Genomic DNA, 54022 nt, shown 5'->3' on the forward strand with positions numbered 1-54022 from the left:
ATAGATTGTAGAGGTGCCCGAGCAAGCAGAAGAAGGTGAGACAGCAGCACTTGTTGGTGCCGTGGGATTACCTGATGTTGTAAAAGCACTGGATGTTTTATAATCCGAGCTTCCACAGCCATTGTTCGCATAAACTCTCATATAATAAGTCGTTCCGCAGGCAAGACCTGTTACTGACGCAGTTAACCCTGTTGTAGTGTCCCTGGCTGTATAACCACTTAAATAAGTATGTGTGGAGCTTGTGCCAACAGACCAGTAATAGGTAATCGATAAATCTGAACCTGTACAACCTGAACATGAACTTGCAACCCATGATCCTTTTGCGCTATTATATGATACATCAGAAATTGTAATTGTCCCTGGTATTCCAGGATTGGTACATGCCATTATATAAGTCTCAATAGGTTGAGAACTCTCAGGAGAACTCACAGCCCATCCGTCAGTAATACCTTCGGGATCGCCTGATGTTGGATTTTCTCCTGCATAAGCATAGGATGAAAACATAAACATTCCGGCAAGAACAAAAGAGATTGCTGCCGTTTTTAAAATCTTGCAAAAATCAAATAGCATTGAATTGCGGCACATAAATTTTTTCATTAAATTGAATAGTATTAATAATTAATTATGTAAGTAATATTATTTATAATAAATAAAAAATGCAAAAGTAAATAAAAAATATTTTTTTTAAGTGCTTTTTATTAAATTTTATAAACAATAAAGCTAAAATTTTAAGGATTAATCATATTTTATTTAAAATATGTCCTTGAAACCTATTATTATAAACACATGTAAAATAATTGCAACTATGTATAAACCATGTATGATAATCATCAGTGTCCGATAAAAAATTGATTTGTAAATAAAGGATGTAAATATTGGTTTATGTTTTTTGCCTCAGTCCTAAAGGAAGAATTGATTTTCAGCAATTTACATCCTACAGGAAAGAGGCAAATAAATTGATGAAAATCAATATTGATATGTTTTTCGAAAATTAGCCCACTAGCATCAATTTTAATACAAAACATAGTATTTTTGCCTCTTTTCATTCTGTTTTAACTTTTTTATCGGACAATAATATTATGATGATAAAAAAAATTATAATAATTTTTTAACAAGTGTAAAAATTCTATTATTAATCCTGAGACTGAACTCACAAATACTAAAATTTAATCCTTAAGACGGCATAAAAAAATATCTTTGTAGCTGCATTACCGGTTCATGTTAAAAATAATTAAGAGATACTCAATATATTTCTATTAATGAAGAACAAAAAGCCCAATAAAGAAACATCCAAAAAAGCTAATCCCTCAAAGCATAGAAGAGCCGAAAAGCAGAGTGTTTTTGAAAAATATTCAAACCTTATAGGGTTAAGCATAATAATGCTGCTGGGCATAGTTATTTATTCCAACTCATTTAAATGTTCCTTTAATTTTGATGATTTGAACGGTATTATTAACAATACGAGTATTCAGGATTTGTCGAATGTGAAGGCATGGTGGAGTTTTAGCCCCAACCGTCCTGTAAGTATGTTCACTTTTGCACTGAACTATCATTTCAGTCAGCTTGATGTGTGGAGTTACCACCTTATAAACCTTATGGTTCATCTTATAAATGCCTGCCTGGTGTGGTGGCTTACGATTTTGATTCTTTCATCGCCGGTTATGAAAACACACCCGCTTGCAAATCATAAAAAAACACTTGCATTTTTTGCCTCTTTATTTTTTGTTTCTCATCCTTTGGCTACGCAATCGGTTACTTATATCATACAGCGTCAGGCCTCTATGGCAGCCATGTTTTATATGCTGTCGGTGGCTTTGTATGCAAAAGCACGTTTGTCAGAGAAAGGAAGCAGAAAAAAAATTATTTTGTTTGCCGGAGCACTTATTTCCGGAGTGATGGCGGTGCTAACCAAAGAGAATGCCTACACCCTGCCTTTTGCCATCTTACTTTTTGATTTTTGTTTCTTAAGAACAAAAAGAAAATCAGTGAATCTTAAAGATTATCGTATCATTTTAGTCATCGCTGCGTTTATAGGATTGATTGTTTTTCTCTTTTTTAAATTTTCCCTGCATATTTTCGACCCTTTGCCACCTTCTCAGGGAAATGATTTTACGGTAACACCGCTTAATTACCTCTTAACACAATTCAGTGTAATTGTAAAATACATTCAGCTATTGGTTTTACCTATAAACCAGAACCTGGATTATGATTTTCCATTATCAACCGGTTTTTTTGAAATCAGGACACTGCTGAGTTTTATGTTTTTATCAGGCCTGGTGATTCTTGCAGTTTTTTTATTTAAACGCAACCGGATAATCTCTTTCGGTATCTTCTGGTTTTTTCTAACGTTGATAATTGAATCAAGCATCATCCCGATAAACGACCTGATATATGAGCACCGGACTTATCTTCCTTCGTTTGGGTATTTTATTATTTTGAGCACCATCATCATTACTTTTATTTGGGACAAAAACAAATACGTTGCCATTGCTTTATTTGCCATTATTGTACTATCAAATTCAATATTAACCTTTGAAAGGAATAAAGTCTGGAAAAACGACCTTACACTCTGGAGTGATGTAGTGTCAAAATCTCCGAACAAGGCCCGGCCTGTGAACAACAGGGGCATTTATTACCTTAAAACCAAGCAATGGGAAAAAGCAATTGCCGATTTTTCAAAGGGCATAGAGCTATATCCGAAATGGGCAGTTACTTATTATAACAGAGGTGTCGCACGGGAAATACTCAGGCAAACGGATAAGGCGCTTGCCGATTACAACAAAGCCATAGAGCTCGACACCCTGTATGCTGATGCTTACTATAATCGGGGAAATGTACTCGGGAATACCGGAAATATTGAGCAGGCAATAGAAAATTTTTCAAAAGTAATACAGATAAACCCCGACAATATTAATGCTTTATATAACAGAGGGGTTTCATACGCAGCTCTCACGCAGTGGGAGAAAGCTATAGATGATTTATCAAGGGTAATAGAAATTGATCCTTATCATGCAAAAGCTTTTTCAAACCTAGGGGCTGCCTGGGCCAACACCGGACAATGGGAAAAAGCCATTTATGATTATACAAGGGCATTGGAGATTGACCCCTCGCTGACGGCAACCTATAACAACCGCGGTATTGCCTATATGAACATCGGTAAATATGCAGAAGCGCTTGCTGATTATAATAAAGCCATAGAAATGGACCCGAATTATACAGATGCATATAACAACAGGGAAATCCTTCGCCAGAAAATAAATGCTGCCAATAAAGATGAAATAATTAAAAATAACACAAACTAATAAAGTCTGAAAAAAAATCTACCGGTGATATAGTTTCTATCAGAAATGCGAAAGAAAAAAACTACTCAAAAATCACAAAACAAAAAAAACAGTTTCGTTTCATCCAGCAGAAAAAACCTTGCTTTTGGATTATTCATAATTGTTACTCTTGGAATTTTGATTTACTCAAATACATTCCGATGTTCATTTCATCTGGATGACAATATGCATATTGTTGACAATGGGGCAATAAAAAACATTTCGGATGTAAAAACCTGGTGGAAGTATAGTCCCAACCGGCCTGTCAGCATGTTTACATTTGTTGTCAATTATCATTTTGGCCAGCTCGATGTGTGGGGTTATCACCTTGTAAACCTTATTATACATCTTATCAATGCCTGCCTGGTTTGGTGGTTAACGTTGCTGATATTTGCCTCACCGGCAATGAAAGCCAATCCGGTTGCGCAATATAAAAAGGCTGTGTCGTTATTCACTGCTTTGCTTTTTCTTTCACATCCGCTGGCGACACAATCGGTAACCTATATCATTCAGAGGCAGAATGCCCTGGCGGCTTTGTTTTATTTGCTATCCATAATATTATATGTAAAAGCCCGATTAACTTCAGAAAGAAAGAGTTTGATATATGTTTTCTTCATTTTGGCGTTCATTTCAGCAACACTGGCGGTATTAAGCAAAGAAAATGCCTACACGCTACCTTTTGCAGTTTTGCTATTTGAGTTTTTCTTTCTGCGAACAAAGAGGCCTTCCATACAATTAAAGGATTACCGTGTTATTTTAATGATTGTGGCATTTGTGGGATTTGTAATTTTTATTCTGCTGAGGTTTTCTGTAAATATTTTTGAGCCTTTGACACCCTATAAAACTGAAGGTCATGGAACTACTATTACTTCTGGAAATTATCTTTTGACTCAGTTCAGCGTTTTAGTTAAATACATACAATTACTATTTCTTCCTATACATCAGAATTTAGATTACGATTTCCCTATATCAAATAATTTTTTTGAAATCAAGACACTGGGGAGTTTTTTGTTTTTATTAGCTTTAATTATTCTTGCAACAATTTTGTTCAAACGCAACCGGATAATCTCTTTCGGAATCTTCTGGTTTTTTCTGACCCTATCCATCGAATCAAGCATAATCCCAATAAAAGACGTGATTTTTGAACATCGAACCTATTTGCCTTCATTAGGTTTTTTTGTCATTTTAAGTTTTATTATTTATAAATTTTTTGGAAGTAAAAAATTTACTGCGCCAATACTATTAATATTAATAATAGGATTTTATTCGATGCAGACATACCAAAGAAATAAAACCTGGAAAGATGATATAACATTGTGGAGTGATGTGATAGAAAAATCTCCTGCAAAAGCAAGGCCCTATATAAATCGCGGGCTTGCATATGGCAATACCGGATTCCCCGACAAAGCAATAAGCGATTTTTCAAAAGCATTACAAATTGCGCCGAATAGTGTATATGCATTATGGAATCGCGGAGCTACTTACAGCAAACTTCGGCAATGGGGAATAGCTATTGCAGATTATTCAAAATTAATAGAAACCGACAGCGAATATATTGATGCTTATTTTAACCGCGCTGCTGCCTATGAAAATCTTAAACAATGGGATAAGGCAATTGCTGATTACAGTTATGTCATTATATTAAGTCCTCAGCATGCTAAAGCGTACAGCAACCGCGGTGTTGTATACTTTCATCTCGGGGAGACAGAAAAAGCCATTTCCGATTATACTTCTGCAATAGTAATTGATCCGCAATTTGCTATGGCATACGACAACCGGGGAACTGCTTTGATGCATCTTGGGCAGTATGATGATGCTATTAATGATTTCACAAAAGCTGTTTCGATTGACACCAATTTTACAAAAGCATATAATAACCGCGGAGTTGCTTATGGCAGTAAAGGGCAATACGATAAAGCAATAGCCGATTTTAACAAAGCCCTTGAAATTGACCCAAATTTTTCTGATGCATTAAAGAACAAAGATTTTGCTGAGCAGAAAGTGAGGAGTAATGGTAAATGATTTGTTTTTTGAAAGGACTTTCATATAACTTTCTTTTAAAACAACGTGGTAAACGATTTTAGAACTTTTTACCAACTATTTTTGGCCTATATATCCAAAATAGAAAAATATGCAAAAAAATTAAAAATGAATTATTGTAAATGGCTTATTTACAACGATTTTGTTTTCCGAATATTTCCGATTATTTCTTTGGTCATTTTCCGATACAAAAAATGAAGTGATATTGATTATGAGTTAGTTAGAGATGGTGGGCAACGGTCGGGCAACAAGAAAAAATCAAATAAAAACAGGCTCAAAACAATTACCGGCCAGAATGTAATTGGTGTACAAAGGTACAAGCAATGCCCTGAAAAAACAACTATTTCAAAATAATTTTATTAACCCGAATATGTTGAAAACATGAAAAATCACTTCACATTCCAGCGGAAAATCGAAAAATAATGAGAATCAACAAGTTGCAACGAAGCTCGATCGAAGCGGGCAACAAAAAAAACTAAGCTGCGAAAAAGCCGCGTCAAAACCCTGTCAAACCCGAATTTTATTACAAGAAGGGAACAAGAAGTGAATACCAGGGGAATCAATGGGGCGTGCTGATATGGTGCAAAAATGGTGTCAAAATACCCAGAAATAATAAAGCCCTTGCTCACGAATGATGCAAGGGCTTATGTGTGATTGAGCTTTGCTGTTTACTTCACTTTTGATGCCAGTTCATTACCGGCTTTAAATTTTACAACTTTCCTAGGACGTTTCTTATCAATTGAAAAAGTATAATCATCATCAATGCCGATCACATCAAACTCAGCGGAAATCGTTTTTTCATCTTTTATGGTTATGGTGTAAATCTGATTACGGAGAAGCTTTGAGCAAAGGAATATGTTGTCTGAACTTATTATATGCTGTCTTTCTTCGCCAGTAGTTTCGTTTTTTGAATGGATCGTGTATGGAATGGTGCCAATCAGGTCGGGAGGTATAAAGTCCTTTAAATCGCCCCAAATTGCCGTAAAAGGTGCATGAATTTTTATGCTGTCCGGATGAATCAATCCGTTTTTGAAAAGCAATTCACAATATGAAAGAGAGTCCGGATGGTTGAGGCCAAACCTTGTGACCGTTGTTTTGTTTTTCCCCATTGCATCGGTGATAAAGTAAAGAATATTGAAGGGCTTGTCCTGATCTTCATCATTGATGGGAATAGTGACTGATTGCTCTGAAGCCGGAAATGTATAATTGCCACCATAGCTCTTACCATTGGACACGAGTATCCAAGGAATAACATGGATCACATCATCGGGATTAAGCTCAGGGAACTTGGTGTAATCATCAATAGAGATTTTGAGGCACCATCCTGTAGCAACCTGGTAAGTGGTTGCATGAATGTTTTCCGGCATGATGATCCGGTCTGTAACATTGAAATCAAAGTTATCAAATTTAAAATCCGTATTAAAATAAGCGCCTGCAGAAGGGCTGTTGATAATATTGGCCGGATTGTATGCCCGGACATCACGCGAAGAGTCATTAATAATATTGTAGAAAAGCATCCCCTCAGACCAGGCATTGTCGAAATCGAAATTCAATGGCCAGTCAGGAAAAGACATTTCATTAATGTAAGTGGAAAAGCGATTTTTAAAAGGCAGCTTGCAGATATTGGATGTATTGAATGAATTATCAAATATCAACCGGCCCACTGCTGTTAACCTGATTCTGTTGAAATCAATATCGCCCATATTGACCGTACTAAACTCGATATAAAACATATCAATAAAGGGATTGTACTCGAACTTGACAATCAAAGGGGGCAGCATGGAACCACCTGAAAGAATCATGTTTTGGAAAATGATCTTACCGCTTTCATCAACCATAGGGTAATTTGCTTTGATGGCTTCGGCCCATGCAGTTGACCTGCCGTTCCGGTTCTTGAAGTTCAGGGGAATTACATTGTCTTTGAATGGCTGCAATGCCAATGAAAGGTTTTTGATTTTCTGTCGCTGTAGCTGCTGCGCTAATGTGTTTGGGTTTTTTACCATAGGCTGGTATTTTGAAACAGTGATCAGGGAGTTCCATTTCCGGAATACCACGTTGCCGAGTTTCCCTATCGCATCACCGAGAAAGCCATTTTTTACTGTTGCCATTTTGTAATATTTTAAAGTTTACAATTAATATGAATTATTTGATTATAAAAAAGGGCTTTCCATTTAGGATAAGCCCTTTTACATAACAACCAGAGCAATATTTTTATTGAACTACAATGGTGCCACTGTAAACACTATCGCTACACGTATTACCACCAGGATTAACAAAAAATGAATAAACATGAACGGTGTCACCAGACCAGGTATCAGGAACAGTTTGCTCATCTAATCCGGTTGCCCTTGTGGTAGTTGTTGCACTGTATAACCATTCATTTTTGTCTTCGTTATATGAAGCAACATATAAAAGATCATTGTTGGCTTCATCAAGCGGATCAACGGGCGGAGTCCATGTTCTCTTTACTTTGAGAGCAAGGTCGTTTCCTGCATGGAATGTTACGGTCTTTGTCAGCGAACCTTTTGCCACCTTGAGCAATGAATAGTCAATGACATAATTGCCAGGGGTTCCGGTGATGGCCGTTTTGATGTTGTTTTTGATGAAAACATTGAAGGCAGACATATCAGTTGTCATGTTCTGAAATGAAACCTTGAGCATGGTCAGCAATCTGCGGCCTTCGGCTACCATCATTGAAAATTTGTTGCGCTGGTTCACCTGATCGGGTGTTCTGGGGTTTTTCACCTCAATGGGTTTGGTGCGCATGGTGTTTTTCGAAAACTGTTTCGAGAAAACTGCAGTACCGAACTTCTGTTTGGTTCTGCCTGTGATCGGGTTTTGTACAATTGCCATAATAAAAAATTTAATTGGTTATTAATTGATATTGATTAGGATTTTAACATAAATAAGCGGCCTTGATACGGAGTTGAAGCGGACTTAAACTGTGTTTTATTTTTTTCATATAACAAAGATAATAAAGATAAACGTAAAAATCACATAAGTAACTGTATAAAAACATGTTATGTCGCCTTATGCGCTGTTTTACTTTAAATGTTTTAAAAATGAAAAAAGGAGTTTTTTTGCTCCCTTTAATTTGATAATGACATATTCTCTGATCTGTTTTGGATTACTTCTGTGCCGTATTTGCAGCGGATATATTCGATGGTTTTAGGCTTCTTGTTAGCACTTTTGTAGTCGGGTGGTCTGTAATACCACATGGTCTTTTTTGGTGCGAAATAGAAGCCCGTTTGCTTTAATTGTGCCCGGTGGGGATAGGTGTTGCCACTCAACCAAATCCAGTTCCCGATTAACTCAATGATGATGCCATCCAGTCCGATGATCTGACTGATGATCTCCGGGTACCGGATGAATTCTTCCTGATCCTGCTCTGACTTTTCCGCAAAGGAAAAGAACGGATTTTTCATGATGTTTTCATACTGGAGGTTGATCTCCTGCATGGTTGCCGTATCGCCTCCCCGGTCGGGATGGTGCTGCAGGGCTAATTCTTTGTATCTGCGCTTCACTTCTTCGAGTGTGCAACAGCTTGAAAAGTAGTTTGTTTTCATGGGTTTTGTTTATAAATTTTGATAACTTTTTCTGATATTTTCGGCTCGCTGTGCGCTCGCCGCCACATAAAAAAAATATATCATTAATGAAACCTTAGGCAGCAAGAAAGCGCGTGTGCGGGCTGAATTGCAAGGTTTTTGCAAAAAAAATACTACCTCCTGCCACTATAAAAAAGTCCTATAGATGCAGGAGTGTGGAGATTTTTTTTGCAAAACTTGCTTGACCTTGCAAGAGCGGTGGCAGCTTAACTTTGCATAAGGTTTTATTAATGACCTTTAAAGAAAAACTCTGTGGCATCAGGGTGGAATTTTTCTTTCTCTTAACGGGTGGTTGGGTGGGGGTTGGTGGCAGCGATGGCGGTTTTGGCGTGGTTTTTTGTTATGTGTCGGGAAAAATAATATAGCTGTCGGAGGTACGGAGCAGCTTTATTATGTGCGGCTACGAAAGTATAGCGAATGAACTGAGAGGAGCGTAACCGAGATCAGGTAGCGAAGCGGACTGTCGAGGTGTAGCGGAACGAAGTGAGAGAGCTTTGCTTGCAGCAGCGTGGCTTTACAAAAACCATTACAAAACCATAGGGTCAGGGCGCTTGGGATAAAAAAATCACGAAGTACATTATTGGTGCGTTGGCATAAACCTGATGAGGGCTGGCGTAGTTTTGTGCACGTGTTGTTGGAGCATCGGTGTGTGCATAGCATAAAATCAGGGTGCAGCTTTGGTTGCCACAAAGGAATAAGCTGCAATACCGCCGAAAGGTTTTGATGGCTTGTGGGCAAATGCAATTATGAGTGAAATGAACGAAATCGAAATGAAATGGAGTGTTGCTGTAACGAAGTGGAAGCGTTAACGGAATGGAATGGAGATGTAGTGAATGAACTGATAATGCCTTTTCGGCGGTGAGTGATGATTTATTATTTTGAGGTTGGATCTATTGCTGCTTATGTATTTGTGTCCGGGAAGGGCTGCACTGCTGATTTTATTTGGGCGGGTAAAGCGATGCTATTGGGTTTGGCAAAAACTATGACAGCCCGAAAGTTTCCATATCAAAGGGAAGTGTGCGTTGGCTTTTGTGCGGTGGCGGATAGTGCGGCTATTTTACATAATAACCATTATAACTGACAGGCAGCAACTCTGTCCAGCCTACCCAGCGGCGAAGCTATCGTTTACCTTACGACCTGCTGCTCTCGCCTGCCTGTTTTATAATGCTTATTATGTTAGAATAGCATACGATACTAAATCTTCCAAAATAGCGATCCGGCAGCCGGGCAAAATATGTGGGAGCTAAGAGCATTTTGTCCCGGCTGCCTGGAAAAAAATATAAATAATAATGAATAGAGAATATTTACAAACAAATGAAATAGAATACCGCGCAAGAAAGGTAGAAAACATTTAACGGAATATACTATAAAAACTAATAATGCAAGGATTATTCAACAAATAATATTGACTCCTTAATTATTTCGATTAACCTACATCTTTTCTTCCCACATACAAAAACTGGTTCGCAAGACCAATCATTTCAGGATCTTCACAAGTTGACCGTAATTCATCGAAGAGCATGTTTTTGTTAGTTTGTGAATCATATTTTGACAAATCATTTTTGGAATAATTTAACCCTATTCCCTCCAGATTGCGGATGTGCATAGTGTCAAATCCATGAGGTTCAATTGAATTTATAGCCACTTCTGGAAGGCATTTGTACTGTGGCACCATATATTTCTGAAACTTAACAGTTGTGATAGCATCTTTTAAGAGATGTTTTACGTAATCGGAACAACAGGGCGTATTACTATCATGATGATGAGGAGGATGATCGTATGTACTAAGAAAAACGGCAAATAAAAAACCACCTTTTTTGAGAACTCTGAACGCTTCTGATATTGCTTTGGTTCGTTCTTCGCAATCCGTGAGATGATATAATGGCCCCATAAGAAAGACCGCATCAGCACAATTTTTTTCAATAAAAGACAAATCCGTTGCACAAGCGACCTTTGAAAAAAGAACATTGCTTTTTAAACCCTTATCAACTCGTTTTTCAAACGCTTCAAGAGACCTTATTGAAAGATCAACCAAGCCGACCATACAGCCCATTTTTAACAGAAATTCTGCATATCTGCCCGGACCAGCTCCAATATCAATAACAGTCGAGCCTGCAGCAATGTACTTTTTCATTAATTCTGTAATTAGCTCAAATTCCGCCTCAAATAAAGGGTTTGATACAAGGCGGTTATATTCTTCATTTACACCTACATCGTAAGCAGCTGCTATAATATCCTTATTTGTCATTATCAAACGATTGTTTTAAATCCGGTACTATCAAAGCCCTGCCTTCGTATGGCAAGGCGTGCAATTCGTATTTATAAACCGTTTTCAGGTAATCTGCGCTCCAGGGTTTTGTATCTTCAGCAGGGCGGTCAAGTGTTCCGTTTTTTACAAAAATAAAATCATCGCCATACAAAAAGGCAATATTAGGATCGTGCAATACTGTTACAACAGTTAAGTTTTGAGTTGTCAATTCCCTGAGCAGGGACAGGAGTTTTGCCTGATTGCAAAAATCAAGGTGGGTTGTAGGTTCGTCCAAAAGTAATATATGGGGTTCTTGCGCCAGCACTCTTGCAATCATAACAAGCTGTTGCTCGCCACCTGAAAGCTCGGTATAAATACGATTACGAAGATGGCTTATATTTACTTTTTCAATAGCATTTACAGCGCTTTCTATGTCAGATTTTTGAGGGATAAAAGAAACCTGTCCAGCCCTGCCTGTTAAAACTACCTGTTCTACAGTAAAAGGAAAGACCGCCTTGTGTTTTTGTCCAAGAAACCCGAAAATTTTTGATCTTTGGCGGAGACTTAATGAACTTAGATTGTTATCCGATATTGAAATTTCACCCTGAGAATACGGGAGCAAACCCGCAATAATACGTAGCAATGTAGATTTGCCACTTCCGTTTTTTCCGAGGATGACTGTAAGTTTCCCACTTTCAATCTCCGCTGAAGCATTTTGTAAAACAACATTCTTCCCGTAGGAGAATGAAAGTCTGTTTATTGATATGGCTGTTCTTAATTCTCCCATCCGATGTTCGTTTTTTTCATTAAATAGAGGAAGAAAGGCGCACCAATGAGCATGGTGATCACCCCGATGGGGATCTCAAAACCCGCAATGGTGCGGGAAAAATCATCAATGATGAGCAGGAATGTACCACCGAAAAGAAAATTAATAACAGTACCCTGCTTGTTGTCGGGGCCAATCATCATGCGTACCATGTGCGGAATAATAAGCCCATAAAGTCCAATTATTCCGGCTACGGAAACCGCTGCTGACGAAGCCAGCGTTGCTGCAACAAGTACAATAATCTTTTCGCGTGTTGGATTAACCCCTGAAGTGCGTGCTTCTTCATCGCCAAGGGCAAGCACATTCAGGCGCCAGCGCATGAGGTAAAGAATGAGCACGCCTAACAGAATTGGAATACAAGATGCTTTGAGCAATTTCCAGCTTGCATTGTGCAGGTTTCCCATAGTCCAGTGAACAATAGATTGCAGTTTGAACGGATCGGAAAGATATTGAACCACTGTTAGAAGCGCAGTGAATATTCCGGTGACAATAACACCTGAAAGGATGAGTGAAACTATGGATAAGTTTTTATGCTTAATTGCAGCAACATAGCTCAAAGCAACGGCAATAAGTCCGAAAAAAAATGCTGAAAGCTGCACCGGGAGAAACGCCCATGCCAGCGCAAGAGCTGCGCCAAAAGCAGCACCAGAGGACAGTCCTAAAATATAAGGAGATACCAATGGGTTGCGAAATATTGCCTGCAAGCTGCTGCCCGAGATCGAAAGTGCACCTCCAACCAGAAAAGCAAGGATAATCCGGGGCAACCTGACATCCAAAAGAATTGATTGGACAGTCTGTAGCCCTGCCATGTTCTCAACATTAACATTAAATATCAAATGCCTAACCCATTCGAAAATGGATTCTGAAGATGCTATCCCGGAAGGCCCAATAAACAATGAAATAAACAGCACCGGCAACGGCAACGCATAAAGTAACACGATGATGGCTTTCCTGTATTTCATCGGATGGTTTCTCCTTTTGACCCATAAAGCATTTTAAGCATGGCTGTTTTCTCATTGTCAAGATTGACATTTGAATTACTTGAAGGATAACACCATGTATGAAGCAGTTTTACAGCATATTGAAATTTTAATGTCCACAGATCACACATAAAAACAGAGGGTAATTCATATACTCTTTTGTTTTTAACAGCATTAATATTTTCCCAACCTGAAAGGTTCAGAATGTCGACAGGGTTTTTATTCGCGTTGCACCACATTACAATTACATCGGGGTTCCATTCAATTAGTTTTTCAAGGTTGACGACCATGTGTTCATCGGGTGAAATACATGCGTTATTAGCACCTGCCAGTTCTATTAGCTCATTAACCGTGCTTTTTGCACCACTGGTTTCGAGCGGACCCTGCGACCACATAAAATAAACTTTCTGCTTTTCCACACTTGTGTTATTTACAGATGATGAAAAATCAGACACCTGTGATTTCGTATATTGAATAAGTGAATCTGCCCTTTTCTCCGTGCCGGTTATCTTACCAAAATCAGATATTTCCTTATAAACATCAGCAGTGCTTGTGAGCATAACAGCATAAACTGGTATTCCCTTAGCTTCGATAGTTTCAATAGATTCGGTCTGTGATGCCCACATAACAACGAGGTCGGGTTTTAAAGCGACAATATTCTCCATGCTGATAAAGTCCCAATTACCGGGCGTCGGAAGTAATTTATTCCTTATCCTGTTATCCAAAACGGCATATTGTGAGAACACTTCGCTATCATAAATATTAGACGATACCCCAACAATACTACTCTCTGTGTGTAGCATGTAAAAACCGGATAAAGCGCTTTCGATAAGGCAGACAATACGTTTGGGATGATCATTAAAACCTATTTGCTTTCCCCTGAAATCTGTTACCGAGATTTTACAATTGCTGCCAGAGCACTTATTGTTATTATCGTTTGAACATGATAAAGCACCTAATAAAATAGAAGCTACAGTAAATAACAATATGTGTGTTTTTGAAGCAATCATAAGGGGAACTATAGAAACAACAAAGCTACAATTTTATCAGAAGCCGACCGATACGCCACCCATGAATGAAAAACCGGGATCCTGAAACTGCCAGGGCATAAGGTATTTGTTGTTGGTAATATTGTAGAGATTAAGGAAGCAAGAGAGAAAAACTTTTTTACCGAACTTAAAATCCTTAGAAACATGCACATTAACCGTTTCATGAGCAGTGAAAGCAGCCCTTCCGTATTTATTACTGCTGTCGTACATCTTACCTGCTACATGAACATAAGCAACCGCTTTGATACGGTATGGCAAATTCAATGAAAAGCCAAGATTGGTAACTTTATCGGGAACAAACGGTATCTGAGCGCCATCCTGTGTGGTGTCAATTTTATTAGTGATTTTTGTATCAAGCAGTGTGAAGTTAGCAAAGGCTTCAATCATTTCGGAAAACTTATAATTCAATGAAAACTCAAGGCCTTTAGAAGTAGTTTTCCCGGCGTTGATGGATTGTGTCTGCGATGGGTCTTGTGAAACCACATTATCAATAATAGCATCGTCAACCTCGTTCAGAAAACCGCGAATGGTGAACATACCAGATTCTTTAATGCGAAAATCAATACCAGCATCAATACCTAAGCCGGATTCGGGTTTCAGGTCGGGATTCGGAAGCTGGCCGTTCATACCCGGAACACCCTGGTCGGCAAGCAAAATTGTACCTCCAATGGATTTAAGACCGGGAGCCATAAAGCTTGAACCCGCATTTACAAAGGGACAGATGCCGATTTTTGAATTGTACTTGATACCTGCATTCCACAGAAAACGGTTCCAGGACTGTTTTTTGTTTCCCGGTGCAATGCCACCCAATTTTGTTATATCATAACTTATGATGTTGAACCTTGCACCGCCGCGAATGGTAAAACCAATTATGCGAAACTCCTCCTGTGCATAAATACCAATCTGGTTTGCCGAAGCATCATTGCCGGTTGTCTTAACATCATTCACGGGTTTGCCCCATGTGTTATAAGCCGCATACTGATAATCAACACCGCCTGTCAGCATACTGTTTTTGAAATGCCTGAATGAAACGGAAATATCGGCAGGGATTATGGTTTGTTGCACACCATTGTCGGATGCAAGCTGCAGGCGATCATCCCATGATAAAGCTGTGTTGGAAAAATTATCTTCCTGCCATGACCTGTCGTAATTGCGGTAGCCGACTTTTGTTTCAAGGGAAAGGTTTGGATTGATTTTAAATGAATAGGCAAAATTTACCAGGTTATACATGTGATTGTATCCCCTGTTGGGCCTGCCCACATCACCAATATGGAGCGCTCCGTTGACAAATAATGAAAGCTTATGTTTTTCCTGTTTGTCAATAAAATAATTCATGCCTAAGAAAAGTTTTCCTTTGTTATATCCCGGATGATCAATCATGTTGAGCCACGAACCTGCAGAGCCATAATCGGTGTAGTCTGACCTCTCATACGAAACGCCGGTAAACATGTGAAACCTGCCAAAATGGCTTTGATGGTATATATTTCCGTTAATGGTATTATAAGAACCTCCACTTAAAGAAATGATGGTGCGTGCGGTGTCAATTTTTTCCTTCAGCACAAGATTTACTGTACCCGACAGCGGGCACTGATTACCAGCAAAATCCTGCGACAGGTAATTTGAATAGAGCACTGAAGCCGGGCCTCGCTGCACCTCAATACGGTCAATTGCATTGAGTTCAATTGCCATAGGATCAACAAAAGCATCAATCGGCAAGCCCATCATCATGTACGTGCTGTATTTGGGGCCAATGGCTCCGTAGGTTCCCCAGTTGACATCGTTGCGTGAAAGTACCGATACCGCATTACCGGGAATATATTGAATAGCTTCGGCCACATTTCGGTTGCCTGATATGATACCGTTAAGGTCTTTTGCCGTTATCACATCAACTTTTTGGGTAACGTTGCCTTTTGATTGAAGTGTTTTTGATGTGGTGATAATAACTTCATTAAGGTAGGCAGTGTCTTTGGTAATTTGCCCGAAGCTCAAAGCGGGCATTACCAGCGATGCGGCTATAGCTAAAAAAGCAAACCGCTTCTGTAAACTTAAAATTTTTCTGTTTTTTTTCATTTGATTCTGATTTAATGATGTTACGTTTTTATAAATTCGTAATACTGTATGGTTAAAAAAAATTATCTGATGCCTGTTAATATAGGTTTTTTGACGTATATAAGTTTTTTATTATTTAATAACATATCAAGAAATAGTTGCATTGACGTGCTACGTTTTTCATATTCGTGCCACAAAAGTATAGTTTTTTTTGAAAAACAAAATTTTAAGCAAGAAAAATAAAAAAGCTCTTACGAATAATCCTCTAAAATAGCGTGAGAAATTAGAATTAATGCCAATTTTTAGTCAGAGCGATTTGTTTTACATGAAAAATAGATAATTTATGAATTTTTATTGACATTATAAAGTAATTCACCTACTGTTTTTTCAGACAAATATTTCGAAGTAATTTCATATTTAATTGAGAAATCGTTATCTGATTTGATAAAAAGGTAACATGGGAACAATAAATTCTCCTTTGGATTCAGTTCTTTAAAACTAAATTCTAAAATTTGATTATTATCAATTACTTCAAGAAATGTAAAATTAAAAATACAAGACACTACATTAGTAAAAATTGATTGTTTATTATTAATTCTATTTTGCTCTGATTCCATGAAATCTAAATCCAATGTTTGAGAGTGAAAATAATTTGTAGTGTCTTCTTTAACATTGCTATCGCAGGAACACTTCAAGATATCTTCAATTAACTGATAATCATCATTGAATTTTTTAAGATTCTCCAAAGAAGATGGTGGAGAAATTTGATTGTGTTTTAAAACAGTTACTGATTTTGGTAATTTGATTAAAACACGTATTTTTTCATCATGAACACCACCTAAATTTTGGAGGGCTAAAGGAATAATTTGAAAATTTTCAAACTGAATTAAAAAGGTACAAAGGTCCTCTAATCCTATTAATTTTTTATAGAGTTCATCTAATTTGGTTTTCTTTAACTTCTCGCTATCTGAACCCGTATAGTCAGGTTTTCTATCACCAAAAGAAGAAATAACTCTAACTGATGGTTGTACTAAATTCCCAACATCAAAAAAAATTGCATCAATTTTTCGATTAAAATATTTTTCTATCAATGCTGAGATTTTTCCTTGATCTTTTATGCTAAAACCTGCGTCTGACCATTCACTTATTGAAGTATGGTTTTGATACAAACTTGAAAGTGATGATCTTCTTTGAGGCTTAGTACTAGAAATAATTTGAATATGACTGATTTCATTTATTAAATCCTCGATAATTCTTTTTTCATCGAAAACTAATGGTAAATCTGTAAGATTCTCATATCTTAACTCAGATATTTCCTTTTGAAATAATTTTTCTTCAGCATTATAAAAGGAAATATCCAAACGATTATTATAAACTTTACCAAAAATTGTTGCAAAATTAAATCTTAACCATTCTAAAATTTTATCTTCAAATGTTGATCTAGATATTTTAGTGCCTGAAATTGAAAGGAATAGAAATTGAAGAACTATAGAGTCAGCAATTTTATCAATAGTATAAAAATTTGCGTTAAAACCTTGGTCAGATATGAATTTGTTTAAAGAAGTACTAACGTTAGATTTTAATGAATCTGGATCATAGTTTTTAATGGTAATAATTAACTTATCAATAATCGGTTTTAAAAATGAATCTAGTGCTTCTTCTTTTTTATTAGATTTTTTAATTGCCTCCTGAACGGCATCTGAAACTGTTCCAATAAGAATTATCTCATAACTCAATGCATCATTTATATCGTTGTACAAAGCAGTAGCCCATGATATAATGTCACTTTTTGAAAAAGGATTTATTGATGATTTGACTTGAACAACTTTTCTTTGAGAATTTGGATATTCCCATGAAATATCAACTTTTTCATATTCTGTTAAAGGTTCAATTTGAACATAAGTCCATTTATCATCATTTAACGAATTAAAAGCTGAAATAACTGCTTGAAAAAGATAACCTCTTGAACCTTCTTGACCACCCATAGTTCTATTTTTATTTTAAGTTATTAATTTTAATATAATTATGAAATCATTTGCTAAAGTTCATATTTATGTTACATAAGTTCAGGGTAAAGAACGGATAATACAGATTCAAAGCGAGTATCCTTTTCTTGGCTTGAATCAGATAATGATTTTAACTTTGAACGAAATGTTCCCTTTTTGTCATCATTCATTAAAGCTGGATATAAACCGTAATGTTTAAAAGCAAAATCAAAATACATCCAATGTTCTGAATATTCCTTAGCCGCAAGGTTTGCCATCCAGAGTAAAGATTGTTTTTCATTTCCTAAAATAGAAAGACGGCCGTTTTTTGCAGATTCAATAACAAGAAATTCGTTTAGATGATCATAGAATTTTTCGATATATGAAAATTGTTCCAATTTTTCATAATTCTGAAAAGTAAATAGCATTTTTTTTTGCTCTAATTGGCAATAGTTTTGCTTAATGAACTCAAAATCTCTTTCACAAAGATGATAACCACGTGAGAATAATAGCTGTACAATTTTGTCTTGAAAGTATGATGATTTAAGGCAGGATATAAAAGTTGTTTCGACATCTGATAGTTTAGTGTTTAATGGTAAATAAATATTTTTTGATTTTAGAAGAAAAATTATCAGGTTGTAATGTGCCTTTTTTGATAATAAAACCTGAATAATATTTTTACCCTGATTACTATAGGTATTCAGCTTTAATATGTCATTCAAAATTTGTTTTTCAATTTCTGAAGACTGCTGAATAATTACAAGCTGATTTACGCTATTCAATAAATCGTTTTTTCGAAAATCACTAAGAAAATCCATTATTTGATTAGCTTTAACTGTTGCGTTCTGCTTTTTTCTTTCAAGTTCCCTCAAAGTCAGGATTTCGTTCAGCTCAACTTCAGCTAACAATTTATCAGCACTACAATCATAATAAAATGGGCGAAAAGTTTCAGGATTATATTTTATCTGGTCTATGGAGACAATTTCGTTTAACCACTCAAATTTTATCGCAAAATCATCCACATAAAATTTTTTGTACCAAACCTTAAAGCACAATGTTTTATTTTCGTGAGAAGCTTGTTCTGCTTCCAAATTAAAAACGAAAGCATTGTTTCCATTCGGAATAAAAATATCTTTTACAGTTATGCTTTGAAAATTGTAAGGATCAAATTCAGCAAAAACCCACATTAATGAAATTCGGGAGCGTTCATAAAATGATTCTCGTTCTTCAATCACAGTATGGAATGTATTATTTATCTGAAATTCAATTGTAATTTCTCTTTCATTGAATTTAAAATATATATCAGGTTTTCTTCTTTCTGAATCACCGTACCTGTCAAGTATAAATTTTTTATCAATAATAACATCAGAAAAAAAGTACTGTTGTATAATACTACCGACTTTATTTTTTAATGAAATATGAGCATTACTTTCGGATTTAAAAGCGTATTGTCTTCTTTGTATTTCCTCCTTTGTAATATTCTGACCTGTTTTGATTGAACATTTATCAAAACCAGGATCTTTTATATGCTTGAAATAAAATGTATGTTCTTCCTCGTAATTTTTTGTACAACTTAATTCAAGAGCTGTACCACATTCATCACATACAAGATAAGGATTGTTTTCTTTGTTGCGTTTACGAAGGGAACGCCTTAATAATACATATTGGTCCCTATCTTCAAATTTATCAAGGGAAAAACCAGCTGTAACAGTTAAATGAGTATCTCTGTTGAATAACTTCTCTATAGTTCGTATAGGAAAAGGCATAAAAAATTGTTTATAAAAACCATAAATTTTCTTTTCCGAAATCGGGGATGTTGTTGCTTTCGAAATGGGGGTATTTTTCGGCGACCATTTCGGGGTATTTTACAGTAACGGGCAAATTCTGCTGGGTTACCGATGTCCAGTACATACGGCTGAACTGGTAAACCTGATCAATCAGGTCGTTGATGAGTTTATTGTCTTCAAGCAGTTTTTCATCAGTTGACTGAATGTTGAGTTTTACCGGAAAGGGGAAACCATCTTTTGCGCCGGGCATGGTGTCACCATACCTTGTGTTGTTGCAAAGCAGGAATTGATTTCGCCCGATATTTACAAAGGTTCCGCTGTTGGGGATCATGTTGTTGGAAGGGCAGGCTTTATCAAATATCACAAGGTCGTGGGATTCGGTTTTATTTATCGTGATGACAATAACCGGAATATCGAGTTTTAAGCTGTATAGTACACGAAGTATCGGTTTCAGGTCTTTCCGGCTCATGCGTTTGTAAAAGTGAATTACGAGGCGTTCTATGGTGTTGTTTTGTTCAACAAAGGTTTCGACAGCATCACGAATGGAACCTGCCAGCATTGTTGTAGAGTGTGCGGAGTAACAATTGAAACTCTGAAAACGGCCATTATTAGAAAAGCAGAATGCGCTTCCTATGTATCGGCTTGCCATGTTAACGGACTTAAATGCACCAACACCTACAATTAAATCGTTGTAAATGGTTCTTTCCAAACGCCAGGGAATGCCTTCCAACTTTGCAAGGATTGCAATGGCTATATTCGGGAGACTGAAATTAAATGAAGGATCATTGATGGTCTCGGTTTCGATTACCTGGGATGTGATGTTGTATTTCAGAAGTTCGTATTTTATTTTGTAGTACAAACTATGTAAGGATTTATCCAAAACTTCTTTGGTATGTGGAGTAATGTATATTCCCAAATATCTTGTACCGGATATACGCGGCCATTTTTCAAGTTGTTCAGTGATCTCTGGCATAGGGTCTTTCAAATTCTGAAAGACAATGCTTTTATTAATATCAAGGAAATAGTTCATTTTAAGAAAATCCTTCAAGGACTTTGATCGTGCGCTTTCTTTACCATTGAACCAACTTATCAGTTTCTCGACGGTGGGACGGTCTGCCTGATGGAAAATAAGAATAAACTCAATTCTGTTGTGAGGAGTTGGAGCGTAGGGCCCATTTCTTACCAAGCCCATGAAGGGATTCAGGTCGGTTTTATTATTGCCAAAGATAAGCTGGTTGCTGTCTTTAGTCGTACTGAAAATCCTTTCTTTTGGAACACTTATAAAACTTTTCGATTTAACAGGGATTATGTTTTTGAACTCAGGTGTATTGAGATAGGTATCCACAAACCATGAAATCTCATCATAAAAGAATTTAAGTTTGTTTGGGGTTTTAACCGGATCCCATTCTAAAGATAATGCTGAACGCAAGGTATTACTTAATACAGGACGGACTTTGTTCAAATCTAATTTGGCTTCATCAGTCAGTTTGTTGTACGACATTATCTGACGGTCATATATTACCCTCGTGATGGCTTCTGCAGGAACATTGACTTTATTGAGACCTTCCTTAAATACTTTGCTGATTCCTTCGTAGGAAATAACAAGTTCGGGGAAATCGGTAATCCGGTTTATCTGAACTTTGAGGGCAAAGCGTTTGAAAATGAAGAATTGACCTGCGCTGGCACTTTTATCCCAAAACCAAAATTGGTTGTCATTAACAAAGTTAGGCGCTGTGAGGCATTTACCGGTATTCTGAAAATAATTATAAATAAGCCAACTATAATAATGCTTTGCAAAACGAGGACTTTTGTGAAGGTTAACGCTCAGTTTTTTATTTTCATTTTCAGAATTAAAGTTTACATAAAGATACCGTATTGCAGGATTTAAAGCCGGAAACAGTTCTTTGATATTTACAGGCCATTCGGGCTTGTGAATGGAATATAAGCCGTTGGTTTTTTCTATGGAAAAAGAGAAATCGGCTGTTACTGCAGGGTGGTCGAAGGTGAGGATATTTAATATGAGGTTTTGTGATGCCATTATTTTAATGAAGAATTAATAATGAAAAATGTTGAGTGTATTACCATCTGCAATAGTATTTATAATTGGATCATTATGTAATTGTTATAATGAAAGCACATTATGGACACTACGACCATGAAAATATCCCTGAGCTTCGACACTATGTCGAGGTTTATGTCGAAGTACACCTTCAGTAACCCTACAGGTAGTTTTAGCTTCGACACTATGACGAGGTTTATGTCGAAGTAACATTTATCCATTATACACATACTTATAATTAGGAGAGGTGGGTTTCTCACCATTATCTCCAATAAGACCTAAAGCAACAAACTTCTTTAAATGTCTATTTGCCTTCCTTTCATTAAAACCAAAATGACCTTCATATTCTTTTCTCGAAACTTCACCTCTGGTTTTCACAAAATCAAGCCCTGCAAGTTCTTCATCATTAAGTTGTGAAAGTACATCCGTATTGCCAAGACTGCGAACTGCATCAGGAGTACGGGGAAAAGTAACAACAAGGTCAGGTTCTACATACGTAATAACAGGTAGTGGCAGTTTAAATTTATCTCTCATTTCCCTGTATGTTTCCATCCCAACGCCTGTTTCTTCCATGTATCGCATGAGGTTAAATACCAATGCAAGCGATTTGTTCCGGCTGATTGATGTGGCATTGAAACCCTGCAAATCTTCGAGTTTAACGGGTGGAACCGGCTTGCCGGGACTTTTTACAACAATTTTATCGGGTGTTATTTCCAATTGGACTTTGGCCCCGTCAATGCTGTAATCTCTGTGAATAATGGCATTTATTATGGCTTCGTCAATTACTTCTGTAGGAAATGCGGGTACTTTGTTACGCTGGAATTTTGAACGGTCGAAACTTTCCGGAATAACCTTTTTTACCCATGCTTCCACCTGATCAGGAATCAACACCAGTGCATCATCGAAACTCTGAACATCTGTTTTGCCGTCACCGTAAGATACTTTTGCCTTTACGGAAGCCTGGGGAAATTTGAGCCGGGGTTTTTCGCCAAAAAGCAGAATGGCATTACCGGTGGGAATAATAGTTCCGGACTTTTTGTCTTTCTCAAGTAATTCCATTTGCAGGAGTTCTTTGGTAAGCGCTTCGGAGCCGACTTTTAGTTTGCTGCCCGATTCATCAATAAATTTTTGCAAAGCAACTTTGGACAAATCTGAAAAATCGGTATTTGCTGCCTGTTCGTTTAGCTTATTGCCAGTTTTTAGCTTGGTTTCAACGGCTTCTTTTTTCCTTTTATATGCTCCTTTCAGAAAATCTTTGTTGAAATCTTCTATGATTTTGTGCAGGTCGCGATCGAATTGATGCACTTTAATATTGTTTTCAAGTAAATAGTTGATGCCCCCATGATCAACTTTGGGGTCGGGGTCTTCTATGCCAAACCAAACCTCAGCGATCCGTGCATTTACTATTCTTTCGGAACAACTTATTTTAGGGGCATTTCTTGCACCGGGAGCACAAGGTTCGAGTGTAGCAAATAACCATGAGCCGGAAATATCTTTATCACGGTTCTTTTTATCAAGAACGGTGTATTCGGCATGGTCGCCTTCTCTTAGTTCACCCCGGAAAGCAGTATCAACAGTACCATCAGGAAAAACAAGCACAGCGCCAACCAAGGGACATGATTTGTCTTTACGTTTTTCATGAATAGATTCCTGCATGACTTTAATGGCCATCTCCATATATACTCGGGGTTTTTTTCGTTTTGATTCAGCCATGATAGTTTATATTTTTATTGATTTTGCTCGCGGCATTAATGACGTGAGCAAATTGTATTTTATTGTTTATTAATGTGTTATGCTTACTTAAAATGATGTGAAATGTTTGTTGCATGATATAAATGTTAAGTACCTAAGATTATTTGTTCAATTTCTTTGCTTGCTTTTTTCAAAACTTCTTTTGTCTGGTTTTTCAAATCAGATGCCTTTTGCCTGATAGCTGTAATATGATCTGCGATTTCTTTTTGCTTTTCAAGAGGTGGAATAGGTATTGGAAAATGATTTATGTCGTCTGGAGCTAAATGTCCATTTGTTGCACCAGTAATGTTACGTTTTATCTCAATTTGTATGGGTTTACTTCTTAAAAAATGATATACAAATGAACTATCTGCATTAGAATTTGTTTGAAATTTAACTATGTCACCTCCTAAAAAATAATCACCTTCATAATTCCACTGAGCAATTTTTCCAATTGTAGCACCAGTTATTACAATTAAAACATCACCTTTAATAAGTTTCTGATATTTTGTAAAAATATCTTTTGCAGTGAGAATATCATCAAATGAAATAGTGCCATCTGCATTAATGCAATTTATTTGAACCACAAAATTATTACCTTCTTTTTCTTCTTGACTTGGTAATGTTCCTTTAATTAAATTACCTTGAATAATATCATTTAATTGTTTTACTTGGTATTTGCTGTTTTTTATTGATTCAATGTTTAAAGAAAATTTTGATTGGTGAAAAAAAGGATCAAGTCGTTTGTTTGTAATTTCTTTAATTGAGCTTGTAAAAATTCTACTCTTTAAAGTATTTTCGGGGACTTCAGGGATGGTAATACCTAACTCACCAAGTAGATAATCATCAATACCTGCAAGTAATTTTTCAGCTTGAGAATCGTTTTTTGTTTTTTGCTCAACAACTTTTTTAGTAATATCAAGAATACGTTTGTCTTTTATTACTGGTATTGAAAGCAGGGCAGGGTAATCTAAAGCTGGGCGTGTTCCCCCCGTTGTTCTCCGGCTTGAAATTTTTTCACCAATATCTGAATTAAGAAAAGCTGCAATGGTTTCGCTTGCTTCTCTGCTCTCGGTCTTTATTACACAAATATGCTGATTTATATTGCCTTCAAAACCCTTTGGAGGAATTGAAGCAACAGCCATGCGGCCCACACCAGTAATTTTAACAAGTAAATCATCTTCAAAAACCTGACTACGTTTTAATTTTCCATTATGGGTTTCGAACGTAATATATTTGCAATCTTCTAAATTTAAAATACCTGTGGGGGATAGATTTTGAACCCGTATAAAAGGCACACCATTTTCTTTGTCGGTATAATATAATTCGCTTTCTGATGTGTTAGGCGTTTCACCGCTTGAGATGCTGATAACATAATCACGCAGTCGTTTGGGGATTTTTTCAAGCACTTTATTTTCTAATTCCACCAATTCCGGAATGTAATAAAAAGGATCAAGCCTTTTTTCGATCTTGCTTTTATGCAGAATGAAAACTTTATTGGGATTATGTATGGTTGAAAAAGTATAACTATTCATCACAGCTCAGTTTTATTTATGTGGTTAATGAAGCCGGATAACTCTCTGCCAATTTCGACCAATTCGTTGTTACCTGTATTTCTGCCCGTGGCATCGTAACCAATATCTTCGGCAATTGCCATGAAAATCGGGTAGTCGTCAAGTGTATTTTGTTTTGCCAGGTAGTATTTTTCGATGAGTTCATCTTTAAGGATATTTACCTTATCATTGAATGTCGATTGAATACTGGCTTTTTCATCTTTAATCAATACTGCAATGTCTTTTTTAGTTGCATCAGGAAATTCTTTTTTTGTTTCTTTTTCAAGTTTTTTAATATCATTTTTTTTCTCTTTTTCCCATTTTTCAATTTGTTCGACATACTTATTATCGGTTTTAATCTGCTCTTTAATTTTGATTTTTTCCAAGCAGATTTTCTCACTTTTTTCAGCACTGTGTTTTCTGAGAAACAGGACGGAAGTCTTGACACCAGCACCTTTTGCCATAAAAGCAGATTGCGGCATAGAAATAACCGCAACAATCCGGTATAATTCTTCAATCTGTTCCCGAACGTATTGCATACTGCTATTTGTGAGAATGCCATCAGGAATAACGATAGCCAAATAAGCGCCAGATGTCAGAAATTTATGACACTGTTCGAGAAAAAGGATTTCGGTGTCCTGGGATTCCCTGACGGTATGTTCTATGGTTTTTTTAATGTTAAGCCAGTCTGTTTCTTTTGTCCCCAATTTGTACAAACCAAGATAAGCAGCCATGCTTTGTTTAACTTCACTGCCAAAAGGCGGGTTGGTAATAATGAAGTCGAAAGAATTGTATTTGAACTCAGCATTAGTTTTTTGCAATATTTCATCATCTAACAGGCCGTCTTTTGCAATTACATTAGTGTGACCATCATCATGAATGATCATATTCATTTTTGCAATTCTTGCAATCTGTTCATTTACCTCAATACCAAAAAGGTTTTTTTCGGCAAAACCATGCCAGTAATTGAAATGTTCAAGATTTTGTTTTGGGTTTGTTTTATGTTCCGGAAAATATTCATCTGCCTGTTTCCTTACTTTGCTTAATGCGTGAAGCAGGAATCCGCCACTACCACAACTGGAATCGAGAACACGGCTGTTATTGTCAATAGGAAGGGATTCAACAATAAAATTAATAATTGTACGTGGAGTAAAGAATGCGCCAAAAGCCCCTCTGAAATATGAGCCTGTGAATGTTTCAAACGCTTTGCCTTTACTATCCAAATCGGTTTCGTTAAGATTTATCCTTTGCAAGTATTTCACAACTTCCCGGACTTCCAAGGGAGAGAGGTTGATATTTTCCTTGAATACTTCGGGGTCTTTTTCTTTACCGACATCATAGAGCTTTTGAATCCTTGAAAATAATTCTTCAGCGGATTCATTAGAGAAAATCTGAAAATAATAAGGTTCACCATTTGGACGGGGTACAAATTTATTTTGATCGTTTAGTTTGTATTTTTCGTCCCATATTTTGCAAAAAATGAGTTTGTCAAATTCATCAAAAGCTCTTGATTCATCACGTTTACCACCCCAAAGGACCTGATGCGCCTGAGTGAATACTTTTACTAACTCATTTTCGGTAACAGTTTCTAACTCGAAAAATTTTTGTTTGGAATAACCATCGCCGGGTTCCTGAACATCATTAGTACTTGTCTGGCTTACACCTCCTTTAACATATTTATAGGGTGCAAGTTTGGATATTCCATATTGAGGAATGTCAGTAATCACAATTCTTTCTGCCGGCCTGACGGTAGGAATTTCGTAATAACTATCTTTCAGACCTGATGTTACCCACACAAATTTTGCACCCTCCGATACTGCATAATCACAGCCTTGTTTTTCAGCCTCAGCGAACAGAAATTCAGTTATATCAGATTTTTTGCATTCAACAATAATATGAGGTTTTTTCAATTGTTTATCTTCATATACTATAAGGTCGGCTTCACCGGTCTGAGAGAATTTTTTTACCGGAACAAATTGTTTTACTTGCTCAACGGGATAATTGTAATGAAAAATCAATGTGAGAAATGTTTCAGCCTGAACTTTCTCTTCGGGGTTGTTCCAATTACGCTTAACGTTTTGGTAGACGTAAGTAATGATTTTTTGTTCATCATCGAATTTGATCAGTCCTTTTTGAATACCAGTTTCAATGAGGTTATCCATGCTTTTACTTTTTTACAGAATCATAATTAATTTTCTTTTCAGCTACTTTTAAGGCTTTTTTTGCCATTACTTCATTCTTTAAAACATCGTAAACTTTTTCACCTAACCAAAGAGAAAGAAGATCGTCCTGGGATATGTTGAAGAAAGCAGCCATTTTGATTACCTGTTCACGTGAAGCTCTTTTATCACCTTTTTCGAGTTTGCTGATAAAAGCAGTGTCGGTTTCGAGGAGGGCAGCAAGCTGCCGCTGCAGGAGATTGCGCTTTAACCTGAGATTTTTGATGTGTTCGCCAAAATGATTCATATTGTTGAATGTTGACTTGTTAAATATGAACAAAAGTATACAAAAAAAAGAAAATATCAAAGTATAAAAAGAAAAAACTGCAAACAAAAATGCTTGCAGTTTTATTAAAGCGAAACTTTAAGTTAAACCTTTTTGTAAATACCGTATTGGGGCTGGGAGAGGTACTTACCCATCAGGTCTTTGAGCAATTTGTCAACTGACCGAACAGAAAGGTTGTAGCGTACTGCCAAATCAACGGCTTCCGCTCTTTTAAATTCAGAAGGCAATGCCTCAAAGAACCTGCGTTTGTTGTCACCAAAACGAAAAGTATAATTATCGTTTTGCTTCGGAAGGTTTTGATACATAAGCAAAGTGTGTTGCAAATACACACGGACTAAGTTCAGGGCAATGTTAAAATCGGAATCGGTACAATAAACTGTTTCTGAGGTGTTTTTCAGTTCAAACTTGCGAAGGGAGGAGAAAATCATACAAATACGAAAAAGAATAAGCCCCAGACGTTTTACGACACTGCCCGCATCTTCATCAATAAAGGTTGTAACCTCGCTGAGCATAGCACAGCATGTTTCATTGAGTTTGTCCCATTGCTGTCTTGATAATTCAACAACAGTCGGATGATAAGTAAGGAATGAAATCATCTCATGCACCCTGTTCGATAGGTCTTTGAAATGCGCTGTCAGGTTTACCTCACCAGCAAATGGCGATACATCGTGCCATTGTTGAACAACCTTATAAGCGTAGAATAAAAACCTGCTAAACAAACCATCTTCGGGAGAAGAAATAAGCCCTGTAACCTGCCCCGGAGTGCCAGAAAGAGCAACGGAGAGTTTTGGTTCCTTTACCTCATGGAACTCGTTGTTCGTTTTCTTTGAACTGGAAAGGCGCTCATGATGGAATGCTTTGCGAAGCATATCGGAATAACTGCCCCATTCCTGTTTAAGCACATTGCCCATGGTGTCCGCTTCGGTTTCGCAGATAATACCAGATTCGTTGTTTTGCTTCAGGTGTGAAAGTATTTTGGCATAACTTGAATTAGCCGGTATATATAGCACACGGAAAAGCGGCTGTTCCGGCGCATCCCCCGATGGTTCGCCTTTCTTACGGCCATACATATTTGCTTTATACTCGTTCATTTCAGTTTTATACCTCTGCAATTCTTCGTTGCTTTCCTGAATGAGCTGATCATGGTAAGCGTCACCAAGGCATTTAGCAAATTTTAAAGCGCCTTTGCCACTGGCTGCAGGAGCTATTATAAAGGAAAAGAGGTTAGGGTAAACTACCTGTTGGTAATAAACGCCACTAACCTGAGGCAAACAACCGCTAAGAATAGCTAATGCACCTGTAAGAAAAACATCACGTTCTCTGAGGTCCTTAAATGCTAAAGAACCAGATTTTAATAAATCAGGCAGTAAGGTATAAACAGCATCAGGTACAAACTCAGTGTTTTTCAGGTAATCTTCTTCCGGACAGTCATTCAAGGTATTAGAAAAATATACAGGGGTTTGTACTTTTGCAGAGTTAGCAAACTTTGCAAAGTCAGCAGAATGATTGTTGTAGGCGCTTTTAACGGATGCCCTGATTTCATGTTCGGACAAGTCGAAGTTTGCAATGATCAAGTCCAAAGCGACATCTTCAGGAATACCTTTACGGTTGCAATTAGATGCCAGCAGATAAATGAAGTTGTTCCGGTTGCCATCAATGTATTGTGATTTTTGCTCTGTAAAACTGATGCAGTCAGAAAACAGTGCCTGGTAATCAGGAGTGGTGGTTACAGGCGAAGACCGGGCAACAGGAGGAGTGGAGTCGGGCTTAATGAAAAGTCGTTTGTAGCTTTCATTGATATAAGTATCCGGGTCGTAAGAAACAAAACACAAACGTGTTATGTCTTTGCATTTGGGATCACAAGGAAAGCCCGTGTTGGATTCGTAATATGAAATGGCCTGTTTGTAAGCCATTTCATGCTGATCTGGTTCGGTATTCACCTCAAGCAATGCTTTTATGCCATTACCACCAGGGCTACGGAAACAAGCAATGGTTTGAGGGATAGCTGAAATCTTTTGAAAAGCCATGTCGTAACGGGATGGATCAATCTTGTCGAAATCGAGGCAAAGTATTTGGCTGTACTCAACAAGAGATTCAGCTTTGCGGGAATTCTTAAAAGTCCCTGAAGCAGTAAAAGCAGGAAGCTGCTTTTTCAGAAGGTCTGCGTTCTCCTTGTCATTATCGGCAATAAGGCCTCTGATTTGCTCAATTTCCTGCTTGTATTTATCGGATTTGATGTCATAGATTAGATGAATAATCCTTTTGTTTTCAACCGGCAGGGACATATTTTTGAAAATAGTTGCTTCTGGCATAATACAGTTGTTATGTAGTTAGACAAAAATTAATGGGTAGAAGCTATGAAATGCTTATCGAGTAAATTGAGTATGTCGGATAAGCGATAGTAAATCTTATTGCCGACCTGAGAAAACCCAATAATTTTGTCGATACGCCATTGTAAAGCTGTTCGCTTGCTTATGTTCATGATCTGAATGAACTCCTGGTTGTCGAAAAAAACCTGATCGGGATTATTCCGCTGTTTTTTTTCGAGGCGGTCAAGCATCAAGTCGAGCCGTTCCCTGATGTTATCAAGGGATTCGCGGCAATGATGGCAATGTTCCATGATTACCTCCTTTTGTTGTTAATGATATATTCCGTTGCCTGTTGCTCGATCTCATCCGTGGTAGTCTGCCGATTGCGTTGCAGCCAATTGTCCAGTTCACACCGGTTGAAATAAAGCCGTTTACCCTGCGGACAGAAATGAGGAATCTGTTTTGCACTGGTAAGCTTGTACAAGTGGCTTTCACTAATGTCGAGGTACTGACAAGCCTCATGAAAATTCAGTACTTCCTTTTTGAGCAAATTCTGCTCGGTAATGAGTGCTTTCAACTCATTAAGCTGTTTTAAAATTTCGTCCATTTGACTAAATATTAAAAATTTAAAAAATGGACTTCTGCGCAAAAGTCATCATCGATTGTCGATGACATGACAAAGTTCGGAACAAAGGAAAGGAGAGGGAAAAAACGGTATTTTGCGGGCTTGTGTAACTAATAGAAAAATAAGCACTTGTGAATACAAGGCGGTATTTTCAAAAGGTATTATAAAGACAAAATACCGTATTAACGGCAGGCAGGTAAATTATCGAGCCAGATATAGGAATCGGATACAGCTTTTGCGATCGCAGGAGTGCATTTACGGAACTGTTGTGATGTGTCAACTTTGTATCTATGATCAAGGTATTGCCTGTAATCAGCAGCCCTGAATTTACTTTGATGCTTATAGTTTTTTTCTCTGAAATATTTCTTAGAAATCAGGATTTTGAAAATAGCGGCCAGTTCTTTTTTCTTATTGTGTTTATTGGTAAAGTTGTAATCAATATCAATGAAATCATTCAGGTATAAATCTTCTTCGAGTTTGGAAAAAAGTTCAGGGTTAATAATATCTTCATAAGACAGCTTTCCTTTGTAACCTGAACGAAAATCAGCTTTATTAGGAACAAAGGCAGGTTTTTCAATTTTCTTATCATCATTAACAGAAACAGGGGTAAGGGATTTTTTCTTTTTTGAAGAAAGAAATTGAGCAATTGTATGAGCAGGATTATCTTGAATACTTTTTTCAACATCATAGTCTTTAAAAATGAAAGTGATAATTTCGTTTTCAGTTAATGCCTCATTACCGATAAATGCGGGATAAACATTCTTTATTTCTGTGTATAAACGAAAGAGAGAAATTTTCATAGCATTATGCACATATATGCTGAGCTTGTCGTGATATTTTTTTTGACCAAGCTGTTCGATAGTGTAAGCAAGGTTGTTTAGTAAACTGACAACTTGAAATTCTGAATCAATAGGGGTTTTGCAATTCGATACATTTGTTGCAATAGCTGCCCGAATACGAATACACTCGTTATTGAAGAGGTAAAAATAAAATTCTGATGCCTTGCTGAAAAAGTCAGTAATCACAAGCTCATTGTAATCGGATTGCAGGTCTGCAAACTTTGCAAGGTTTGCAATTCTTTCTTTATTGGGCAGATGATCTATCTTTAAGATTACAGCGTATTCTTTCAAAGAGCCCAATAATGCTTTGAAGAACTTTTCAGGATTGTCCTTGTTTGCCCTGACCTGATTATTGAGGATGTCGCGGAACTTTGTTTCAGATGAGTTTTCAGGCAGCCAGGGGGCTAATTCACCAAAAAGGATGTTATCGAAAATAATTGGTTTTACTATCATAAATCAAGTTTTATACGGTTTGCTGCTTCTTTTTTCTTTTCATCAATGACTTTGGCATAAATCTGAGTTGTTTTAATGTCCTTATGGCCTAAAAGCTTTGAAACGGTATATATATCGGTGCCCAAAGTTAATTGTAAAGTTGCATAGGTATGACGGGCGCAGTGGAAAGTTATACTTTTTGTTATACCTGCCTTCATTACCCATTGTTGTAACCTCAGATTATGCCATGCACTGTATTTCAAACCAACAAAAACACGGTCGGTAGCTTTGCCACGAGTACCTAAAAAATCGGCTGCCTGTTCAGAAATAGGCAGGGTTTCGGCGCCTTTAGTTTTCTTTTGTACAAAACGGATATAATTACCGATTTCATTTGAATGCTGCACCTCAGACCAAGTCAATTTTTCGACATCAGAAAACCTTAGCCCGGTCATGGCGCTGAACAGAAAAGCTTTTTTCAGAATAGGAATTTCGCAATCAACTTTTACAAGGGCCTGCAGTTCTTCCAGTGTCAGAAATTCACGTTCCGGTTCACCGGGCTTAATACCATCGGTGCTATCGGCAGGGTTTTGCTGAATGATTCCTTCTTTGTATGCTTCTCTCAATGCTGCACGCACTTTATTATAATATGATGATGCAGAGTTTTGAGAAAGATTTTGCTTGGCAGGCGTGAGCGCTTCTTTCTGCAGGTATTCTTTGAAATCTTCAAGCCATCGTTTGTTGATCTGGGCAAAAGTAACTTCAAAAGTTACGAATTTTTTCAAGTGTTTTAATGTGCTGTCCCAGTTGCCATAGTTACCGGAACTGTCTTTCCTTTTCTCAGTAAGATACTCGAAGTACCTAAGGAAACTGCTTTTCATCTTGCTCTGATCCTGAAAACCAAAGATTCCATTTTTTAATTCCAAATGTCTTTTAGAGCGAATGGATTCTGCTAATTCCAGGATTTTTTTATTCTCATCCCGGACTGTTTTTGGTAATCTGCCGGTTTGAGGTTCAGGAACAAGATAAAGTTGCAGATATTCATATTTGCGTCTACCCTGATGATAGTAGTCAAGGTATAAGCTGATCTTGTTTCCTTTCTGACGTTGCCTTAATGTTACTTGCATAATGGTTGTTATATGAATAAATTGTCAATTGCTTTCCGAGGTACGATAGTTCTGCTTCCAAGTTTGGCGGCTTTCAGGGTTCCTTTAGAAATCATTCTTTGGATGGTTCTTCTGCTTGCACCTAACAGGGTTGCAGTTTCATTCAGACTAAGAAATTCTTTTTTCTGAACAGAACTATCGAATTTCATTTCTTCGGGTTTGCTCAGAGAAGGTTGTATGGCGGATTGTATTTTTTCTTCACGTTTTAGTTTTTTGTAATGCCTGCTGTTGCACACATGGCCACAATACCTAGTATAAAGGGTTTTGGCTTCAAATTCTTTACCGCAGTACTCGCAATTTTTTTTAAAAGAAAGGTTGCTACTCATATATGCCTATTTATGTCTATAGTTGCCTGTATGTGACTATATGTGTCAGAATGTGACATCATCTCGCCTTTATGTTGCCCGGAAACAAGGGCAACAGATTTGGGCAACAAATCAGCAACAAATTTAACTAAAAAAGAGGGGTTGGGCAACAAAAAAGAGAAAAAGATATTAACAGAATGTAAACAATAACAGACTGTTAGAAAATAAAAGAAGGAAAATTACTTTCCGATACAAAACTTCTCAAAAATATTCCCAAGTATATCTTCAGTGGTAATCTCTCCGGTGATTTCTCCTAAATAATGCAGGGCGGTCCGGATATCTGATGTGAGCATGTCGGATGGAAGATTATCTTTTAATGCTTTTTCAATGTTTGTAACAACATCCAATGTTTTGCTTAAAGCTTCATAATGGCGTATGTTTGAAACTACAGCTTGGTCTGTGTGTTGTTTTTCTCCAACGGATTTCAGTAATGAGTCAATGATTAAACTGATGTTTTGCTTGCGTTTGGCTGAAACGAAAACCGTTTCGAGTTCTACAAACTGACTGAACTTTTTGGGAGTTTTTACCAGCTTGTCAATTTTATTGGCAACGATTACAAATTTTTTTGCAGGGTTTTGAATGTGTTGTAAAAAATCATCAAGGTCATTTTTTATTTCGTCAAAGGTAGTTTCAGAAATGTCAACTACATAAAGTACAATTTGTGCCTGCTCAATTTTTTGATAGGTACGTTCCACACCCATCTGCTCTACCTCATCATCTGAAAGTCTTAACCCCGCTGTGTCAATAAAACGGAATGTAGTCCCTTTCACTGTCATGGTATCCTCTATGGCATCTCGTGTGGTGCCGGGTATTTCTGATACTAAAGCTTTTTCTTCATTCAGAAGTGCATTCAGCAATGTGGATTTGCCGACATTGGGCTTGCCAATAATTGCCACAGGGATACCATGCTTAAGCACATTCCCCTGTGCAAATGATTCTTTAAGATGCGTTACTTCATGTTTGATATTAGCAACAAGTTTTAAAAGTTCTTTACGACTGGCAAACTCCACATCTTCTTCGCCAAAGTCAAGTTCCAGTTCAATCAACGATGAAAAGTCCAGCAGTTGTTTTCGTAGGGTACTGATTTTATCAGAAAAACCGCCCCGCATCTGATTTAATGCCAGGTCATGGGCATTTTTTGAGTTGGCGGCTATCAAATCGGCTATGGCTTCGGCCTGCGACAAGTCAAGCTTTTTATTAAAGAAAGCTCTGAGGGTAAATTCTCCTGCACCGGCATGACGTAACCCTGACGAAAGCAACACCTCCATGATACGCTTCTGGATATAAGATGAACCGTGACAGTTTATCTCAGCCATATCTTCACCAGTGTATGAATGAGGTGTTTTAAAAAAACTTAACAGCACATGGTCGATAAGCTCTTTTTTAAAAATAATGCTTCCGTAAACAAGTGAGTATGGTGTAATGCATTTTAATGCATTTTTTTTATAGGGTCTGAAAATTTTTTTAATTACAGGATAAGTGTCTTTCCCACTGATGCGGATCAGGGCTATTGCACCAGTGCCGGCAGGCGTGGAAATGGCACAAATAGTATCGTCGGGCTTAAAAATATTACTCAGGGACATCAGAACGTGATTTTGTGAACAAAATTAGCATATTATAAAGTAAAACGGCAAAATATCGGGGAAATTCCTATTTTTGCCTCTATGTTACAAGGGAAAAAAGTAGTGGTGGTGATGCCGGCATATAATGCCGAAAAAACACTCGAAAGCACATACAATGAAATACCTTTCGATATCGTTGACGATGTCATAGTGGTTGACGACGCCAGCCGGGACCGCACCGTTGAAAAAGCCCTTGAATTGGGAATAAAACATGTTATCAGGCATGAAAAAAATAAAGGTTATGGCGCAAACCAGAAAAGTTGCTATGATTATGCATTAAAACTGAATGCAGATATTGTGGTCATGCTGCATCCGGATTATCAATACACTCCCAAACTGCTGCCGTCTATGGTTTATGTAATTGCCAACGGTCTGTTCGATGTGGTTCTTGGCTCACGGATACTGGGAAGAGGCGCATTACGGGGCGGCATGCCCTTGTATAAATATATTTTCAACAGGTTATTGTCATTGTTTCAAAACCTGATGATGGGGCAGAAACTCTCAGAATACCATACCGGCTACAGGGCCTTTTCTAAACAATTGTTACAGAAATTAAACTATCAACAGTATTCTGATAATTTTGTTTTCGATAACCAGATGCTGGCGCAGATATCCTATGAAGGTTACGAAATCGCTGAAATAACATGCCCGACAAAATATTTTACTGATGCTTCATCAATTAATTTTAGCAGGAGTGTATTGTATGGCATTGGAGTTTTGAAAACATCCCTGAAATACAGGCTGCAGAAGATGCATATATCGAAGTACAAAATTTTTGATAAGCCCGAAGATGCCAGAAAATAGTACGCATAATTCCATATGCTTTTTTTGCCACTCAGTAAATAACGATTTTTTATTTAATACGGAAGATATTTTCGGGTATACATACCAGCTGAGAAGATGCAGAGATTGTGGCTGTGTGTTTCTATCGCCGCCTCCTTCTGAAGTGGCGCTTGACAAAGCTTACGACTATTCGTATTATGGCAGTGCAAAACATAAATTCGGTGTGAGCATGGTGGTGAAAGCTGTTGATTTTTTTAGAAAAAAACGAGCTGTTAAAGTTTCCCGTATGATGGAAGAAAATCAGAGAATACTTGATGTGGGTTGTGCCAGAGGTGATTTTCTCAGGTATTTATCTGCCAAAGGAAATTTTGAACTTTATGGTGTGGAACGTACAAAAAACGGTGCATTTATCAAAACTCAGGATACTCATATTAAAATTCAAACTGCACCTCTTCATAATAATGATTTTCAAACAAACTTTTTCGATGTAGTTACCATGTTTCATGTATTTGAACATCTTGAAAACCCTTTTGAGATGCTGAAAGTTATTGCTGATATTTTAAAACCGGGCGGAAAATTTGTAGTGTCATTTCCGAACATTGCCAGCTGGCAGGCGCAATGGTTTAAAGGAAAGTGGTTTCATCTTGACCCGCCAAGGCACCTTTGTTTTATTGAACCTCGCCGTTTTGTTTATGTCATGAATTCATTGTCTTTTGAGCTTCACTCCCGCACATATTTTTCTATGGAACAAAACCCATTTGGTTATATACAAAGCCTGTTGAATGTTTTTTGTAAAAAAAGAGAAGTGTTGTATGAACGCATAAAAGGAAATACTCATTATGCCGGTGAATATGGCAAAGTAAATGTTTTTTTTCAAAAGCTACTGGCACTGCTCTTACTGCCTTTTGCTGTTTTTCTGAGTCTTTGTGAAAGCATTGCAGGGAAAGGCGGAACATTAAGATTTGTTTTTATAAATAAGAAATCATGATACTGATAATTATTGCCATAACGTCTGTTGTTTCAATTATTGCCATGCAAAACCATGAATGGTTTTACCGACTGCGTTTTAATCCCTATCTTGCTCTGACCTCAAAGCAATGGTACCGTTTTATAACTTATGGCCTGATACATGCCGGATGGATGCACCTATTAATAAATATGTTCGTACTTTATTCCTTTGGTGATGTGGTATTGCAGTATTATGTTTATCTTTTTGAAGCTAAGGGCTATTATTATTTTGCTTTATTATATGTTGGAGCAATAATGATTTCTGTGCTACCATCTTTTGGTAAACACAAAAACAATCCCTATTATAATGCTGTGGGTGCTTCAGGGGCAGTATCAGCCGTAGTATTTGCCAGCATACTTTTCGCACCTATGGGAAAAATATACTTGTTTTTCATTCCCTTTGGCATTCCGGCTTTCATTTTCGGTGTCTTATATCTTATTTATTCTGCTGTAATGGCAAAACGAGGAAAAGATAATATTGGCCACGATGCTCATTTCTGGGGTGCAGTGTTCGGGATAATATTTACAATAATATTAAAACCCGCTATTGCTTTGTATTTTTTTGACCAGGTGAAAACTTTTTTTGGAATGTAAAAAAAAGAGGGCTGCGGCCCTCTTAATAATCATAATGTATTTTCTAGTTTAATTTAATCTTCACCAGATAACTTCCTGTATTAGAAGCGTTATATACTGTCTCGTAAATAGACAGGTAAATATATCCGTTACCACTGATTGTTCCATTATACAGTGCACCGGCTTTTATCATAGTGCCCGATTCTCCGACTTTGAAAACAACATTTCCATAGGTAGGATAGGTGGAGGTTGACGGAGAACTGTAGTCAGCATCATAGTCATAATCGGCATTTGCGCCGCTGTATTTGCCATCGGGTTTGTATTTATAGCCTGAAAGGCTTGCCAGTGTGATTTCGCCGCTGGCAGAAATTTTTATTTTCTGGCCACTTTTTACATAGATGCTTGTCTTGAACCATCCGCCATTGGTATTGCCGGAAATATGTTTGTTGGCCAATAAAGTAAATATTGCTTCCGTCATATCGCCGCCTTTATAAAAAACATCTATGCTTTTAATTTTTTCACGCGGCACTTCGAGATTACCATATTCGGTCTTTAGTGAAACACTTTTAAGATTAAAACTGCCTCCAATGCGGTAACCGTTGTCGGTAACTATGACATCATCTCCCACAGAAGCTTCATCGTAATTATATTTTGATTTAAGCTCATTCAAAGCCATTTCAGCAGTATAGTCTTCGCTAGTAGGAGGGATATAGCTTTCGGAATTGATAACGTCTTCAATCACAGGTATGCAATTCATGCTCAAGGATGTTAGCGCCTCATAAGCTTTTTTGCGAATATTTTCCGTGGAATTGTTTAGGTCTATTATCAGGGATTTTATGTTTTCTTTCTGTGTTTTATCGGGCGATATGCCAAAAAGCACCTGGCTGATGTTTTTTGTGGGTATATCAAGTTTTCCCCACAAAGTAGCAAGATTGACATTGTTAATCTGTGTGGTGCCGGTTATAACATTGCCATCCCGCAAAGATAGGCGAAACTCGGTTGTTTCTTTCTGCCCGAAAGACTGTGCGACTAATAAAATGAACATGGTCAATGAAACAAAAAATACTTTTTTCATAATTTCTGTTTTAAGGTTAATAAATCAAATAATAATCTTTTTGGAGATGATTAAAATATAAAATTATATCTAATTTTTTAAAATTACAAATAATAATTAATAACATTAAAATTATTTTTTTATTATTAAAATTTATAATTTTGGATGCAATGAAAAAACAAAATGAGTATTCTGGTAAATAAATTTTCGAAAGTAGTGGTGCAGGGTTTTACTGGCAGTGAAGGCACATACCATGCAACAAAGATGATAGAATACGGCACTCAGGTTGTCGGCGGTGTAACGCCCGGAAAGGGAGGACAGAAACACCTTGGCTTGCCTGTTTTTAATACGGTTTCTGAAGCTGTTGAAAAAGCCGGAGCAAATGTTTCGCTTATTTTTGTTCCCCCTGCTTTTGCTGCCGATGCTATTATGGAAGCTGCCGATGCAGGGATTGGGGTAATCGTATGTATTACAGAGGGCATACCCGTTCAGGATATGGTAAGGGTGAAACATTATTTATCAGATAAACCTTGTCGGCTGATAGGGCCAAACTGTCCGGGGATAATCACACCCGGTGAAGCCAAAATAGGCATCATGCCAGGCTTCATTCACAAAGCAGGATGTGTGGGCATAGTCTCACGCTCAGGGACATTAACTTATGAAGCGGTTGACCAGATTACAAAATGTGGCCTGGGGCAATCCACGGCTATTGGTATCGGTGGCGACCCTATCATAGGCACAACCACGCTGGATGCTGTGAAGTTGTTTATGGAAGATGATAACACCAAAGGCATTGTTATCATTGGCGAGATTGGCGGCAGTATGGAAGCTGATGCCGCTGCATGGATAAAGAAACATGGAACAAAACCAGTGGTGAGTTTTATTGCCGGGGCAACAGCACCCAAGGGAAGAACCATGGGGCACGCAGGGGCTATCATAGGCGGAAAAGAAGATACCGCCGAAACTAAAAAAGCTTTATTGAGAGACGCAGGAGTTTATGTGGTGGATTCTCCTGCCGACATAGGTGCGAAAATGGCGGAAGTAATCAGATGACTACTCCTGGTCTTTGGTGCTATCCGCCTTATGGTTTATTTCAATAAGTTCGGCATTATCATACGTATCAATGATACGATACCGATATTTGTTTTTAACAATAGCTTTTAAGCTGTCGTTGGAAAACAACAGAAAAAATGTCAGTAAAGAGTCGGCCTCGGCGGTTCGTGCTGTATGAAATCCTATAAAACCCTGCGAGGTAAGTAAAATAAGCACAGCGGCCCAGGCCCAGTAAGTACTGTAATTCCTGTAAAGAAAAACAAATACTAACAATATGGTCAGCGCTGCGGCTATGGCAGAAGGCAAACGCAGAGCCAATTCATTATATCCAAACAATTTTACAAAGACAATTTGCGCCCAGAGGGTCAAAACAGGTTTTGTATTGCAGATATCGGGGTGGCCTTCAAAGTAGTTTGCGAAATAATTGCCGTTATGAATCATTTCATACGTGTTTACAGCAAACATTGATTCGTCCCATAAGCGCATGTGGAAAGCTCCAAGCTTCACAAACACAACAAGGTATATCAGCGCCAACAGAAATATAATCTGAACGATGGTACTAATCTTTGTCTTATCAAAAATCATGATTTGTCAGGAGTTTTTGTTACACGATGACAGTATTATATCAGGGAATGTAATCATAAGCTCCCATATCCGGCGGTGGATTCAGAGTTCTATTCTTTCCTTCCAAATCAAAAGTAAGATTTAACCCTGAAGAGTAAATAATATTAATATACCCTGCATCAATAGCAGCTGAACCGGGTTTCAGAGTGTAATCATTGTTTTCGTAATTATTAAAAAGCACATCTGTATTAAAAACACAGTTTAGAAAGAAACTATTACTGTTGTACAAGGTAGTTTTTAGAAGACAATTTTCAAACGTATAATCAAATGATGCTCCATCTGTACTATCAATCAAGACTTCTTCGGAATTACTTCCATAAACGATGCAGTTTCCGAAATAGGCAGAGTCCAGGTCTCCTAAATACATAGTTCCGCTGGCAAGGTCTTCGTAATAATTTGATACAACAAGGGATGGCGTTTGTCTTGATGAATAATTGTAATAGTTTCCCAGTGTGCAATGCCTGAAATCATAAGCGCCGCCGGTTGTTATACAGACAGCGTAACCGCCGCAATTAGCAAAAACACAGTTCCCTGCAGTGATTTTGTAATAGCGTGTCAGCAGGCCAATACCAGTCATGTTTTTTATGATGCTGTTGCTGAGTATAAGGCGGTTTCCCATGGAAGCATCCATAGTTTCGGCCTGAATGCCGATAAATGCATTTTTAATGATGGCGTAATTAATCACATTGTTGATACTGCCTTCATTGAGCCATATCCTGTCCCATTGCCCTGGCAAGTCTTTATAGGCTGCTTCGAGGCGGCTGCCTTGAAAGACAACAGGTTCAGCCATGGTGCCGTTTACTTTAAGAGAGCCTCCCTTGTACACCCACATGCCCGACCCGCTGTAAAAATGTATTCGACAACCTGGGTCAATAGTGAGTTTTCCTGTCGAATCAACCACAGCATAGCCATAAACAAGATAAGGCTTGTCATTGGCCCATAAAATATCCTCGTTTTCAGCGGCAACGATTTTGTAACGAAGGCTGCCGAGGTTTTTGTCGGCAACAATATAATGAGCATCCTGCCCCCAGGCTGTAAGGTCAACATCCTGAATGTTTCCATTGATTTCAAAAATAATCGAATCCCTTACCACCATGGGTGAATTGCTGTTTTGTGGGTCAACTGTAACTTTCACAAAAATAAAAATACTGTCGTTGGGTCTTATTTCAACATTATCAATTTTATATCCCGGAGCACCGTCAACATTCATGCTGAACTGTGAACCTGAGCCTTCGGCAAGACGAACACTGGATATAACAATTTTATCGGAAGTAGGATTCTTTACATAAAACATTTTGGTAGTGGAACCAACCGTTGAAAAAACTGTGTCAAACAGTATTGACTCCGTTGATAGTATTAGTGTTACCGAAGGGTCATCATTTATAAGATTGTCTTTCTTACAAGAAGAAAAACAAATTAATCCTGTCAGAAAAAGTAATAAAAAATATATGTACAGCCTGATTTTCATTTGCATTGATATAAACGCTAAATCTAATCAAATAGGTATGCAAAGTTACTTAAATTGTCATTTCATGAAATATTCTTTTTGTATTACGTGTTTATTAATGTTAGTTATTCAGTTTTTATTTTTCTGTTGAGTATTGAATAGTAATAATTTATGTAATATTTTATTTAACAAAAACGTAACAAAGGCCCTATAAATGATTAAAAATTAATTTCTTATCTTTGCAAAAAGTATTAAATACAACAAAATATTTACTTGATTTTACGATGAGTTATATTAAATTCACCAAAGAGGAACTAGTTAACCTGAATTATTCGTTAAAAAGAGAGTTTATACGTTCAAATAGGGCAGGGGCTTTTGCCATGTCAACCATCATAGGTTGCAATACCCGCAAGTATCATGGACTGCTGATAGTGCCTCAGCCCGGCCTTGATGGAGAGAACCATGTGCTATTATCAAGTTTTGACGAAACAATAATCCAGCAGAATGAAGAATTTCAATTGGGCATACATCGCTATCCCAATGGAGTTAGCAACCCCAAGGGGCATAAATATATCACCAGCCTTGAAATGGAACCTATGCCTAAGTTTACCTATAAAGTGGGAGGTGTGACACTTTCTAAAGAAATGTTATTCTGTATCGAAAGTGCTCGTTTCCTGATTAAATATACTCTTGAAGATGCACATTACCCTACACTTTTAAGGTTCAAACCTTTCCTTGCTTTTCGTAATATGCATACATTAACAAAAGCAAATGTTGATGCAGATACAAATTATAAAAGTATAAACAACGGCATCAAGATAAAAATGTATCCCGGTTATACATCGTTGTTTCTGCAATTTTCAAAAAAAACCAGCTATACACACGTACCTCATTGGTACTATAATATTGAATATTTGGAGGAGTTGGAAAGAGGATACGAATATTTAGAAGACCTGTTTGTTCCGGGCTTCTTTGAAACATCATTGAAAAAAGGCGAGAGCATTATTTTTTCTGCAGGCACAGAGGAAATAGATACCGAATTGTTAAAACGAAAATATTCCTCAGAAATTAAAAAAAGAATACCTCGCGATAATTACAAAAACTGCCTGATTAATTCTGCCCTGCAGTTTTTTGTCCATAAAAATAAAAAGGTGGAAATAATTGCTGGTTATCCCTGGTTTGGGCGCTGGGGGCGCGATACCTTCATCGCATTACCCGGACTGACTCTTGCTGTAAATGAACCTGAGAAATGCAAGGCCGTGATTGATACCATGGTGGCTGAACTAAAAGGTACACTCTTTCCCAATATGGGAAACGGCAACGATACTGCCTATAATTCTGTTGATGCTCCACTATGGTTTTTCTGGGCTTTACAGCAGTACGCTATTTACACCTGCAGCCAGGATAAAATATGGAAAGAATACGGAAAAAAAATGAAAATGATATTAAACGGCTATCGTAATGGGTGTGAGTTTAATATAAAGATGCAGGAAAACGGCCTGGTATATGCCGGCGAACCCGGAAGGGCGCTTACATGGATGGATGCCGTGGTGCACGGCAAACCTGTTACGCCGCGCACAGGGTTCGATGTGGAAATCAATGCGCTTTGGTTTAATGCGATTATGTTTTCTCTCGAAGTGGCGCGTCTTGCCGGAGATAATGATTTCGTTGATGAGTGGTCGGAAATATCTTGCAAAATACCGGCCGCATATAAAGAAACTTTCTGGAACAAAGACAAAGGATATCTTTGCGATTATGTGGATGGGGATTATAAAGACTGGTCGGTGAGGCCAAATCAGATTTTTGCAGCCTCATTGCCTTACAGTCCGCTAAGTGAACAAATACGTAAACTGATACTTGATATTACGGAAAAAGAATTACTCACAAGACGAGGTTTGCGCACACTATCTCCCAAATCACCTGAATACAAAGGTTCATATAAAGGCGACATCATTGAACGTGACAGTTCATACCATCAGGGAACAGTATGGCCATGGCTGTTGGGGCATTATGCCGAAGCTTATCTGAAAATACATGGTAAAAGCGGCCTGGCTCATATAAAACAACTTTACGATAGTTTTGAACCCGTGATGACTGAACATGGTATTGGCTCTATCTCTGAAGTGTATGATGGCGACCCACCCTATATGCCCGGAGGTGCCCCATCGCAAGCATGGAGTGTAGCCGAACTTTTAAGAATGGGTTATCTGATTGATAAATATTATAATGAAGAATGATAATTGTCAAACATAAAATTAAACAACAAAACAACCTAACAGCCTTATAGTCTTAAAACCTAATAAAATCTATAAATGAAAGTATTAATGTTTGGCTGGGAGTTTCCGCCACATATCACAGGGGGCTTAGGTACAGCTTGCTATGGGTTAACAAAAGGCCTGCTGAAACATCATGTGGAAGTGCTTTTTGTCGTTCCAAAAGCATACGGGGATGAGAGTCAGGAAGCGGTAAGGCTGATTAACGCAAGTGATATAAATATTGATTTCTCCAGCAGCATATATCAGGAATACTGGAAACAGCTGACATATATTGAGGTAGGCTCTAATCTAATTCCTTATGTGGGAGAAGATGAGTTTGTAAGGATTACTTTCCAAAATCAATTGGATAAAAAAACAGAAGAACACAGTATATTTTCTAAGCAATATGCATTTTCAGGAAAGTATGGTAAAAATCTGATGGAAGAGGTAACACGTTATGCTCTGGTGGCATCATCCATAGCAGCTTCGAGTCAATTTGACCTTATCCACGCGCACGACTGGCTGACATATCCTGCAGGAATGGCGGCAAAGAAGGTTAGCGGAAAACCCTTGGTAGTGCACATGCACGCTACAGAATTTGACCGTTCAGGGGAGCATATCAATCAGAATGTTTACGACATCGAACGCAAAGGTATGGAAGCCGCCGATGCAGTGATTACAGTGAGCAATTATACAAAAGACATTGTGGTAAACAGATATGGCATTAACTCCGATAAAGTTTTTACCGTACATAATGCTGTTGAATATTATGGCGATAAAACAAAATCTGTTGAAAGAAGTGTCAAAGAAAAAGTGGTAACATTTTTAGGGCGTATCACCTTTCAGAAAGGCCCTGATTATTTTGTGGAAGCTGCAAAAAAAGTCATTGACAAGGATGATAATGTCCGCTTTGTGATGGCAGGCTCAGGCGATATGTTCAACCGCATGATAATGCGTGTGGCACAACTTGGCATATCTACAAAATTTCATTTTACGGGATTTTTAAAAGGTGATGAAGTGGATAAAATGTTTGCCCTTAGCGATGTGTATGTCATGCCTTCTGTTTCAGAACCTTTCGGTATTTCTCCTTTGGAGGCTATGCGGGCTGAAGTACCGGTTGTTATTTCAAAACAATCGGGCGTGTCTGAAGTGCTGAAATATGCCATCAAAATTGACTTCTGGGACATTGATGCTATGGCAGATGCTATCTATGGCTTGCTGCATTATGATGCTTTGTCAAAAGTATTCGCCGAAAAAGGAAGGGAAGAAGTTATTAACCTTAAATGGGACAATGCAGCAGCAAAGGTGAAGGATATTTACAATAACATGATTATTCAGAAATAACAACATAATATGAGGTCCATTTGTTTTTATTTTCAGGTACATCAGCCGTTTCGATTAAAGACATACCGTTTTTTCGAAATAGGCAATGACCACTTTTATTTTGATGATTACCGAAACAAATACATCCTGGGAAGAATAGCAGAAAAATGTTACCTCCCGATGAATTATTTGTTGCTGGAACTTATCCGTGAATACGGCTCCGCCTTTAAGATTAGCTTTTCATTATCCGGAACGGTTCTCGACCAGTTTGAACGTTTTGCGCCCCAGGTGCTTGAAAGTTTTATTAAGTTGGCTGAAACGGGAAGTGCGGAATTTCTTGCAGAAACATATTCCCATTCGTTATCAGCAATGAGAAGTGAACCCGAATTTAAAAGGCAGGTTGATGCACAGAAAGAAAAAATCAAATACTACTTTAAACAGGACTCATCTACTTTTAGAAATACAGAGCTTATTTATTCGGATGAAATCGGTGAAATGGTTGCCAGAATGGGATTCAACACCATGCTTACCGAAGGCGCCAGGCATATACTTTCGTGGAAAAGCCCTAACTACATGTATTGCAATGCCATAAACCCCAAACTGAAAGTGTTGCTGAAGAATTTTCGCCTTAGCGATGACATAGCTTTCAGGTTTTCACAGCAAAGCTGGGACGGATGGCCATTGACTGCAGAGAAATTTGTAGGATGGCTTAATGATATTAATCCCTCAGAAGAAACAGTTAATTTATTTATGGACTACGAAACTTTTGGAGAACACCAGTGGAAAGAAACAGGCATCTTTGATTTTATGAAAGCCTTACCGCAATTTGTGTTTTCAAAATCAAAGTTTACTTTCAACACTCCTTCCGAATTGTCGCACCTGCTTCAGCCAAAGGCTGCAGTGAATGTTCCACATCCCATTTCCTGGGCAGACGAGGAGCGAGACCTTACTGCATGGCTCGGAAACGAACTGCAGAGAGACGCTTTTCACAAATTGTACGACCTGGAAGAAAAAGTGAAAAACAGCCCGGATGAGAAAATCCAGCTTGACTGGAAATACCTGCAGACCAGCGACCATTTTTATTATATGTGCACCAAATGGTTTTCAGATGGTGATGTGCATAAATATTTCAACCCATACAATTCACCTTACGAAGCTTACATTAATTACATGAATGTGTTGAGCGATTTTATCATACGCCTTCAGGATATGCACCCTGTGAATTATGTTGAAAAAACTGATAATAAAACCGAAGATGTAAGTGTGTCCGTCAAAAAAGAGAAAAAAACCAGGCAGGTGAAAAAATCGGTTAAAACAACAATACCTACAAAATCTGCCAATTTACAAGGGATAAAAGATGTGCTCACCCTGAATAAAACATCTTTAAGGAAGCTGCTGAAAGATACAGATGTTACATTAATTTATCAGGCACTTACAGGCGCCGACAAAAAAGTGAAGAAATACATGTTGATAAATCTTGGGAAACTTCAACTCAGGGAATACAACCAACTGGCATACGGAAATGCCAACGTGAGCCCGGATGAAACTTCAAAAGCGCAAAAAAAGCTGGCCGCAAAGATTAAAAAGGTTAAATAATACAAGTTTTCTTGATGGGAGCAAACAAGCCGCGTTTTTTTGAAGAAGGTAAGGTGTATGATTTTCTGATTACCAACACAACATCTTTGCCTCCGGATGATGAGCCCTATTTGATTTTACTCAGCATGTTCCACACCAAACACCTGCTGCCTTCCAGATATTATATGCATTATGATTTTAAAACCGGGCAAAACATCCAATGCCGCGTAGATAAAATAAACTGCTCCGGCAGGATGTTTCTTGAACCCGTGAATCCATATTATAAAGCGGGAGAAGTATATGAATTCAACATAAACGGCAGGAGAAAAATTACTAATTCGCGGGGACTGGAAGAAGAGATGCTCATACTGGAAGATAAATGGAAGCAGGAGATTCCTATTAATACTACTGTATTGAATTCAACCTGCAAACAGACTGTTACTTGTCGTGTGGACAGGGTGAAAAAGGGAAGGTTGTATCTTTCGTTGCCTGGTCAAAATCCCGATGTTTCTGCATTTGAGATTAATAAGATGTATCTTTTAAAAGTAAAAGATATTTTCACCATGACTTATGATGAAGAATATTTTCGTTTGGAAGACGAGAGAGGCAGATTGCATTACTTGCGTGAAAAATATTATAAAAATTATGGTTTTGATGTAGGCGACATTATAAATTGCTGTTATCTTGGTTACACACCCGGCTATAACCATTATTTTGAACCCCAGCATCCCCTTTACAAAATTGGAAATGTTTATGAATTCCGTATTTCAGGAATAGACACGTTTATAAATGAATTTGGTAAAGAGGTTAGCAAGGTAAAAGTATATAACGACTCTCAAAAAGAATTTTTTGTGGATTGTAGTGCAATTCCCGATGTAAAAAACGGCATCGGGCAGTCGATTCGTTGCAGGGTAAATGATATACGTATGAGCCGCCTGAAACTTGAATGTTTAGGATAGTAAAAAATTTCCCTGCCTTGAATTGAATTACCATTTCATGTTATTTTCTTATTTTTGTTAAAACACTTAAAAATAAATGTCCGATATTATAAAAATACTCCCCGATAATGTTGCCAACCAGATTGCTGCCGGCGAAGTGATACAACGTCCTGCATCGGCAGTGAAGGAACTGCTGGAAAATGCTATTGACGCCGGTGCAGATGACATTCAGCTTATCATCAAAGATGCAGGAAAAACACTTATACAAGTTGTTGATAACGGTTGCGGCATGTCGGAAACCGATGCCCGTTTATGTTTTGAGCGCCACGCAACTTCAAAAATAAACGAGGCAAATGACTTGTATAAAATAGTTACCTATGGTTTCCGCGGGGAAGCATTGGCTTCTATTGCTGCCGTGGCTCAGGTGGAGATGAAAACTAAAAGAAAATCTGATGAAACAGCCACACTTTTGGCTATAGAAGGTTCTGAAGTAAAAAACCACACATCCTGCAGCGCTGCTGACGGGACATCCATATCCGTTAAAAACCTGTTCTTTAATGTTCCCGCACGCCGGGCATTCTTAAAAGCTGATGCTACGGAAACAAGTTACATTCTTGAAGAACTTCACCGCGTTGCCCTGGTTTATCCCGAAATCTGCTTTTCATTTTATAATAACGGAAAACTGTCAGGCAAATATGAAAAAACAAACCTCAGGCAACGCATCAATACTATTTTCGGGCCAAATTACGGTGAAAAAATACTGCAGCTGCAGGAAGAAACTTCTGTGGTAAAAATAAGCGGCTTTATTGGCAAGCCTGAATTTGCCCGAAAAACAAGGGGAGAACAATACTTCTTTATCAATAAACGCTTTATCAAACATCCTTATCTAAACCATGCCGTTGACAAAGCCTATAGCGAATTGATACCACAACAAAGCTACCCTTCTTATTTTATTTTTCTAACCATAGATACTCAGAACATTGATGTAAATATTCATCCGGCAAAAACCGAAGTGAAGTTTAATGATGAAAAGACACTGTATTCTATATTAAAAGCAACGATACGCAAGTCGTTTGGATTTTACAACATTACACCCAGCATTGATTTTGAAGCAGAAAGGTCTATGGATTTCGGGAATATTGACTCTCAGCAGTCCATTAAAATTCCCACTATTAAAGTAAATCCTGCTTATAATCCGTTTCAGCCAAGCGGACAAGGCCGAAATTCTATTGGGTTTCATCCTCCTGAAGATAAAAACCTGAAAAATTGGGAAAGACTCTATGAGTTGGGCAAAGAACTGAATACTGTTAACAAGGAAGGAAAAATTGATAATGATAGTCAGGAGAAAATAGCTGTTGATAGTGCAATTGCACCTTTTTTTTACTTTGGAAGAAAATATATTATCACAACGGTCAAATCCGGGCTGATGTTTATTGACAGTGTGAATGCTAGAGAACGGATTTTATTTGAACGTTTCCTGCATGCATACGAAACAAGCAAACCTGTATGTCAGCGACTCCTTTTTCCTCAAACGGTTACTCTTAACCCATCTGATGCGGAATTACTTTCTGAAATGCTTCCGGAAATGCAAAAGTTGGGATTCGATATAGAAGCCTTTGGTAAAAACACATTTGTAATTAATGGCTTGCCTATGGATATGGTAAACGAAGAAGTGAAAGATGTTGTTGAGCACTTGCTCGAAAGTTATAAAAAAAACCTCATGGAAGCACACTATGAGAAAAAAAACAACCTGATACGTTCTCTTGCTAAAAACCTTGCTTCAAAATCTCAGAGTTTATCTTCCCCTGAAGCAATGCAGGCATTAGCAGCAGAGCTTTTTACCTGCGATGTTCCCGAAACTTCCCCCTCAGGTAAATCAATATTATTTATTTTGAGTTATGATGATATCGAAAAGAAATTCAGATGAAAATAGTAAATCAAAAAAAAGTTGTATATTTGTTAATAAAAATTTTAAATTAACCTTATGAAAAAGTTGATTATTTTATTGATTGGCATTACGGCAATTAGCCGGTTTGCTTTTGCTCAGTCCATAGAAGGCAGAGCGGAATTTGATAAAACAGATTATCCTGCTGTTGTCGGCGAGTTTGCATTTACTTCAGATGTGGTTGAAGATGTTATTGTGGCAGATATGAAAGAAAAGGGGTTCAAAAAATACAACAATAAAAAGGGATATATGATATTCGAAGGGATACAGTTTACACAGATTTCCCCGAAAGCTATAAATTTTTACATCAGTATTCAAGAAAAGAAAAAAGAAAAAGAAAAGACCATAGTAACTTTTTTACTAAGCCTTGGCCTTACAAACTTTATCGGTAGTGGCGAAGACCCAAGTATGATCAATAACGCAAAAACATATATGAACGAACTTGCTCCAAAGTTTGTTGCTAAAAAACTGGATAACGATATTGAAGCTCAGCAGAAGGTTTACGACAAAGCAAAAAAAGATTACGAAAAGCTGATTAGCGAAGGCGAATCCCTTGTCAAGAAAAAAGCTGATATTGAAAATGATATCGTGAAGAATAAAGCTGATCAGGAAATACAGAAAGCATTGATGGACAAAGAAAATACCAACCTGCAAAACCTCCTTAACCAAAAGAAATAATATTTATAAATAGCTGTTTTAAACCCGCCCGAATTTATGAAGGCGGGTTTTTTTATTTCCCCATTACAAATTCGAAACTCCAAAATTTTCTGTATTATTCATCGAATTGTTAGATGCAATTATTATATTTACAGGCTGAGTTTTCCAATGAAAAGAATTAAATTATTTGTGTTAATCATTCCTTTATTTGCAGGATTTATTTATGCAAAAATAGAAACTGCTGATAACTATCCTGATAATTCCCCATCCCGAAACAAATGGGTTGATTCGGTTTTTCAAAGTCTCACTCCTGAACAACGTATAGCACAGTTATTCATAGTGCCAGCATATTCCAATCAAAGCATAGAATCTGAAATAAATTCTAAAGTAACCGAGCAAATAAAACTATACAACATCGGAGGTATTTGCTTTTTTCAAGGAGGCCCCATCGGTCAGTCAGTTTATACAAATTATTGGCAATCCATAGCACCAACCCCTTTACTTATTGCCATTGACGGGGAGTGGGGTTTAGGCATGAGGCTTAAGGACAGTGCAGTAAGTTTTCCCTATCAGATGACTCTTGGAGCAATACAGGATAATGACTTGATATATGAAATGGGAGAGGAAATTGGCCGGCAGATGAAGCGCATGGGCATACATATTAATTTTGCTCCGGTTGTGGATATTAACTCCAATCCTAACAATCCGGTAATAAACTACCGCTCTTTCGGCGAAGATAAGCTCAATGTGTCAAACAAAGCAATGGCATACATGAAAGGAATGCAGAAACAGGGAGTCATGGCAACTGCCAAGCATTTTCCAGGTCATGGCGATACCGATAAAGACTCGCATACAACACTACCTGTGATACACCATAGCCAGGAAATGATAGACACCACCGACTTGTTCCCGTTCAGGACACTAATAAAAAACGGGATATCTGCTGTTATGTGTGCCCACCTGAGCATACCTGCACTCGATACTACAAGGAACCTTCCTTCATCATTGTCGGCAAAAGTGATTTATAATATCCTCGTTAAACACCTTGGATTTAAAGGTCTGGTTTTTACTGATGCACTGGGAATGAAAGGTGCCAGCGAGAGTGATACAGCAGGAAGTCTGGAACTTAAAGCCCTTCTGGCAGGAAACGACTTATTGCTGATGTCTGAAGATTTACCACATGCCATCGAATTTATTCAGCAAGCTGTTGATAGTGGATTGATAGATCAGAAAGTAATTGATGATAAATGTAAAAAGATACTTACATATAAATATAAGGCTGGTCTGGCAAAACGCAAGCCCGTAAAAGTAAAAAACCTATATTATGATATAAACAACAGGGCTTCAGAAATACTGAACTTAAAGCTGTATGAAGCTTCGGTAACCTTGATAAAAAACAACCAGAATATTCTTCCATTGAAGCAACTTCAGTCGCGAAACATAGCTTCTGTATCGTTTAATGACAAAGGGGATGGCATTTTTGATGAAACCCTAGATTACTATGCTCCGGTTACTCATTTTAATATGGATAAAACATTCAATGAAGACAGCATTTCTTCACTTTTATTAAAACTGTCAGGTTTCAATACTCTAATAATTAACATTAATCAGTTATCCAATTCTCAATCAGGAAATTACGGATTTTCTGATGCGGTGATATCTTTTATCAGCCAGATAAAAAAAGAAAAGGACATAGTTCTTAACTTGCAGGTAAACCCGTATTGTTTGGCTAAGTTGACTGATACCAGTGGAATCTCTGCTATTTTGACTTCATACCAATGCAATAGTTTTACTAAAAAGGTAACTGCAGAAGCTATTTTCGGAGGCATTTCCGTAAAAGGGAAACTGCCTGTAAGCGCTTCTGTAATGTTTCCAGTTACAACAGGAATCAAAACAGAGAAAATGCGTTTCAACTATACCTATCCCGAATGCGCAGGTATGAATCCTGATATGTTAAGAAAAGTAGATTCCATTGCGCTTAAAGGTATAAAAGATACTATTTTTCCCGGATGCCAGATTCTTGCAGCCAAAGACGGAAAGGTATTTTATTATAAATCATTCGGCTATCACACTTATGAAAAAATGATTCCTGTTAATAATTCCGATATTTACGATATTGCCTCCATCACCAAAATTGCTGCCACGACTCTTGCTGTCATGAAACTCAGTGAAGATGGGAAAATAAGCCTTGATACTGCCATAGAGAATTATTACACTGAAGCAGAAACCACGACAAAAGCATGCATTACCATCAGGCAAATATTAACTCATCAGGCTGGTTTCAAAGCATGGATACCTTTTTATAAAAATACACTTGTCAATGGCAAGCCTGACACAAATATTTATAAAAAAGTTTTTTCAGATGATTATCCTGTTCGGGTTGCAGATAGTATGTTTATTCATAAAAACTTTGCGGACTCTATTTACATGACAATTCTCAATTCAGAGTTAAGAAAAAATAATAATTATCTATATAGCGATCTGGGATTTTACCTTTTGGTTAAAATTATTGAACGACTTGAAAATGTGGATTTTAGTAAATATGTAAGTGATAATTTTTATAGAAGACTGGGTTTGAATACGGTTTGTTTCGAGCCAAGAAAATATTATGACATATCCAGAATAATACCTTCCGAAATTGACACAAATTTCCGAATGCAATTAATACACGGAGATGTCAACGATCAGGGAGCAGCCATGCTTGGAGGAACCAGCGGACATGCAGGTTTATTCTCTAGCAGCAAAGACCTGGCAATAATGATGCAGATGTTGATTAATGAAGGAGTTTATGCAGGGGAAAGATATTTTATGCCGGAAACGGTGAGCAAATTCACAGAATATCAGACTGACAAAAGCCGCAGGGCTTTGGGATTTGACAAACCATTAAAAGATAAACATCAGGGTGGGCCTGCCTGTGAAGAAGCCTCTAAGGAAAGTTATGGCCACAGCGGCTTTACAGGCACTTATGTTTGGGCTGACCCTGAATATAAGCTTATTTATGTTTTTTTGTCAAATAGAACATATCCATACTCAGAAAATAATAAACTTGTTAAATCCGGTATTCGAACTGCGATACAAAAGATTATTTATCAAGCTATTGAAGATTAGAGTTTTATTTTCTATAATAGCAAGAGATTAATAATTGTCTGTAATAATACAACCATAATTTTCAAAATAGTGTAATAAGAATTTTTAACGTAATGGACATTTTGGGGCTATTTTTTAGACGATACACTCTAATGGGCATTTTTCAGGCTTTTTAGTTTATAAAAATAACAATACTCATATTAAGGATATTATATTTCTTAAAGTAACGATTGTTTATTTTATTGGTAATGGGGACAAAAATAGTTGGTGACTTTTGATTTTTCATTTCGTATATTTCGAGCGTAAAACTAAAGAGGAAGTAGGCTCTGCTGGAGAGCAACCTGCCAGCAATAGGTTTTACGGATAGACGCAAAAGGACAGAGAATTAAATCTGTCCTTTTTTTCTTATTGCGGTATCCTTTAAATGGCTAAGAAAACTCATTGATTTCTGTAAAACAGGTACCACTTAATAAAGTTCTGCCTATTCATTTTTGACAATCCTCTGTGTATGCTAATATGATTTTTAAGATGACCAAAGAATGATTCAAGTCCATTTGTGGATTTTGGTATCATGGGATTATCAAGATAGTGAAACATATTAGGCAAAG

General features: G+C 37.4%; 39 protein-coding genes. 13 read left to right on the forward strand and 26 right to left on the reverse strand.

Going from position 1 to position 54022, the window contains the following annotated elements:
• The coding region (locus M0R16_09460; protein ID MCK9613108.1) for a fibronectin type III domain-containing protein at positions 1–585 on the reverse strand (585 nt) is incomplete at its 3' end.
• Between the two features lie 674 nt (positions 586–1259).
• On the opposite strand from M0R16_09460, the gene M0R16_09465 reads away from it, so the two are divergent.
• Complete coding sequence (locus tag M0R16_09465; protein ID MCK9613109.1) at positions 1260–3302, forward strand: tetratricopeptide repeat protein; 2043 nt, start codon at positions 1260–1262, stop codon at positions 3300–3302.
• A 45-nt stretch (positions 3303–3347) separates the two neighbouring features.
• Positions 3348–5342 carry a tetratricopeptide repeat protein gene (locus tag M0R16_09470; protein ID MCK9613110.1) on the forward strand — a complete coding sequence of 665 codons (1995 nt, stop codon included), beginning with the start codon at positions 3348–3350 and terminating at the stop codon, positions 5340–5342.
• Between the two features lie 686 nt (positions 5343–6028).
• Here M0R16_09470 and M0R16_09475 read toward each other — a convergent pair.
• The 22 genes from M0R16_09475 to mnmE all read right to left on the reverse strand — a co-directional run bounded on the left by M0R16_09475 (position 6029) and on the right by mnmE (position 35053).
• A complete protein-coding gene (locus tag M0R16_09475) occupies positions 6029–7468 on the reverse strand; it encodes a hypothetical protein (protein ID MCK9613111.1) in 1440 nt (479 codons plus the stop codon).
• A gap of 103 nt (positions 7469–7571) precedes the next feature.
• Complete coding sequence (locus tag M0R16_09480) at positions 7572–8213, reverse strand: DUF6266 family protein (GenBank protein ID MCK9613112.1); 642 nt, start codon at positions 8211–8213, stop codon at positions 7572–7574.
• Between the two features lie 236 nt (positions 8214–8449).
• Complete coding sequence (locus M0R16_09485; GenBank protein ID MCK9613113.1) at positions 8450–8926, reverse strand: hypothetical protein; 477 nt, start codon at positions 8924–8926, stop codon at positions 8450–8452.
• Between the two features lie 1465 nt (positions 8927–10391).
• Complete coding sequence (locus M0R16_09490; GenBank protein MCK9613114.1) at positions 10392–11213, reverse strand: class I SAM-dependent methyltransferase; 822 nt, start codon at positions 11211–11213, stop codon at positions 10392–10394.
• Positions 11203–12000, reverse strand: a complete 798-nt coding sequence (locus tag M0R16_09495) for an ABC transporter ATP-binding protein (GenBank protein ID MCK9613115.1) — start codon at positions 11998–12000, stop codon at positions 11203–11205. Before M0R16_09495 ends, M0R16_09490 begins: the two co-directional genes overlap by 11 nt.
• A complete protein-coding gene (locus M0R16_09500; GenBank protein MCK9613116.1) occupies positions 11988–13001 on the reverse strand; it encodes an iron ABC transporter permease in 1014 nt (337 codons plus the stop codon). The genes M0R16_09495 and M0R16_09500 overlap by 13 nt, the downstream gene beginning before the upstream one ends.
• Positions 12998–14029: an ABC transporter substrate-binding protein gene (locus M0R16_09505; GenBank protein MCK9613117.1), complete on the reverse strand. Its 1032-nt coding sequence runs from the start codon at positions 14027–14029 to the stop codon at positions 12998–13000. Before M0R16_09505 ends, M0R16_09500 begins: the two co-directional genes overlap by 4 nt.
• 36 nt (positions 14030–14065) lie before the next feature.
• Positions 14066–16138, reverse strand: a complete 2073-nt coding sequence (locus M0R16_09510; protein MCK9613118.1) for a TonB-dependent receptor — start codon at positions 16136–16138, stop codon at positions 14066–14068.
• A gap of 320 nt (positions 16139–16458) precedes the next feature.
• Positions 16459–18102 carry a hypothetical protein gene (locus M0R16_09515; GenBank protein ID MCK9613119.1) on the reverse strand — a complete coding sequence of 548 codons (1644 nt, stop codon included), beginning with the start codon at positions 18100–18102 and terminating at the stop codon, positions 16459–16461.
• 71 nt (positions 18103–18173) lie between these two features.
• Positions 18174–19868, reverse strand: a complete 1695-nt coding sequence (locus M0R16_09520) for a DUF6035 family protein (protein MCK9613120.1) — start codon at positions 19866–19868, stop codon at positions 18174–18176.
• A gap of 10 nt (positions 19869–19878) precedes the next feature.
• Positions 19879–21927, reverse strand: a complete 2049-nt coding sequence (locus M0R16_09525; protein ID MCK9613121.1) for a hypothetical protein — start codon at positions 21925–21927, stop codon at positions 19879–19881.
• Between the two features lie 234 nt (positions 21928–22161).
• Entirely contained in the window at positions 22162–23661 is a 1500-nt protein-coding gene (locus M0R16_09530; protein MCK9613122.1) for a hypothetical protein, read from the reverse strand.
• 125 nt (positions 23662–23786) lie between these two features.
• The gene (locus M0R16_09535; GenBank protein ID MCK9613123.1) at positions 23787–25214 is read right to left on the reverse strand and encodes a restriction endonuclease subunit S; all 1428 of its coding nucleotides are present in this window, start codon (positions 25212–25214) and stop codon (positions 23787–23789) included.
• A complete protein-coding gene (locus M0R16_09540) occupies positions 25214–27394 on the reverse strand; it encodes an N-6 DNA methylase (GenBank protein MCK9613124.1) in 2181 nt (726 codons plus the stop codon). Before M0R16_09540 ends, M0R16_09535 begins: the two co-directional genes overlap by 1 nt.
• Positions 27395–27398: 4 nt before the next feature.
• On the reverse strand, positions 27399–27698 hold the full coding sequence (locus tag M0R16_09545; protein MCK9613125.1) for a helix-turn-helix domain-containing protein: 300 nt from the start codon (positions 27696–27698) through the stop codon (positions 27399–27401).
• Between the two features lie 122 nt (positions 27699–27820).
• Entirely contained in the window at positions 27821–30049 is a 2229-nt protein-coding gene (locus M0R16_09550) for a DUF3987 domain-containing protein (protein MCK9613126.1), read from the reverse strand.
• A 29-nt stretch (positions 30050–30078) separates the two neighbouring features.
• Complete coding sequence (locus M0R16_09555) at positions 30079–30357, reverse strand: helix-turn-helix domain-containing protein (GenBank protein MCK9613127.1); 279 nt, start codon at positions 30355–30357, stop codon at positions 30079–30081.
• 2 nt (positions 30358–30359) lie between these two features.
• Complete coding sequence (locus M0R16_09560) at positions 30360–30653, reverse strand: helix-turn-helix domain-containing protein (protein ID MCK9613128.1); 294 nt, start codon at positions 30651–30653, stop codon at positions 30360–30362.
• A 200-nt stretch (positions 30654–30853) separates the two neighbouring features.
• A complete protein-coding gene (locus M0R16_09565; GenBank protein ID MCK9613129.1) occupies positions 30854–31963 on the reverse strand; it encodes a hypothetical protein in 1110 nt (369 codons plus the stop codon).
• Entirely contained in the window at positions 31960–33066 is a 1107-nt protein-coding gene (locus M0R16_09570; GenBank protein ID MCK9613130.1) for a site-specific integrase, read from the reverse strand. The genes M0R16_09565 and M0R16_09570 overlap by 4 nt, the downstream gene beginning before the upstream one ends.
• An 8-nt stretch (positions 33067–33074) precedes the next feature.
• Positions 33075–33431 (reverse strand): helix-turn-helix domain-containing protein, encoded by a 357-nt coding sequence (locus M0R16_09575; GenBank protein ID MCK9613131.1) that lies wholly within the window; start codon positions 33429–33431, stop codon positions 33075–33077.
• Positions 33432–33649: 218 nt separating this feature from the next.
• Positions 33650–35053: a tRNA uridine-5-carboxymethylaminomethyl(34) synthesis GTPase MnmE gene (gene mnmE, locus M0R16_09580; protein MCK9613132.1), complete on the reverse strand. Its 1404-nt coding sequence runs from the start codon at positions 35051–35053 to the stop codon at positions 33650–33652.
• Positions 35054–35134: 81 nt separating this feature from the next.
• Between mnmE and M0R16_09585 the strand changes: the two genes are divergently transcribed.
• The 3 genes from M0R16_09585 to M0R16_09595 are packed head-to-tail and all read left to right on the forward strand — an operon-like array spanning position 35135 to position 37477.
• Positions 35135–35896 carry a glycosyltransferase family 2 protein gene (locus tag M0R16_09585; GenBank protein MCK9613133.1) on the forward strand — a complete coding sequence of 254 codons (762 nt, stop codon included), beginning with the start codon at positions 35135–35137 and terminating at the stop codon, positions 35894–35896.
• Positions 35883–36863, forward strand: a complete 981-nt coding sequence (locus tag M0R16_09590) for a class I SAM-dependent methyltransferase (GenBank protein MCK9613134.1) — start codon at positions 35883–35885, stop codon at positions 36861–36863. Before M0R16_09585 ends, M0R16_09590 begins: the two co-directional genes overlap by 14 nt.
• Entirely contained in the window at positions 36860–37477 is a 618-nt protein-coding gene (locus M0R16_09595) for a rhomboid family intramembrane serine protease (GenBank protein ID MCK9613135.1), read from the forward strand. The genes M0R16_09590 and M0R16_09595 overlap by 4 nt, the downstream gene beginning before the upstream one ends.
• A 43-nt stretch (positions 37478–37520) precedes the next feature.
• On the opposite strand, the gene M0R16_09600 is transcribed toward M0R16_09595, so the two are convergent.
• Positions 37521–38531, reverse strand: coding sequence for a hypothetical protein (locus M0R16_09600; GenBank protein MCK9613136.1), 1011 nt, complete (start codon positions 38529–38531; stop codon positions 37521–37523).
• Between the two features lie 162 nt (positions 38532–38693).
• Here M0R16_09600 and sucD point away from each other — a divergent pair, with 162 nt between their 5' ends.
• Positions 38694–39563, forward strand: coding sequence for a succinate--CoA ligase subunit alpha (sucD, locus tag M0R16_09605; protein ID MCK9613137.1), 870 nt, complete (start codon positions 38694–38696; stop codon positions 39561–39563).
• Here sucD and M0R16_09610 read toward each other — a convergent pair whose 3' ends face one another.
• A complete protein-coding gene (locus tag M0R16_09610; protein MCK9613138.1) occupies positions 39564–40148 on the reverse strand; it encodes a glycosyltransferase family 39 protein in 585 nt (194 codons plus the stop codon).
• Between the two features lie 40 nt (positions 40149–40188).
• Entirely contained in the window at positions 40189–41655 is a 1467-nt protein-coding gene (locus M0R16_09615; protein ID MCK9613139.1) for a hypothetical protein, read from the reverse strand.
• A gap of 218 nt (positions 41656–41873) precedes the next feature.
• Here M0R16_09615 and M0R16_09620 point away from each other — a divergent pair, with 218 nt between their 5' ends.
• From M0R16_09620 to M0R16_09650, 7 genes are all read left to right on the forward strand, one after another.
• Positions 41874–43871, forward strand: a complete 1998-nt coding sequence (locus M0R16_09620; protein ID MCK9613140.1) for an amylo-alpha-1,6-glucosidase — start codon at positions 41874–41876, stop codon at positions 43869–43871.
• Positions 43872–43946: 75 nt separating this feature from the next.
• Complete coding sequence (locus tag M0R16_09625; protein ID MCK9613141.1) at positions 43947–45233, forward strand: glycosyltransferase family 4 protein; 1287 nt, start codon at positions 43947–43949, stop codon at positions 45231–45233.
• A gap of 9 nt (positions 45234–45242) precedes the next feature.
• A complete protein-coding gene (locus M0R16_09630; protein MCK9613142.1) occupies positions 45243–46808 on the forward strand; it encodes a glycoside hydrolase family 57 protein in 1566 nt (521 codons plus the stop codon).
• A 14-nt stretch (positions 46809–46822) separates the two neighbouring features.
• Positions 46823–47746 (forward strand): hypothetical protein, encoded by a 924-nt coding sequence (locus M0R16_09635; GenBank protein ID MCK9613143.1) that lies wholly within the window; start codon positions 46823–46825, stop codon positions 47744–47746.
• A 76-nt stretch (positions 47747–47822) separates the two neighbouring features.
• The gene (gene mutL, locus M0R16_09640) at positions 47823–49652 is read left to right on the forward strand and encodes a DNA mismatch repair endonuclease MutL (protein MCK9613144.1); all 1830 of its coding nucleotides are present in this window, start codon (positions 47823–47825) and stop codon (positions 49650–49652) included.
• A gap of 57 nt (positions 49653–49709) precedes the next feature.
• The gene (locus tag M0R16_09645; GenBank protein ID MCK9613145.1) at positions 49710–50348 is read left to right on the forward strand and encodes a hypothetical protein; all 639 of its coding nucleotides are present in this window, start codon (positions 49710–49712) and stop codon (positions 50346–50348) included.
• A gap of 147 nt (positions 50349–50495) precedes the next feature.
• Positions 50496–53435, forward strand: a complete 2940-nt coding sequence (locus M0R16_09650; protein ID MCK9613146.1) for a serine hydrolase — start codon at positions 50496–50498, stop codon at positions 53433–53435.
• Positions 53436–54022 lie beyond the last annotated feature (587 nt).

The organism is Bacteroidales bacterium, assembly GCA_023228145.1.
Taxonomy (GTDB): domain Bacteria; phylum Bacteroidota; class Bacteroidia; order Bacteroidales; family CAIWKO01; genus CAIWKO01.

Excerpts from the sequence above, each read along its gene's own strand:
- M0R16_09635 (MCK9613143.1), top strand. The coding sequence starts at position 46,823 with ATGGGAGCAAACAAGCCGCGTTTTTTTGAAGAAGGTAAGGTGTATGAT.
- M0R16_09560 (MCK9613128.1), bottom strand. The coding sequence starts at position 30,653 with ATGGACGAAATTTTAAAACAGCTTAATGAGTTGAAAGCACTCATTACC.
- sucD (MCK9613137.1), top strand. The coding sequence starts at position 38,694 with ATGAGTATTCTGGTAAATAAATTTTCGAAAGTAGTGGTGCAGGGTTTT.
- mutL (MCK9613144.1), top strand. The coding sequence starts at position 47,823 with ATGTCCGATATTATAAAAATACTCCCCGATAATGTTGCCAACCAGATT.
- M0R16_09495 (MCK9613115.1), bottom strand. The coding sequence starts at position 12,000 with ATGGGAGAATTAAGAACAGCCATATCAATAAACAGACTTTCATTCTCC.
- M0R16_09515 (MCK9613119.1), bottom strand. The coding sequence starts at position 18,102 with ATGGGTGGTCAAGAAGGTTCAAGAGGTTATCTTTTTCAAGCAGTTATT.
- M0R16_09530 (MCK9613122.1), bottom strand. The coding sequence starts at position 23,661 with ATGGCTGAATCAAAACGAAAAAAACCCCGAGTATATATGGAGATGGCC.
- M0R16_09610 (MCK9613138.1), bottom strand. The coding sequence starts at position 40,148 with ATGATTTTTGATAAGACAAAGATTAGTACCATCGTTCAGATTATATTT.
- M0R16_09490 (MCK9613114.1), bottom strand. The coding sequence starts at position 11,213 with ATGACAAATAAGGATATTATAGCAGCTGCTTACGATGTAGGTGTAAAT.
- M0R16_09565 (MCK9613129.1), bottom strand. The coding sequence starts at position 31,963 with ATGATAGTAAAACCAATTATTTTCGATAACATCCTTTTTGGTGAATTA.
- M0R16_09540 (MCK9613124.1), bottom strand. The coding sequence starts at position 27,394 with ATGGATAACCTCATTGAAACTGGTATTCAAAAAGGACTGATCAAATTC.
- M0R16_09585 (MCK9613133.1), top strand. The coding sequence starts at position 35,135 with ATGTTACAAGGGAAAAAAGTAGTGGTGGTGATGCCGGCATATAATGCC.
- M0R16_09595 (MCK9613135.1), top strand. The coding sequence starts at position 36,860 with ATGATACTGATAATTATTGCCATAACGTCTGTTGTTTCAATTATTGCC.
- M0R16_09555 (MCK9613127.1), bottom strand. The coding sequence starts at position 30,357 with ATGGAACATTGCCATCATTGCCGCGAATCCCTTGATAACATCAGGGAA.
- M0R16_09535 (MCK9613123.1), bottom strand. The coding sequence starts at position 25,214 with ATGAATAGTTATACTTTTTCAACCATACATAATCCCAATAAAGTTTTC.
- M0R16_09570 (MCK9613130.1), bottom strand. The coding sequence starts at position 33,066 with ATGCAAGTAACATTAAGGCAACGTCAGAAAGGAAACAAGATCAGCTTA.
- M0R16_09505 (MCK9613117.1), bottom strand. The coding sequence starts at position 14,029 with ATGATTGCTTCAAAAACACACATATTGTTATTTACTGTAGCTTCTATT.
- M0R16_09500 (MCK9613116.1), bottom strand. The coding sequence starts at position 13,001 with ATGAAATACAGGAAAGCCATCATCGTGTTACTTTATGCGTTGCCGTTG.
- M0R16_09545 (MCK9613125.1), bottom strand. The coding sequence starts at position 27,698 with ATGAATCATTTTGGCGAACACATCAAAAATCTCAGGTTAAAGCGCAAT.
- M0R16_09600 (MCK9613136.1), bottom strand. The coding sequence starts at position 38,531 with ATGAAAAAAGTATTTTTTGTTTCATTGACCATGTTCATTTTATTAGTC.
- M0R16_09470 (MCK9613110.1), top strand. The coding sequence starts at position 3,348 with ATGCGAAAGAAAAAAACTACTCAAAAATCACAAAACAAAAAAAACAGT.
- M0R16_09650 (MCK9613146.1), top strand. The coding sequence starts at position 50,496 with ATGAAAAGAATTAAATTATTTGTGTTAATCATTCCTTTATTTGCAGGA.
- M0R16_09480 (MCK9613112.1), bottom strand. The coding sequence starts at position 8,213 with ATGGCAATTGTACAAAACCCGATCACAGGCAGAACCAAACAGAAGTTC.
- M0R16_09590 (MCK9613134.1), top strand. The coding sequence starts at position 35,883 with ATGCCAGAAAATAGTACGCATAATTCCATATGCTTTTTTTGCCACTCA.
- M0R16_09625 (MCK9613141.1), top strand. The coding sequence starts at position 43,947 with ATGAAAGTATTAATGTTTGGCTGGGAGTTTCCGCCACATATCACAGGG.
- M0R16_09465 (MCK9613109.1), top strand. The coding sequence starts at position 1,260 with ATGAAGAACAAAAAGCCCAATAAAGAAACATCCAAAAAAGCTAATCCC.
- M0R16_09520 (MCK9613120.1), bottom strand. The coding sequence starts at position 19,868 with ATGCCTTTTCCTATACGAACTATAGAGAAGTTATTCAACAGAGATACT.
- M0R16_09475 (MCK9613111.1), bottom strand. The coding sequence starts at position 7,468 with ATGGCAACAGTAAAAAATGGCTTTCTCGGTGATGCGATAGGGAAACTC.
- M0R16_09630 (MCK9613142.1), top strand. The coding sequence starts at position 45,243 with ATGAGGTCCATTTGTTTTTATTTTCAGGTACATCAGCCGTTTCGATTA.
- M0R16_09525 (MCK9613121.1), bottom strand. The coding sequence starts at position 21,927 with ATGGCATCACAAAACCTCATATTAAATATCCTCACCTTCGACCACCCT.
- M0R16_09645 (MCK9613145.1), top strand. The coding sequence starts at position 49,710 with ATGAAAAAGTTGATTATTTTATTGATTGGCATTACGGCAATTAGCCGG.
- M0R16_09575 (MCK9613131.1), bottom strand. The coding sequence starts at position 33,431 with ATGAGTAGCAACCTTTCTTTTAAAAAAAATTGCGAGTACTGCGGTAAA.
- mnmE (MCK9613132.1), bottom strand. The coding sequence starts at position 35,053 with ATGTCCCTGAGTAATATTTTTAAGCCCGACGATACTATTTGTGCCATT.
- M0R16_09550 (MCK9613126.1), bottom strand. The coding sequence starts at position 30,049 with ATGCCAGAAGCAACTATTTTCAAAAATATGTCCCTGCCGGTTGAAAAC.
- M0R16_09615 (MCK9613139.1), bottom strand. The coding sequence starts at position 41,655 with ATGAAAATCAGGCTGTACATATATTTTTTATTACTTTTTCTGACAGGA.
- M0R16_09485 (MCK9613113.1), bottom strand. The coding sequence starts at position 8,926 with ATGAAAACAAACTACTTTTCAAGCTGTTGCACACTCGAAGAAGTGAAG.
- M0R16_09510 (MCK9613118.1), bottom strand. The coding sequence starts at position 16,138 with ATGAAAAAAAACAGAAAAATTTTAAGTTTACAGAAGCGGTTTGCTTTT.